64 protein-coding genes and 1 pseudogene (2 of these 65 running past the window's edge) are annotated in these 54,892 nt (G+C 60.1%); 50 read left to right on the top strand and 15 right to left on the bottom strand.

Features of this window, described 5'->3' with window-relative positions; translation table 11 throughout:
- The 5 genes from IPJ76_17115 to IPJ76_17135 form a co-directional block, all read left to right on the top strand.
- Positions 1-1,910, top strand: partial view of a DUF3857 domain-containing protein gene (locus tag IPJ76_17115; GenBank protein ID QQR86287.1) — the 3' portion only. The gene continues 49 nt to the left of window position 1, outside the view; the window shows 1,910 of its 1,959 coding nt (coding positions 50-1,959); the start codon falls outside the window, past its left edge; it ends in the stop codon at positions 1,908-1,910.
- A gap of 12 nt (positions 1,911-1,922) precedes the next feature.
- Entirely contained in the window at positions 1,923-2,939 is a 1,017-nt protein-coding gene (gene mnmH / locus IPJ76_17120; protein QQR88498.1) for a tRNA 2-selenouridine(34) synthase MnmH, read from the top strand.
- On the top strand, positions 2,932-3,981 hold the full coding sequence (gene selD / locus IPJ76_17125) for a selenide, water dikinase SelD (protein QQR86288.1): 1,050 nt from the start codon (positions 2,932-2,934) through the stop codon (positions 3,979-3,981). The genes mnmH and selD overlap by 8 nt, the downstream gene beginning before the upstream one ends.
- A gap of 89 nt (positions 3,982-4,070) precedes the next feature.
- The gene (locus IPJ76_17130) at positions 4,071-4,727 is read left to right on the top strand and encodes a hypothetical protein (GenBank protein ID QQR86289.1); all 657 of its coding nucleotides are present in this window, start codon (positions 4,071-4,073) and stop codon (positions 4,725-4,727) included.
- Positions 4,728-4,737: 10 nt separating this feature from the next.
- Positions 4,738-5,865, top strand: a complete 1,128-nt coding sequence (locus tag IPJ76_17135) for a sorbosone dehydrogenase family protein (protein QQR86290.1) — start codon at positions 4,738-4,740, stop codon at positions 5,863-5,865.
- A gap of 21 nt (positions 5,866-5,886) precedes the next feature.
- On the opposite strand, the gene IPJ76_17140 is transcribed toward IPJ76_17135, so the two are convergent.
- The gene (locus IPJ76_17140) at positions 5,887-6,549 is read right to left on the bottom strand and encodes a phosphatase PAP2 family protein (GenBank protein ID QQR86291.1); all 663 of its coding nucleotides are present in this window, start codon (positions 6,547-6,549) and stop codon (positions 5,887-5,889) included.
- 123 nt (positions 6,550-6,672) lie between these two features.
- Between IPJ76_17140 and IPJ76_17145 the strand changes: the two genes are divergently transcribed.
- Together IPJ76_17145 and IPJ76_17150 are read left to right on the top strand one after the other, a co-directional pair.
- Positions 6,673-9,090 (top strand): TonB-dependent receptor, encoded by a 2,418-nt coding sequence (locus tag IPJ76_17145; protein ID QQR86292.1) that lies wholly within the window; start codon positions 6,673-6,675, stop codon positions 9,088-9,090.
- A gap of 99 nt (positions 9,091-9,189) precedes the next feature.
- A complete protein-coding gene (locus IPJ76_17150; GenBank protein QQR86293.1) occupies positions 9,190-9,354 on the top strand; it encodes a hypothetical protein in 165 nt (54 codons plus the stop codon).
- A 4-nt stretch (positions 9,355-9,358) separates the two neighbouring features.
- On the opposite strand, the gene IPJ76_17155 is transcribed toward IPJ76_17150, so the two are convergent.
- A complete protein-coding gene (locus IPJ76_17155) occupies positions 9,359-13,072 on the bottom strand; it encodes a PQQ-dependent sugar dehydrogenase (GenBank protein ID QQR86294.1) in 3,714 nt (1,237 codons plus the stop codon).
- A gap of 86 nt (positions 13,073-13,158) precedes the next feature.
- Here IPJ76_17155 and IPJ76_17160 point away from each other — a divergent pair, with 86 nt between their 5' ends.
- Complete coding sequence (locus IPJ76_17160; protein ID QQR86295.1) at positions 13,159-13,434, top strand: acylphosphatase; 276 nt, start codon at positions 13,159-13,161, stop codon at positions 13,432-13,434.
- On the opposite strand, the gene IPJ76_17165 is transcribed toward IPJ76_17160, so the two are convergent.
- Positions 13,431-14,498: a PA0069 family radical SAM protein gene (locus IPJ76_17165; protein QQR86296.1), complete on the bottom strand. Its 1,068-nt coding sequence runs from the start codon at positions 14,496-14,498 to the stop codon at positions 13,431-13,433. The genes IPJ76_17160 and IPJ76_17165 overlap by 4 nt on opposite strands.
- A gap of 179 nt (positions 14,499-14,677) precedes the next feature.
- Here IPJ76_17165 and IPJ76_17170 point away from each other — a divergent pair, with 179 nt between their 5' ends.
- Positions 14,678-15,790: a PD40 domain-containing protein gene (locus IPJ76_17170; protein QQR86297.1), complete on the top strand. Its 1,113-nt coding sequence runs from the start codon at positions 14,678-14,680 to the stop codon at positions 15,788-15,790.
- 66 nt (positions 15,791-15,856) lie between these two features.
- On the opposite strand, the gene IPJ76_17175 is transcribed toward IPJ76_17170, so the two are convergent.
- The gene (locus tag IPJ76_17175; GenBank protein QQR86298.1) at positions 15,857-16,708 is read right to left on the bottom strand and encodes a T9SS type A sorting domain-containing protein; all 852 of its coding nucleotides are present in this window, start codon (positions 16,706-16,708) and stop codon (positions 15,857-15,859) included.
- Between the two features lie 98 nt (positions 16,709-16,806).
- Between IPJ76_17175 and IPJ76_17180 the strand changes: the two genes are divergently transcribed.
- From IPJ76_17180 to IPJ76_17210, 7 genes are all read left to right on the top strand, one after another.
- A complete protein-coding gene (locus IPJ76_17180; protein QQR88499.1) occupies positions 16,807-17,094 on the top strand; it encodes a prolipoprotein diacylglyceryl transferase in 288 nt (95 codons plus the stop codon).
- A gap of 253 nt (positions 17,095-17,347) precedes the next feature.
- Entirely contained in the window at positions 17,348-18,292 is a 945-nt protein-coding gene (locus tag IPJ76_17185; GenBank protein ID QQR86299.1) for a rhomboid family intramembrane serine protease, read from the top strand.
- Complete coding sequence (locus tag IPJ76_17190) at positions 18,276-19,412, top strand: endonuclease/exonuclease/phosphatase family protein (GenBank protein ID QQR86300.1); 1,137 nt, start codon at positions 18,276-18,278, stop codon at positions 19,410-19,412. Before IPJ76_17185 ends, IPJ76_17190 begins: the two co-directional genes overlap by 17 nt.
- Before the next feature lie 7 nt (positions 19,413-19,419).
- Complete coding sequence (locus IPJ76_17195; GenBank protein ID QQR86301.1) at positions 19,420-21,507, top strand: hypothetical protein; 2,088 nt, start codon at positions 19,420-19,422, stop codon at positions 21,505-21,507.
- 1 nt (position 21,508) lies between these two features.
- Positions 21,509-22,156, top strand: a complete 648-nt coding sequence (locus IPJ76_17200; protein ID QQR86302.1) for a YdcF family protein — start codon at positions 21,509-21,511, stop codon at positions 22,154-22,156.
- Between the two features lie 27 nt (positions 22,157-22,183).
- Positions 22,184-24,238 (top strand): excinuclease ABC subunit UvrB, encoded by a 2,055-nt coding sequence (gene uvrB / locus IPJ76_17205; protein ID QQR86303.1) that lies wholly within the window; start codon positions 22,184-22,186, stop codon positions 24,236-24,238.
- A 116-nt stretch (positions 24,239-24,354) separates the two neighbouring features.
- Complete coding sequence (locus IPJ76_17210; protein ID QQR86304.1) at positions 24,355-25,923, top strand: trypsin-like peptidase domain-containing protein; 1,569 nt, start codon at positions 24,355-24,357, stop codon at positions 25,921-25,923.
- 56 nt (positions 25,924-25,979) lie between these two features.
- Here IPJ76_17210 and IPJ76_17215 read toward each other — a convergent pair whose 3' ends face one another.
- On the bottom strand, positions 25,980-26,840 hold the full coding sequence (locus tag IPJ76_17215) for a hypothetical protein (protein ID QQR86305.1): 861 nt from the start codon (positions 26,838-26,840) through the stop codon (positions 25,980-25,982).
- A gap of 26 nt (positions 26,841-26,866) precedes the next feature.
- On the bottom strand, positions 26,867-27,214 hold the full coding sequence (locus IPJ76_17220; GenBank protein QQR86306.1) for a 4Fe-4S dicluster domain-containing protein: 348 nt from the start codon (positions 27,212-27,214) through the stop codon (positions 26,867-26,869).
- Between the two features lie 52 nt (positions 27,215-27,266).
- Here IPJ76_17220 and IPJ76_17225 point away from each other — a divergent pair, with 52 nt between their 5' ends.
- From IPJ76_17225 to IPJ76_17235, 3 genes are all read left to right on the top strand, one after another.
- On the top strand, positions 27,267-28,322 hold the full coding sequence (locus tag IPJ76_17225) for an acyl-CoA reductase (GenBank protein ID QQR86307.1): 1,056 nt from the start codon (positions 27,267-27,269) through the stop codon (positions 28,320-28,322).
- Positions 28,323-28,394: 72 nt separating this feature from the next.
- The gene (xerD, locus tag IPJ76_17230) at positions 28,395-29,297 is read left to right on the top strand and encodes a site-specific tyrosine recombinase XerD (protein ID QQR86308.1); all 903 of its coding nucleotides are present in this window, start codon (positions 28,395-28,397) and stop codon (positions 29,295-29,297) included.
- 240 nt (positions 29,298-29,537) lie between these two features.
- Positions 29,538-30,350: a hypothetical protein gene (locus IPJ76_17235; GenBank protein ID QQR86309.1), complete on the top strand. Its 813-nt coding sequence runs from the start codon at positions 29,538-29,540 to the stop codon at positions 30,348-30,350.
- A gap of 73 nt (positions 30,351-30,423) precedes the next feature.
- Here the strand turns inward: IPJ76_17235 and IPJ76_17240 are convergent, their stop codons facing one another.
- From IPJ76_17240 to IPJ76_17265, 6 genes are all read right to left on the bottom strand, one after another.
- Entirely contained in the window at positions 30,424-30,948 is a 525-nt protein-coding gene (locus IPJ76_17240) for a hypothetical protein (protein QQR86310.1), read from the bottom strand.
- 107 nt (positions 30,949-31,055) lie between these two features.
- Entirely contained in the window at positions 31,056-32,084 is a 1,029-nt protein-coding gene (locus IPJ76_17245; protein ID QQR86311.1) for a hypothetical protein, read from the bottom strand.
- Positions 32,085-32,120: 36 nt separating this feature from the next.
- The gene (locus tag IPJ76_17250; protein QQR86312.1) at positions 32,121-32,843 is read right to left on the bottom strand and encodes a hypothetical protein; all 723 of its coding nucleotides are present in this window, start codon (positions 32,841-32,843) and stop codon (positions 32,121-32,123) included.
- 95 nt (positions 32,844-32,938) lie between these two features.
- The gene (locus IPJ76_17255) at positions 32,939-33,487 is read right to left on the bottom strand and encodes a TIGR00730 family Rossman fold protein (protein ID QQR86313.1); all 549 of its coding nucleotides are present in this window, start codon (positions 33,485-33,487) and stop codon (positions 32,939-32,941) included.
- A gap of 23 nt (positions 33,488-33,510) precedes the next feature.
- Complete coding sequence (locus IPJ76_17260; GenBank protein ID QQR86314.1) at positions 33,511-34,593, bottom strand: glycoside hydrolase; 1,083 nt, start codon at positions 34,591-34,593, stop codon at positions 33,511-33,513.
- A 28-nt stretch (positions 34,594-34,621) separates the two neighbouring features.
- Complete coding sequence (locus IPJ76_17265) at positions 34,622-35,293, bottom strand: hypothetical protein (GenBank protein QQR86315.1); 672 nt, start codon at positions 35,291-35,293, stop codon at positions 34,622-34,624.
- Between the two features lie 121 nt (positions 35,294-35,414).
- Between IPJ76_17265 and IPJ76_17270 the strand changes: the two genes are divergently transcribed.
- The 27 genes and pseudogenes from IPJ76_17270 to IPJ76_17400 all read left to right on the top strand — a co-directional run bounded on the left by IPJ76_17270 (position 35,415) and on the right by IPJ76_17400 (position 50,284).
- On the top strand, positions 35,415-35,792 hold the full coding sequence (locus IPJ76_17270) for a winged helix-turn-helix transcriptional regulator (GenBank protein ID QQR86316.1): 378 nt from the start codon (positions 35,415-35,417) through the stop codon (positions 35,790-35,792).
- A gap of 22 nt (positions 35,793-35,814) precedes the next feature.
- Positions 35,815-36,261 carry an SRPBCC domain-containing protein gene (locus IPJ76_17275; protein ID QQR88500.1) on the top strand — a complete coding sequence of 149 codons (447 nt, stop codon included), beginning with the start codon at positions 35,815-35,817 and terminating at the stop codon, positions 36,259-36,261.
- Between the two features lie 3 nt (positions 36,262-36,264).
- Positions 36,265-36,765, top strand: a complete 501-nt coding sequence (locus IPJ76_17280) for an SRPBCC domain-containing protein (protein ID QQR86317.1) — start codon at positions 36,265-36,267, stop codon at positions 36,763-36,765.
- A gap of 36 nt (positions 36,766-36,801) precedes the next feature.
- A complete protein-coding gene (locus IPJ76_17285; protein ID QQR86318.1) occupies positions 36,802-37,344 on the top strand; it encodes an SRPBCC family protein in 543 nt (180 codons plus the stop codon).
- A gap of 91 nt (positions 37,345-37,435) precedes the next feature.
- Complete coding sequence (locus IPJ76_17290; protein QQR86319.1) at positions 37,436-37,936, top strand: SRPBCC domain-containing protein; 501 nt, start codon at positions 37,436-37,438, stop codon at positions 37,934-37,936.
- Positions 37,937-37,950: 14 nt separating this feature from the next.
- Positions 37,951-38,346 (top strand): NAD(+)--rifampin ADP-ribosyltransferase, encoded by a 396-nt coding sequence (gene arr, locus IPJ76_17295; GenBank protein ID QQR86320.1) that lies wholly within the window; start codon positions 37,951-37,953, stop codon positions 38,344-38,346.
- A gap of 75 nt (positions 38,347-38,421) precedes the next feature.
- A complete protein-coding gene (locus IPJ76_17300; protein QQR86321.1) occupies positions 38,422-38,862 on the top strand; it encodes an SRPBCC family protein in 441 nt (146 codons plus the stop codon).
- Between the two features lie 28 nt (positions 38,863-38,890).
- Positions 38,891-39,367: an SRPBCC family protein gene (locus IPJ76_17305; GenBank protein ID QQR86322.1), complete on the top strand. Its 477-nt coding sequence runs from the start codon at positions 38,891-38,893 to the stop codon at positions 39,365-39,367.
- A 6-nt stretch (positions 39,368-39,373) separates the two neighbouring features.
- Positions 39,374-39,763, top strand: a complete 390-nt coding sequence (locus tag IPJ76_17310) for a DUF1801 domain-containing protein (protein QQR86323.1) — start codon at positions 39,374-39,376, stop codon at positions 39,761-39,763.
- Positions 39,764-39,766: 3 nt separating this feature from the next.
- The gene (locus tag IPJ76_17315; GenBank protein ID QQR86324.1) at positions 39,767-40,234 is read left to right on the top strand and encodes a GyrI-like domain-containing protein; all 468 of its coding nucleotides are present in this window, start codon (positions 39,767-39,769) and stop codon (positions 40,232-40,234) included.
- A gap of 35 nt (positions 40,235-40,269) precedes the next feature.
- Positions 40,270-41,082 (top strand): DNA alkylation repair protein, encoded by an 813-nt coding sequence (locus IPJ76_17320; GenBank protein QQR86325.1) that lies wholly within the window; start codon positions 40,270-40,272, stop codon positions 41,080-41,082.
- On the top strand, positions 41,079-41,471 hold the full coding sequence (locus IPJ76_17325) for a hypothetical protein (GenBank protein ID QQR86326.1): 393 nt from the start codon (positions 41,079-41,081) through the stop codon (positions 41,469-41,471). Before IPJ76_17320 ends, IPJ76_17325 begins: the two co-directional genes overlap by 4 nt.
- Positions 41,472-41,474: 3 nt before the next feature.
- Entirely contained in the window at positions 41,475-41,951 is a 477-nt protein-coding gene (locus IPJ76_17330; GenBank protein QQR86327.1) for an SRPBCC domain-containing protein, read from the top strand.
- Positions 41,952-41,954: 3 nt separating this feature from the next.
- Positions 41,955-42,407, top strand: a complete 453-nt coding sequence (locus tag IPJ76_17335; protein ID QQR86328.1) for a VOC family protein — start codon at positions 41,955-41,957, stop codon at positions 42,405-42,407.
- A 43-nt stretch (positions 42,408-42,450) separates the two neighbouring features.
- Complete coding sequence (locus tag IPJ76_17340) at positions 42,451-42,861, top strand: hypothetical protein (GenBank protein QQR86329.1); 411 nt, start codon at positions 42,451-42,453, stop codon at positions 42,859-42,861.
- Between the two features lie 10 nt (positions 42,862-42,871).
- Positions 42,872-43,144 (top strand): annotated as a pseudogene (locus IPJ76_17345) (hypothetical protein).
- 18 nt (positions 43,145-43,162) lie between these two features.
- Positions 43,163-43,609, top strand: a complete 447-nt coding sequence (locus tag IPJ76_17350; GenBank protein QQR88501.1) for a DUF1801 domain-containing protein — start codon at positions 43,163-43,165, stop codon at positions 43,607-43,609.
- Positions 43,606-44,040, top strand: coding sequence for an SRPBCC domain-containing protein (locus IPJ76_17355; protein ID QQR86330.1), 435 nt, complete (start codon positions 43,606-43,608; stop codon positions 44,038-44,040). The genes IPJ76_17350 and IPJ76_17355 overlap by 4 nt, the downstream gene beginning before the upstream one ends.
- A 22-nt stretch (positions 44,041-44,062) precedes the next feature.
- Positions 44,063-44,440: a DoxX family protein gene (locus IPJ76_17360; protein QQR86331.1), complete on the top strand. Its 378-nt coding sequence runs from the start codon at positions 44,063-44,065 to the stop codon at positions 44,438-44,440.
- A gap of 11 nt (positions 44,441-44,451) precedes the next feature.
- Positions 44,452-44,982, top strand: coding sequence for an SRPBCC family protein (locus tag IPJ76_17365; GenBank protein QQR86332.1), 531 nt, complete (start codon positions 44,452-44,454; stop codon positions 44,980-44,982).
- A 203-nt stretch (positions 44,983-45,185) separates the two neighbouring features.
- Positions 45,186-45,560, top strand: a complete 375-nt coding sequence (locus IPJ76_17370; protein QQR86333.1) for a DUF1428 domain-containing protein — start codon at positions 45,186-45,188, stop codon at positions 45,558-45,560.
- 26 nt (positions 45,561-45,586) lie between these two features.
- On the top strand, positions 45,587-46,075 hold the full coding sequence (locus IPJ76_17375; protein ID QQR86334.1) for an SRPBCC domain-containing protein: 489 nt from the start codon (positions 45,587-45,589) through the stop codon (positions 46,073-46,075).
- A 27-nt stretch (positions 46,076-46,102) separates the two neighbouring features.
- Positions 46,103-47,110, top strand: a complete 1,008-nt coding sequence (locus tag IPJ76_17380; GenBank protein ID QQR86335.1) for a DUF3667 domain-containing protein — start codon at positions 46,103-46,105, stop codon at positions 47,108-47,110.
- Between the two features lie 170 nt (positions 47,111-47,280).
- Positions 47,281-47,529 (top strand): energy transducer TonB, encoded by a 249-nt coding sequence (locus tag IPJ76_17385; protein QQR86336.1) that lies wholly within the window; start codon positions 47,281-47,283, stop codon positions 47,527-47,529.
- Between the two features lie 48 nt (positions 47,530-47,577).
- Positions 47,578-48,357, top strand: coding sequence for a 2-(1,2-epoxy-1,2-dihydrophenyl)acetyl-CoA isomerase (locus tag IPJ76_17390; GenBank protein ID QQR86337.1), 780 nt, complete (start codon positions 47,578-47,580; stop codon positions 48,355-48,357).
- Positions 48,358-48,369: 12 nt separating this feature from the next.
- Positions 48,370-49,551 (top strand): 3-hydroxybutyryl-CoA dehydrogenase, encoded by a 1,182-nt coding sequence (locus IPJ76_17395; GenBank protein QQR86338.1) that lies wholly within the window; start codon positions 48,370-48,372, stop codon positions 49,549-49,551.
- A gap of 73 nt (positions 49,552-49,624) precedes the next feature.
- Positions 49,625-50,284: a YceI family protein gene (locus IPJ76_17400; GenBank protein ID QQR86339.1), complete on the top strand. Its 660-nt coding sequence runs from the start codon at positions 49,625-49,627 to the stop codon at positions 50,282-50,284.
- A gap of 130 nt (positions 50,285-50,414) precedes the next feature.
- On the opposite strand, the gene IPJ76_17405 is transcribed toward IPJ76_17400, so the two are convergent.
- A complete protein-coding gene (locus IPJ76_17405; protein QQR86340.1) occupies positions 50,415-51,080 on the bottom strand; it encodes a DUF2461 domain-containing protein in 666 nt (221 codons plus the stop codon).
- On the opposite strand from IPJ76_17405, the gene IPJ76_17410 reads away from it, so the two are divergent.
- From IPJ76_17410 to IPJ76_17425, 4 genes are all read left to right on the top strand, one after another.
- Positions 51,079-51,627, top strand: a complete 549-nt coding sequence (locus IPJ76_17410; GenBank protein ID QQR86341.1) for a methylated-DNA--[protein]-cysteine S-methyltransferase — start codon at positions 51,079-51,081, stop codon at positions 51,625-51,627. The two genes, IPJ76_17405 and IPJ76_17410, sit on opposite strands and share 2 nt — an antisense overlap.
- A gap of 78 nt (positions 51,628-51,705) precedes the next feature.
- Positions 51,706-52,149 carry a hotdog fold thioesterase gene (locus IPJ76_17415; GenBank protein ID QQR86342.1) on the top strand — a complete coding sequence of 148 codons (444 nt, stop codon included), beginning with the start codon at positions 51,706-51,708 and terminating at the stop codon, positions 52,147-52,149.
- The gene (gene pcaF / locus IPJ76_17420; protein ID QQR86343.1) at positions 52,146-53,351 is read left to right on the top strand and encodes a 3-oxoadipyl-CoA thiolase; all 1,206 of its coding nucleotides are present in this window, start codon (positions 52,146-52,148) and stop codon (positions 53,349-53,351) included. Before IPJ76_17415 ends, pcaF begins: the two co-directional genes overlap by 4 nt.
- Positions 53,352-53,433: 82 nt before the next feature.
- The gene (locus tag IPJ76_17425; GenBank protein ID QQR86344.1) at positions 53,434-54,036 is read left to right on the top strand and encodes a YdeI/OmpD-associated family protein; all 603 of its coding nucleotides are present in this window, start codon (positions 53,434-53,436) and stop codon (positions 54,034-54,036) included.
- A 69-nt stretch (positions 54,037-54,105) separates the two neighbouring features.
- Here the strand turns inward: IPJ76_17425 and IPJ76_17430 are convergent, their stop codons facing one another.
- Both IPJ76_17430 and IPJ76_17435 read right to left on the bottom strand, forming a co-directional pair.
- Positions 54,106-54,369 carry a type B 50S ribosomal protein L31 gene (locus IPJ76_17430; GenBank protein ID QQR86345.1) on the bottom strand — a complete coding sequence of 88 codons (264 nt, stop codon included), beginning with the start codon at positions 54,367-54,369 and terminating at the stop codon, positions 54,106-54,108.
- Positions 54,370-54,474: 105 nt separating this feature from the next.
- Positions 54,475-54,892, bottom strand: partial view of a beta-ketoacyl synthase chain length factor gene (locus IPJ76_17435; GenBank protein ID QQR86346.1) — the final stretch only. 638 nt of this gene lie beyond the right edge of the window; only the last 418 of its 1,056 coding nucleotides appear in the window; its start codon lies off the right edge, out of view; the stop codon is at positions 54,475-54,477.

Here is a 54,892-nt window from a genome sequence, read left to right on the forward strand (position 1 = left end):
CGACCGCCCAACATGAACTGATCAAGGATCACGAACTCGGCAAAGCTCCCGTGGTACCCGCTGAGGTGAAAACCATGACCGAGGACATCGTCATCCTCCGCCGTACCGTCATCAACGACATCCAGGAAGAGGCCGGCGATATGTTCGAGTACAGCCTGGCGCACTACACCATTTTCCTTCGCGACGCCGGTGCCATCGAGAAGGAAAACAAAGTGTACGTGAGCCTCAACAATGCCATCGACGTGGTGAAGGTGGAGGCGCGGAGCATCATGCCCGACGGAACGGTACATGTGCTGGAGCAAGCCGATTTCAAACGGGCCAGCGACGACGAGGAACGTGGGAGCTATCTCTACTTCGCCTTCGAGGGCTTGGTACCCGGCAGCATCATCGACTACTACCATGTTGTGAAACGAAGCCCCAATCTGCGCGGCGACAGTGAGACGTTGCAAGCGGGAGCTCCCATCCTGCGCCAGGACGTGCACCTGTTGAACCCTTCTCGACTTGTTTACAAGAGCAAGAGCTACCAAGGTGTTCCCGAAGCGCTGCATGACACCAGTGACGCCAGCACCCAGCACATGCGCTGGGAAATGAGCAACGTGCCGGCCCTCGAGAATGAAGAAAGCGCCAACATGGGCGCCGCCAAAATGCGCATCTGCTACAAGCTTGACCGCATCCCCGACCGCAACATGAAGGATTTCAGCGGCTACGTCAATGCGACCAAGCTGTACCACGGCATCATCTACCAGGAGGGTGCACCGAAGCAGAAGAAAGACATCGCCGCTCTGGTGAAGAAGATGGAGATCCCCAAGGGCGCCGATGAACTCACCAAGGTGCGGCTGGCCGAGGACTACATCAAGACGCACTTCCAGCTGCTTGACCAGAACGTGGATGAGTTGCTGCTGGTGGAGAGCGTGCTGAAGAACAAGGCGGCGGGTACCGTGGGGGCCATGGCTCTCATGTGCGCCGTACTGCGCGAACTGGGCGTTGACCACCAGATCGTGGTGACAAGCGACCGCATGCGGATCCCATTTGACAAGGATTTCGAGAGCTACCTGTTCTTGCAGGACATGGCGCTCTACCTCCCCACGCTGAACAAATACATGGACCCGACCGATGCGGCCCTACGCCTCGGCTACATGGACAGTGGCAACATGGGCAACCATGGGTTGTTCATCAAGAACTTCGAGGTGGGTGACGCAGTGACGGGCGTGGGAACAGTGAAGTACATCGAACCCCTCCCCGACCACGCCACAGTGCACGACCACATCTTCGATATCCGCATTGGCCCTGATGCAGACGCATGCGAGATGGACTTCGTGAACAAACTGACCGGCTATTACGCTACACTGCAATGCTACTACGCGCTGCTCGATGAGGAGAAACGCACCGAACTCCAGCACAACCTCGTGGAATACCTGGTGGAGAACAGTGAAGAGCAGTCGCTCACGGCCGAGAACGGCGAGAGCAAGCTCTTCGGCGTGGAGCCCTTCGTCATCAAAGGCAAGGTGAAGACACGCAAGTTCAGCGCGAGCGCAGGCGACAAAATGCTCTTCAAGGTTGGCGAACTGATCGGCCCCCAAGTGGAGATGTACAGTGAGAAGCCGCGCAAGCTGCCCGTCGACGACGACTTCAACCGGCAGTTCAACCGCAGTATCACCATCACGCTGCCTGAAGGTTGGAAACCGCAGAACTTGGCCGACTTCAACATCGACAAGCACCTGGATACGGACGGCAAGCGGCAACTGGCCTTCGAGAGCAAAGCCACGCAAGAGGGGAACATCGTGAAGATCGACATCGCTGAATACTACCAGCAATGCCGGCTCCCGCTCGAACAATATGAAGGCTATCGCACTGTGGTGAACGCGGCCGCCGATTTCAACAAGCTGGCCCTGGTGCTCGTGAAGGGCTAAGGTTTCGCCGTGCTGCACTCGCTCGCGATCGAGGATTTCCTCAGGCTGCCGCGTCCCATCCTGGACGTGCGCTCACCGGGCGAATTCGCTCGCGGCCATATACCCGGCGCGGTGAACCTGCCGCTCTTCACCGACGAGGAGCGGGCGCTGGTGGGCACGGTCTACAAACAACAGGGCAGGGATGCTGCCGTCCTGGTGGGGCTGCGCGCTGTAGGGCCAAGAATGGCCGCTATGGTGGAGCGTGCGTCGGTGGTTGCCCCCGATCGCAACGTGCGGGTGCATTGTTGGCGGGGCGGGGAGCGCAGTGGAAGCGTGGGCTGGCTGTTGGACAAGGCAGGCTTCGTTGAGGTTGCGACGCTTCGCAAAGGCTACAAAGGATTCCGTGCTCACGTGCACCAGAGCTTCGGTGCTCAACTGCAGCTGCGCGTGCTTGGCGGCTATACGGGCACCGGCAAAACGGAAACGCTTGGGTACATGAAGGCGTTGGGCGCGCAGGTGGTCGACCTTGAAGCGCTGGCCCACCACAAGGGCAGCAGCTTCGGCGCCATCGGCGAACTTCCGCAGCCTTCCACTGAGCAATTCGAGAACCTGCTGTGGCACGCGCTGCAACAAGTGGATCCCACCAGGCCGGTGTGGGTGGAGGACGAAAGCATGATGGTCGGCCGGGCGAAGATCCCCGATGCCTTTTTCAACGCCATGCGCAGTGCACCGCTCGCGTTCGCCGAGATGCCCATTGAACAGCGCGCTGACCGGCTGGTGAAGGACTATGGCCGGTTCCCCGTTGAGGAACTGGCCGCTGCCACCAAACGGATCGAGAAGCGGATGGGACCGCAACATTGCAAAGCCGCCTTGGACGCACTGGCCGCAGGTGACCTGCGCTCGACCGCCGTGCTTGCCCTAGGGTACTACGATAAGACATACGCCTTCGGCCTGGGTAAACGCGACGCTACTTGTGTGATGCGCTTCCCGGCCGACGCCAACGACCTTCGCGGTCTGGCCGAACGCCTAATGGCCTATGACCATGGCTGACAACAAGGAGCCTGTTCGCCTCACGCAGCACAGCCATGGTGCCGGGTGCGGTTGCAAGATCGCCCCTGCACAGTTGGAGCTCATTCTGAAGAGCGCACTGGGGACATTGCCCGAGCCACGATTGCTGGTGGGTTATGGCACACGCGACGATGCCGCGGTGTACGAACTGGGCGACGGCCGATGCATTATCTCAACGACTGACTTCTTCTCCCCCATCGTCGACGATGCGTTCGACTTCGGACGCATTGCGGCAGTGAACGCGCTTAGTGACGTGTACGCCATGGGAGGTCGCCCGCTTCTAGCAGTGGCCGTGCTGGGCTGGCCGATCGAAAAACTCGGGCCCGAACTGGCCCAGCGGGTCGTTGAAGGCGGTCGGCAAGCGTGCCACGATGCCGGGATCCCTTTGGCCGGTGGCCATAGCATCGATGCACCGGAACCGTTTTTCGGCCTGGCAGTGACCGGTGAAGTGCGCAAGGAGCATATCAAACGCAACGACACGGCTCGCCCCGGCGACCTGCTCTTCCTGACGAAACCGCTGGGGGTCGGGATCCTCAGCACAGCGATGAAGCGGGGCGTTCTTCCAGCGGACCAAGCCATGGTGTTGAGGGACTCCATGGTAGCGCTCAATTCCATCGGCAGCCAGCTAGGCACCATGGAAGGCGTGCATGCGCTCACGGATGTCACGGGCTTCGGGTTGCTCGGTCACCTGATGGAAATGTGCGACGGATCCGGACTGGCCGCGGAGGTGCACTATGACCAAGTACCCGTTCTCGGGCAAGCGAAAGACTTGATCGCAACAGGTTGTTATCCTGACGGGGCACTGAGGAACTGGAAGAGCTATGGAAGCCGGGTTGCAGGGGCTGCCACCATGGAGCGGATGTTCATGCTTGCCGACCCTGAAACGAGCGGTGGCCTTCTCATCAGCGTGGCCCAGGAACAGGCGGAAAGCATGGAAAACCTCTTGCGTGGCGCAGGTATTCAGCGCTCCTGCATTGGTCGTATGGTTCCCCAAGTTGAAGGCGCAACGATCACTATTGCCTGACGGGTCGGACCAAAGCGCTGCGGTTCTACTTTTCGCACGCTCCGGAAACAAAACAAGCGGTCGGCAACGGCCGCACAAACCCCTTACGAATGGCCAACAGAATGAGGCTTGATGAGGTGGAGAACCTGCTCCGCCATTATCGAACGGAACGCCGTGTGCTCGGCTTCCAAATGAAGCGGGCGCGCGTTGCGCTCAAGGAACTCCAGAAACTCAAGTCGTCGCTTGAGAAGGTGGAGGCTGCCCGCGCCAAGAAGGAAGGCGTGATCAAGCGCGGCCCCGGCCGCCCGCCGAAGTACGCTGCTGATGGAACGGTAAAGCGCGGTCCTGGACGCCCGCGCAAGAACCCGCTCCCGGACGGCAGCCAGGAAGTGGTCCGCAAACGACGTCGTGGTCCGGGCCGGCCGCGGAAGAAGGCAGGTGAACCACCCGCATTGAACCAATGGGACAACGTGGTGCTCGGCGCGATCAACAGCAAGGGCAGGCTCATGACCAAAGGCGAGTTGATGGACCACGCGGCGGCATGGGCACGCAAGAACGAACCCGGCATGAAGGCAAGTGATGTGGAAATCTACGTCACCCGAGCTTTGCAAAAGCTCTCCGGAAAAGCGAAAATGCTCGGCATGCACCATACAGGCTTGCAGCGAGGCAATCACTATGGTATCATGGATTGGTTCTTCCGGTCCACCGGTAAACTGCGCCCGAGTGCGTTGGAAAAGCTCGACCTGTCGGATCATGTGAAGGGGTGATCGACCGGACATGAGCGGTCGCTGGCACAGCAACTGGCCTTGGTTGGCATTCGCACCCTTGCTCTGCCTGGGTGTGTGCCAACCGGCCTTGCTGGGCGGCGACCCCAGACTGGAAGATATCAAGCTGCCGGACGGTTTTACCATTGAGGTATTTGCCGAGGGCGTGAACGGGGCCAGGCAGTTGTGCATGGGCGACCGTGGGACGCTGTTCGTGAGCAGCCGCGACAAGAACGTGCACGCCTTGACCGACGAGGACGGCGACGGTAGACCGGAGCGCTTGCGCGTGATCGCGCAAGGGCTGGTGATGCCGAACGGAGTGGCCTTCAAGGACGGTTCGCTTTATGTGGCCGAGGTGCATCGCATACTCCGCTACGATAGCATCGAATACAAGTTGGACACCCCGCTACAACCGGTGGTGGTGTTCGATCGTTTCCCGACGGAAAAGCACCACGGATGGAAGTACATCGCAATAGGGCCGGATGGGCGGCTCTACGTTCCCGTGGGCGCGCCGTGCAACATCTGCCTCAGCCAAGACAGCATCTACGCGAGCATCACCAGCATGGAATTGGACGGCACGGACCTGCGTATTGAAGCGAACGGCGTGCGCAACACCGTCGGGTTCGATTGGGACCCACGCGATGGCCGGTTCTGGTTCACCGACAACGGGCGCGACATGATGGGCAACGACATGCCCAGTTGCGAGTTGAACGCGCTCAGCGAACGCGGTGAGCATTTCGGGTATCCGTTCTGCCACCAAGGCGACACGCTCGACCCGGAATTCGACAGCGGCAAGGATTGTTCAGACTACACCGCCCCGGTGCTCAAGCTCGGCCCGCATGTGGCACCGTTGGGCATGAAGTTCTACCGTGGGGGCATGTTCCCCGATGCATATCGCAACGCCATCTTCATTGCTGAGCATGGGAGCTGGAACCGCAGCACACCCATCGGATACCGGGTGAAAGTGGCCACGCAGGACGCTGAAGGGCGCTGGCAACAGCAAGTGTTCGCCGATGGCTGGCTCAAAGGGAACGCCGCCTGGGGCCGTCCGGTTGACGTATTGGAGCTACCGGATGGAAGTTTGCTCATCAGCGACGACGCCGCCGACATGATCTACCGGATCACCTACCGCAGCAAGTAACCGGCTGCGGAATAGTTCGCATCAGGGCTCATCGCCCCACCCCTTTCGTGGTCGTCTGAACGGCGACCGGTCGAGCCACTCGACGTTCCGCCATCGTCCAAAAAGGAGCGCGTGCATCAGCCATGCGCAGAAAACACCGAGCAGCCCACCGGCCAACACGTCCTCGGTGAAATGCTGGCTGATCCACACCCGGCTTCCCGCCAGCAGCACCGCACCCACTGCGAGGGCAACGGCCCAACCGCGCTGGTTGATGAGCAGTGCCAACGATAAGCAAAGCGCGAAGGCGGCCGTACTGTGCCCGCTCGGAAAACTGAAGTGGTGCATCAGTGCAACCCCGTCCGGCACACGCAACCCGGGCATCTGTTCCAGATAGTATCCAGGACGGTGCGCGGCAAAAACGTTCCGCTTGACGAATTGCACGATGAAAGAACTCAGCAAGGACGACGCGCCGACCAGCAACATGCTGCGCCAATTCCGCCAGAGAAAGGCCAAGGCGATCGCCGCAGTCAAATAACCGTCCGCCAAGTGGGTGCCGTACACGAAGAACGGGTCGGCCCATGCAGGCAAAGCCGCGTTGATGCGTTGGTGGAGTTCAAGCTGATCGGTACCCACCATCAGCCCCACCGCCACGCCCACCCAAGCGAGCAGGACCACGAGAAAGGGAACCAAGGCGCGGTTGTGCATTCCGGTCCGCCCGGATAGGCCGGGGCCGCAAAATAGGCCCGGCACGTGAGCGTGATCGGATACTTCGATCGTGGTATTGCCGACCGACGCCGCCGTGCTGTGCTTCGCGGCCGGTCCGAATCCATGGAAAAGTTGATCGCCCTATTGTCCGTTACCGGCGCGCTGTCGGCACAAGCCCAGCATTCAACTTGTGTGCTGGTGATGGACCAGCAAGGTGATCCGGTCCCCTTTGCAGCCGTCACCGCCCAAGAGCAGCACCTTGTTGCCGATCCGCAGGGGAAGGCATGCTTCACTTGGAGCGGCGACAGTGTCCACGTATCCGTTACCTCCTCCGGAAGCAGCACAGTGCAGTTCCTCGCTGGCCCGGTTCCGGCCACATTGTCCGTGGTGCTCTCCGAAAGAGTGAGCGACCTGCCCGCCTTTGTAGCGTCGGCCAGTATGACCGGCGGTAGTGGCCCATCCCGTGCGATGGCCGGTTCGGCGTGGTACCTGGGGCCCAAAGAAGTGCAGCGCGGCGGCAATACTGATGTGCACCGCATGCTTCGCTCCGTGCCAGGGGTCAACATCCAAGAGGAAGACGGCTTCGGGCTGCGGCCGAACATCGGTTTGCGCGGTGCGGGCAGCGAACGCAGCAGCAAAGTGACATTGATGGAGGACGGTGTACTGATGGCCCCCGCACCGTATGCCTCTCCCGCAGCGTACTTCTTTCCCACCACCGCACGTATGCACGCCATAGAGGTCGTGAAGGGCAGCAGCCAGTTGCGCCATGGACCGCTCACCACGGGGGGCGCGGTCAATTTCATCAGCACTCCATTGCCCGACCGCAACGGTGGTCGCATCGCGTTGTGGGGCGGAAGTCACGGCCTGCGGAACCTGCTCGCATCGGGCGGAGCCACGATGGGTGGCGTTTCACTTCTCGTGGAAACCATGCAACAGAACGCGGACGGCTTCAAAGTGCTCGACAACGCCGGGCCGACCGGCTTCCACAAGAGCGATCATCTGGTGAAGGCGGGATGGAACAATGGGGACAAGGCGCGCTGGCCGATCGCGCTTCAAATGAAACTCGGCACCACGGAAGAAGAAAGCCAAGAGACGTATCTCGGTCTTACCAAGGAAGACTTCAATGCAACGCCGTTGCGCCGGTACGCCGGATCGCAGCGCGATCTGATGAACGTGGAGCACGATCTCTTGAGCGCACAGCTGGCCACGACCATCCCCGGCGGGCCGGCACTGCAGGCCACCGTTTACCGCACGAACACCTTCCGGAATTGGTACAAACTGGACCAGGTCGCGGACAGTGCGGGCAACAAGACTTCCATTGGCACGGTCCTTTCCGCGCCTGGCTCGAACGCGGAAGAACTGGGCATCCTGCGCGGCACCACATCAGGCGACAATGCGTTGCTCGTGAAAGCGAACAACCGCAACTACCAAAGTACCGGCGCTCAACTGGTCATCGTCCAGGAATGGACCGGTGAGAAGATCAAGCAGCGATCGGAACTTGGCGCCCGATGGCATACCGACTACATGGACCGCTTCCAGCACACGGACGGCTACCGCATGGAGAACGGAACCATGATGCCCACCTCAACGGGCCCACCAGGCAGCGAAAGCAATCGCTTGGCTTCAGCGGAAGCACTGGCCATGCACATCGTCCACGACCTGGTGTTCGGCCGGTTCGCTGTGCATCCCGGCTTGCGCTTCGAACATATCACGATGGAGGACCTCAACTACGGCAAGACCGACCCGTGGCGGCAAGGCGCGTCCTTGGTGGAAACCTCCAACGTTACCAATGTCGTATTGCCCGGGATCAGCGCGGACCTTCGATTCGCAAAGGCCGGAATGGTGTTCGCTGGTGTGCACAAGGGATCTTCACCGGCCGGGCCTTCAGCCGGTGCCGAGGCCGAGAGCAGCATCAACTACGAGGCCGGTTTACGTTGGAACCGCGCGGGTATGGAGGTGCAGGTGATCGGGTTCCACAATGACTACGACCGGTTGCTCGGTGCAGACCTGGCAGCAGCTGGTGGGGCCGGCACTGGCGACCAATTCAACGGCGGTGCTGCCACGGTGGCTGGTGCCGAGGTCTTCGTCGCGCTCGATGCCCTGCGCGGGCGATCGGAAAAATGGCGATTGCCCATCCGGGTGAACTACACGTGGACGGACGCCCGGTTCCGGTCCAGCTTCACCAGCACGTTCGAACCGTGGGGCCAGGTGCTCGATGGCGATCGAATCCCCTTCACGCCCGAGCACCAGATGCAAGTGTCGGCGGCCATCACTTCGGGCCGGTTCGAGTTCGGCTTGCGCATGGTGCATGTGGGCAGCACGATCACGGCCACCGGCACCAAGGCCGAGGATGGCTCGCGCATGCTGGATGCGTGGACGGTGCTCGATGCCGACGCTTGCGTGCGTCTGCCGGGCTGGGCTGAGATCTTCGCAAGTGTGCAGAACGTGCTGGATGACCGCTATGCCGTTGGGGATCTTCCCGCTGGGTGGCGGCCGGGCCTCCCCCGCACCGTGCAAGGTGGGCTTCGGTTGCGGTTCTGAACGATCAGTGGTTCGCATCATGGCCACGGATCACTGCGATCGCAGTATGGCTTACCTCGCGACAGCCCGTGACCTTCGTCAGCACAAACACGACCAACCATGGCCACCATCGGTAAGAAGTTCGCGGAACGGACGCATGACAAGCAAATGAACAAGGTGCTTGACGCCAGCACCAAGGCCGTGCTGAACGCGGTGCTCAACGAGCCGCGCGGCACGGCACTGGATGCCTACCTGCGGGCGTGCTCGATCGGGAAGAAGCGCTGACCGGTCAGGGTAGCTGCTCCGTGCGTGTGCTGGTGGGCACTGTGCCTCCGATGTTCACCAGGATCGGGTCCCGGTCGTTGCTGGTGCCCGTGTATTTCACCAGGCCGTCCAGGTTCACATCACTGCTGAAGTAGCCTGACGCCGTGTTCGTGGGCAGCACGCCACCAAGATCAATGAGCACGGGGTCGCGGTCGTTGTTGATGCCGGTGTACTTCAGTTGGTTGTCGCGGAAAACGTTGCCGCTCCACATGGCCATTTTGCCGTTCTGCAATTGGTGCCGCGCTTCTGCGCCAAAAGTGGCCATAGTGGCTGTGGCGAAGTCGAAGGCCCTTTCGTTCTTGTCGAGCAGTTGGCTGGCGTTGGTCATAACGCCGAAGTGGTTGCGATGGCGCACGGTGACGTAATAGTTGTCCGCGGCCACGTTGAACAACAGCCTGCGATAGCCATCCGTTCCGATGATATCGCCATCGCGCTGGAGCAGCGCACTGCGCGTTGCCAGGACCTGCGTAGGATTGTTCTTGTTCCGCAGCTCAATGAGAACCCAGTCCACTACTGCGTTCTGGCCCGTAACGGCAAGCAACGCTGGCGCTACCGTTTCGCCACCGCCACCTCCAGCGTGCGCGAAACCAAGCGCCGTGAACGGTTCCATTGCCGGCACCAGTCCCTGCGCACGTAGATCGTCCCGCATCAAGCCCACGTTCGGGTCGAACGCACCTTGGAGGACGGCGCGCAGCTTCACGCTGGGTGAGCAGTCCTGCCAACGTGCCAGATTGCCACTGGGAATAAGCGCCCGCGCTGGCGCGCTCGGCCGTTGCCAGCGAACCGCCATGTGATCTCCGCCACCGCCTTCTTTCTGCAGGAATTCGAAGTAGTAATACACACCTGCCTGCAGTTGAACGGGTGCGCTGACCTGCGAGGCATACTTGGTGTATTCCGTTTCGTTCGTCCAACCCGGCACACTGGCGATCTGCTGCTTCAGGTCGGGGTTGGCGTTCAAGCTGAGGTAGAAGACGGACGCATCATCGCTGGTCACGGTGAAGGTGTATGCGCCGGTTTCCGGAGCGATGATGTAACCGCGCATCCGGGTGCCGTAGTTGTTGTTCCAGTTCACGGGCCCTTGGATGGTGGTTGGGAAACTGCTGCCGCTCGGACTGTTCGGATAAGTGGCTTGGCTGGTGAGGTCGCTCACGTTCGCCCCGGCCCCGATGTTGAGCCAGTATTCGCGCAGGATGCTACCGGTCGCGCCGACGCACTGCGGCGGTTCGAACGTGATGGCGTTGATGGTGCGTGTGGAATGGCCGGTCAAGCCGTCGTTGTCCGTTACCGTCAGCGTTACCACATGCTCGCCCGGGCTGGTGAAGGTCTTGCTGGGTGACAGTGAGGTGCTGGTCGTTCCATCTCCGAAGTCCCATGCATAGCTCACAATGGTCCCGTTGTCCACGCAACCCTCACTGGAGAAATTCACGCTGAACGGCGCAACTCCCCAGGAAGTGTTCACACCGATCACGGCTGTTGGAGCGATGCTGCTGCACCGCGGTTGTAGATCGTGCACAACCGTGGTGCTGAGACCGTGCGCGTCCGTCACGGTGTAAAGAACCTCATACCAGTACTCGTCCGTGTAGCAACCCAAACCACTGATCACCGTGGTGGTCGTTGCTGTGTTCACCGGGCTTTCGGGGTGGATGTGGTTGTTGTGGTGGAAGATGGTCTGCCACTGATGGGCCAGTTGTGCGGCGCTGTGCTCATCATCGGTGGCGGTGCCCGCACAGGCATAAGTGCTATCAACGTTCAGCGGGTATTCGTGCCCGTCGGGGAAACTGATGATGCTCACTTGCGGTGGCGTGTTGTTCACGCTTACGATCAACGTGGCGGTGCTGAAGGCACTGTTCGCGTCCATCACGGTCAGCGTCACGTTGTAGGTGATGGGATCGCTGTTCGGCGCATTGAACACGTGCACGGGGTTGGGCTGGTTGCTGTTGGGTGTTCCATCGCCGAAGTTCCAGCTGTAGGTGAGCGCACCGTTCTCCGGATCGCTGCTGTTGTCCCCGGTAAATTGCACGGTCAGCGGGCCCGGGCCGTATTGAACGTCCTGGTTTGCCACGGCCGTAGGCGGCAGGTTGGTGACACCGATGGGCGAGATTTTCCGGATAGCGTTCGTTTCGTAGCGGACGTACCACAGGGCACCATCGGGGCCTTCGTTCACGAAGACCACCGCCCCCATGCTGCTCCCGAAGTTGGCAACACTGGTCGGTGCATTGTTCGCATTGAAGGAGAAGCGCTTGATCCAGGCCCCCGCGTAGTCGGCATTGAAGTAGACGTTCTGGTAACCCAGCGGCCAGCCGATACCGGTGATCCACGTACCACCCACCGCTGCATTGCCGCCGAAACGCGGACCGGGAACGGGACTTCCAACAGCGTCGAGGTCGTACGTCACCGGTGTGTTGCCGCTGAAGCCGGCGCAGCGGCTGCGGTTGCCGTGCTGCCAATCGATGGCAGGACGTGTGTGGTACCAGTGCGGGATGTTCACCGGGATCTGCTGCGCGCTGTTGCACGGGTTAGGGTGACCGTTCAGGTGCACCGGGGAATCCTGCTTCAACAAATCCTGGAAATAGAAGTACTGTTGAGTGCAACCACCGCTACCGTAGATCGGGTTCGGCATATCGAGGTTCGCGGTGAGCGCTGCCGTGTAACCAGCGTGGTTCTCCATTCCCTCGAAGATGGGCCAACCGAAATTCTGGCCGGGATCGATGCTCACCTGCAGGTCTTCCCATGTGCCCCAACCCACATCGCCGATGTAGAACGCGCCCGGGTTGGCATCAGCAGGGTTGCTGCTGCCCGTTCCCGGCCGGCGGGTCATGCGGAACGGGTTCCGTAGACCCAGCGCCCACACGCGGCTCATCGGTGCGCGGGGCAACAGCGGGTCGTAGTACGGGTTGCTCGGCACACCATCCCCGGTGTTCGGGTCGATTCGCAGCAATTTGCCGTTGTGGGAATTGAGCAACTGGCTGCGCATGGCTCCCACATTCTCGGCAGGCCGGATAATGCCGTCGGTGAGCGCTTGGGCGAAGTACGTAGCCCCATCGCTCCCCACGTCCACAGCGTTGTAGCTCGCGCCATCGCCAGTGGTGGCCAGCAGCGTACCGTCGGCGCCGAACACCAATTGCCCGGTGCTGTGGCTTTCGTGCAACAGTGGAACGCCGGTCTCTTTCGTTTCACCCAGGAGCACCACCCGGCTGTTGTAGTCAGTCGTGTTGAAGTTGGGGCCCACGGCGGTGTAGCGCGTGATGCGCATGATGGTAGCCGCGTAGTACTGGTTCGTAGCGGCATTGTAGCTGCCTGTCCCGAAATTCATCAGGTGGTGGCGGTCCACGGCGTACATCATGTACATGCGGCCGTTGGTCAGGAAGTCGGGGTCGAGGGTAAAGCCAAGAAAGCCATGGTCGCGCCAGTCGCCCACTTCCGGGCTGATATCCAACAGCGCCGGCGAGAGCTTTACACCGTTCTCAACGATCCACACCCGCCCGGCCTTCTCCCACACGTACATGCGTCCGTTCGCATCGAACGTGAAGCCCACCGGCGCGTTGAAGCCGCTCATGACCAATTGGTCGCTGAACCCACCGGGAACGGTCTGGGCCTTGGAACGATGGCCGAACACGAGCAGGACGAACAGCAGCAAGGCACCGAAAGTGGACCGGTCGAGGGGGAAGGCGCGCTTCATTCGTCGATGATTTTTCTTTGTTCAGCCGGGCAAACTACCGGGTTCGTCGCCCACAGGTCAAGTCTTGACAACTCTACTTTGGCCCCGTGGAACGTATCCATCTCGACCTGTCGATCACCGGGAAGGTGCAAGGCGTGTGGTACCGCAAGACGGCGGTGCAGGAAGCGTCGGTCCTTGGCCTCACGGGCTACGCGATGAACCTTCCGGATGGTTCCGTCCGCATTGAGGTGGAAGGCGAACCGGCAGCTGTGGAGCGCTTCATAGCCTGGTGCCACCACGGACCGCCCTTGGCCCGGGTGCACAGCGTTCATCGGGTGGAAGGCCCGGTGGTCGGCTACACGTCGTTCGAGACCAAACGCTAGGCGAACAGGTCCAGCTGTCCTTGCGGGGGTACGCGGAAGAGAGAACTGTCGTGCTCCGGGAACACTCGTCCGGCGAAATAGCGCTGCTTCAACACCTTGAAAAGCCGGTTGATGCTCTGCGCATAGTGCCCCTCTCCGTTCATGCGCAATCCCGGTCGAGTGTCCTCAACACTACCGCCGTGTGCATCGCTGATCTGTGCCAGCACTTTGTCGGCCCGGTCAGGGAAGTGCGCGCGCAGCCAACCCTCGAACACCGGCTTTACCGCACCGTTCGTGCGCACCACGGTGTAAGCCGCGTTCAGCGCACCGGCATCCGCGGCCGACCTGAGGATGGCGGGAACGTCCTTGTCGTTCAACGCGGGGATGATCGGCGCTACCATCACATGCACGGGAACACCGGCCTTTGACAAAGTCTCCACCGCCCTCAACCTGTTCACAGCGCTGCTTGTCCTCGGTTCCATCACTCGGCGCAGTTCCTCGTCCAGCGTGGTAATGCTGATGGCCACTGCGGCCAACCTCATGCTTGCCAGTTCCGCCAACAGGTCCAGATCGCGCAGCACCAACGCGTTCTTGGTGATCACGCTCACCGGGTTACGGAAGCGCAGCATCACCCCCAGGAGTTGCCGGGTGATGCCCTCCTTGCTCTCCACCGGCTGGTAGGGATCGGTAGCGCCGCTGACCATAATGGGTTCAGCTTGCCACGACCGCGACCTCAGCTTCTGCTCCAACAGTTGCGGCGCATTTGGTTTCAGGATGATGATCCGCTCGAAGTCGAGGCCAGCATTGTAGCCCCAGTATTCGTGCGTTGGCCTGGCATAACAGTAGGCGCAACCGTGCTCGCAACCTTGGTAAGGGTTCATGCTCCAACGGAAACCCAGGTCCGGGGAGTTAACAGGGTTCACGATGGTCTTCGGTGTTTCGACCCGATAGACCGTTGGTGGCACCGCCTCGTCCACCTCGTCGATGGCCTCCCAGTGCAATATGCCGTAGCTGTGCTTCAGGAAGCGATTGGCCACCTCCGTGTTCGCCCCGCGGCCCTTGACTGCTTTTCCGTCGATCGGCATGCGCAGAAGATAGGATGGTACCGCAACGGCGCAACGGACGCAACGTAAAGGCTGCGCTACTGGCCCATCCGGATGCTGAAGCCGTTGCGGTCATTGCGTCGTTGCGGTTGAACACCCCGCACAGTTCATTGCGCGCCCGTGACGATCACCGGCACCCTGCTCCTAAGTTCGCGCCCCGAATGAAAAACGCTTCCCTCCTTTTCTCCGTCCTGGTCGTTGCGGCCGGTTGCGGCGCTCCCACAGGTTCGAACGAGCACATCGGAACCGAGGCCGATAGTTCCGTGGTGGCCACTTCGGACACGCTCATCCTCCCTGGAGAGAACCACTTCAAGAGCTTGAAGCAGCTGACCTTTGGTGGTGACAACGCTGAAGCGTACTGGAGCTTCGATGGCAACCACCTCGTCTTCCAGGTCACCAATCCGGCTTGGGGCGACACGTGTGACCAGATCCGGTACTTCAACCCGTTCACTGATGACCTGAAGAAGGGCCCAACGACCAAACTGAGCGTGAACAATGGCCGCACCACATGCAGCTACTTCCTGCCCGGCGACAGCCTCGTGCTATACGCCAGCACACACCTCGCGGGCCCGCAGTGCCCGCCAGTGCCTGAGCGCGTTCCTGGTGGCAAGTACACATGGCCGCTTTACGAAAGCATGGACATCTTCGTGAGCGACCTCAAGGGCAACATCCGCAAGCAGCTTACCAACGCCAAGGGGTACGACGCCGAGGGCACCGTTTCCCCCAAAGGCGATCGCATCGTGTTCACCAGTGTGCGCGACGGCGACCTGGAGTTGTACACCATGAACATCGATGGCAGTGACGTGAAGCGCGTTACCCGCACATTGGGCTACGATGGCGGCGCCTTCTTCAGCCCGGACGGCACGAAGTTGCTTTGGCGCGCCAGCCGCCCCACCTCGCCCGAGGATGTGAAGGAATACAAGGACCTTCTCGCGGCGGGCCTCGTTCAACCCACGCAGATGGAACTGTGGGTGGCCAACGCAGACGGCACCGATGCGAAACAGATCACCAACCTAGGCAAAGCCAACTGGGCGCCTTACTGGCACCCCGACGGCCAGCGCATCATCTTCGCGAGCAACCACCTCAGTGAGCGCGGCTTCCCCTTCAGCTTGTTCATGATCAATACGGACGGCAGCGGCTTGGAGCGCCTCACCACCAGCGACACCTTCGATGCGTTCCCGGTCTTCAGTGCCGATGGACGCTATCTCGTGTTCAGCAGCAACCGAGGCGGTAAGGACCGCGAGACGAACTTGTTCCTGGCCGAGTGGAAGTGATCACATGGCATTGAACGAGGAGGCCCGTGGGTTTTCCCACGGGCCTCCTCGTTCAATGGTCCTTTACTAGCGGCGTATCAATCTGGAGATGGCCCGGCCGTTCGCGCCGACCCCTGTCACGGTGTAGGTACCGGCCGCAAAGTGTGATACGTCCATCAACACTTGGCCGTTCACGGGCTGCTCAGTGAACTGGTGCACAAGTCGGCCAGCAGCATCGGTCAGTGTGAAGGTTACTGCTCCAGTGAGCGTCGTGCCGACCACAAGAACATCGGACGCGGGATTGGGGTAGGCGGAAATGGCCAGAGGCGTTGCGGTTTCCGGGACCGACACATTGCCCACGGCGCAGGCTGTCACGGAAAGATCATCGACGTACCATCCTGCTTTGTTCACTACGATGGTGGCGAACAAGTGGAAGACGATATCAACGGCAGCCTGCCCCACGTAAGGGGTCAGATCGACCGTGTGCAGGGCCCATGCAGGCGAGAGACCTTGGCTGTCATTGAAGTACACCTGAGTCCCGTTCACCGTCACCCAACCATAGTCGAAGTTGGTGAAGTACTCCCACCAATGAGCCCATTCCAGTTCTGCGGTGATGAACGTGGGGTCACTGAGATCCACCGTGAGAGTCAGGGTGCTCGTATCGCCGGCGTTCGCGTAGCAGTCGTTCAGTACGGTGGCCCATCCGTTGGTGCCGCTGAACGGCCCTGGCGGGTCATTGTAGGTTGAGGTGCAAGCCGTGCCCAAGAGCAGATTCGGAGTGGCACCCCATGCCCAGTCGCCATAACCACCGCTCAGAAGGCCACCATCGCCAGCCTCGAAGTCGTTGGTGTACACTGTTACGGTCGTGCCTGGGCATTGCCCAAAGAGCGTGTTCGCCACAATTGCGGCGATGGGAAGGATCGGGTAGCGCTTCATCATCGAACGGGGTTTTGTGCGGTTGAAGTTAGGCGCATCTTCGCGCGCCGATGGAGCAAGTGACCGAGCGTGGATCGACACCGGGCGGTGGACAAGGTTGGATGGAACGCCTTGCAAAGCGCTGGGGCGTATCACCGAAGCGTGTGCTGGTGATCCTGCTTGTTTTTGCGCTTACGGGTTTCACGGTCATGTTCCTGAAGCGGCCTCTGGTGGGCCTCTTCACCGAAAACGGCGAGCAGCCTCTGCTCTTCACGGTCCTCTATTACATCCTCATCCTGCCGTTCTACAACCTGCTGCTCCTTGCTTACGGGGCGCTGCTGGGGCAGTTCGCGTTCTTCTGGGAGTTCGAGAAGAAGTTCTTCCGGAGGTTGTTCGGAAGGAAGTCTTAAGCGGAGCCGTGTGTTTTAGGTGTGCCCCAAGTTGACCGGGGATCGGGCGGGATTCCTACGCGAAGACGCGTCGGAAAGACATCGGCTTGGGTGGTTGGTGCTTGGGTGTCCTCCGCGATGACGCTTCGGAACGACAGGAGCTTGGGTGTGGACCGGTCGCGTTGACGAACGTTAACGGCCCTGTTCGCCGTTAGTCAAAACAGGTGAAGGCGCAAGGGCGCTTCCTTCCTTCTTTTGAAGCCGATAGCGAGCGATGAACGTGTGGGAAGAGATCAAAACGTGGTGGCGCACCGGCGGTGTGCTCTTGCGGCTCATCATCATCAACGTAGCTGTATTCCTGGCCCTGCTATTTGTCGGGTTGGGAGCCATGTTCGTTGTGGGTCCCGTGCCCGAAGGAACGAAAGCGGGCGATCTGGCCACGTTGTGGATGCACCAAAACGTTCTTCCGTGGCTGGCATCCACTAGCGACCTGACAAGCCTCCCTTTCCGAGCGTGGACCATAGTCACTTACATGTTCACGCATGAAGGTGTGTTGCATTTGTTCTTCAACATGCTCATGCTCTGGTTCAGCGGTCGTCTTTTCAGTGATCTGCTGGGTGAGCGAAGATTGTTCGGCAACTATCTTCTAGGTGGGCTTTCGGGATTCTTACTGTTCCTGCTCTTCTCGAATGTCCCAGCGCTCAGGTCGCTTACCGACGGCGGGCTCATCCTGGGTGCTTCTGCGAGCGTTACCGCCATCTTCGTTGGCGTAGCCGTTTATCAACCCGAACTCGTTGTGCGGCTCCTGCTGTTCGGCGCCATCCGACTGAAATGGCTGGCCCTGATCTTCCTGCTCCTCGACCTCATCAGCATACGCAATGGCGACAACAGCGGTGGCCACATAGCGCACTTGGGCGGTGCATTGTACGGCTACATGGCGGCCGCGCAGCTGAAAAAGGGCAACGACTGGAGCTTGGGCTTCATCAACGGCCTTGAGCGCATCGGCAGCGCACTGCGCTTGCGCCGCGGCGCACGGCTCAAAGTGGTGAAGACACCGCGCGGCAAACGCGTGAGCGATGCCGATTTCAACGCAGCGCGCAACGCCCAACAGTCCAACATCGATGCCATCCTGGACAAGATCAGCCGCAGCGGATACGAAAGCCTGAGCAAGGCCGAGAAGGACATCCTCTTCAAAGCCAGCAATGAAGGCAAGCGCTGATACGCCAGCGCCGGTGCAGCGCAAGGTGAGCCGGTGGCACCTGCCCATCTGGTGGTTGAACATTGCGGCGGCGGGGGCTTTGGTGCTCGCGTATGTGGCCATCCGGGTCAGTCCGGCCAAGTTCTGGCCCTTGGCGTTCTTCGGCATGGTCTATCCCTATGTGTTGGCCACGCAAGTGTTCTTCCTGGGTTGGTGGGCGCTCTTCCGGCGCAAGCGCATGCTGCTGAGCGCTGCTACCGTGCTGCTCGGCTGGAACCATGTCACCGACTTCGTGCAAATGTTCGGTAGCTCCGCCAAGGACGATGACCAGCACGTGAGCGTGATGTCCTGGAACGTGCGGCTTTTCGACCTCTACAACTGGAGCCACAACAGCACTACGCGGAACGAGATGTACGACCTGCTCATCACGGAGGCACCGGACGTCTTCTGCGCACAGGAGTTCTTCAAAAGCGACAACAAGCAGTACTTCAACACCCGCGATACCCTGTTGAAGAACTTCCATTGGACCGGCATCCACGACCATTACGTGCAGCACAACAAAGCCGGGCACCATTTCGGCATTGCGACCTTCAGCAACCAACCCATTGTCGGCAAAGGCAAGGTGGACTTCGGCAGCGATGCCAACAATGCCTGCATTTGGACGGACATTGCCATGCTGAGCGACACGGTCCGTGTGTACAACGCGCACCTCGCGAGCATCCATTTCGGCAGTGCCGACTACCGGTTCATGCGCGATCTTGATGATGGCGTTGAAGGCGATTCACTGCGCCGCGGCGGGGAGCGCATCATCGGACGGCTGAAGAACGCTTTCATCCGCAGGGCTGCACAGGTGGAGCGGATCCACGCGCACATGATGGAGTGCCCCCACCCCATCATCTTCTGCAGCGACATGAACGACACCCCGATGAGCTATGCCTACCACCTCCTCGACCAGGACCTGGTGGATGCCTTCGAAGAGAGCGGCCGTGGTCTGGGGCACACGTACATCGGCGACTTTCCCAGCTTCCGCATCGACCACATCATGCATTCACCATCGCTCGAAGCAAGTGGATTCCGGACCTTGCCCGACGAACTGAGCGACCACCGCCCGATCACCTGCTGGATCGGCAAGGCGGAATGAACGCACCATGGAACTGACCACCTCCTACCCATTGTGGCTTGCCGTTGCCTGCGTGGCACTGGGCATTGCCGTGGCATGGTGGCTCTACAACAGGAGCACCGAGCGCCATGGTTGGAGCAGCGTGCTGGCCAAGGTCATGGCCGTGCTGCGCGCCGCGGCCATCGCTTTGCTGGCCTTCTTCCTGCTGCAGCCCTTGGTGAAGGTGCTGGTGGAGGATGTCCGGAAGCCGGTGGTGGTCATCGCCCACGATGGTTCTTCTTCGTTGCTATCGGGCGCTGATAGTGCCGCAACGAGGGCGGCCCACACGGCCCGGTTGGAAGCGCTCGCCCAAGCCCTTTCCGGCAAATTCGAGGTGCGCTCGTTCACCTACGGCGCGGAAGTCATCGACGGTTTCAACGCAACGCAACAGCAGCCGCTTACGAACATCGATGCGCTTTTGCGTGAGGTCTACGACCGCTTCCGCGGACCGGATCTGGGGGCAGTGATCCTTGACGGTGACGGCATCTGGAACCGCGGTAGCGATCCCCGGAGCAGTGCACAACAACTGGGCGTACCCGTGTTCGTGCTGGCCATGGGCGATACCACTGTGAAGACCGACCTCGTGCTGAAGGCCGTAGAGCACAACCGCATCGCCTATTTGGGGAATGAGTTCCCGCTGCTGGCCAAAGTGGAGGCCCGCAAACTTGCTGGCGCACGCTCCAAGGTGACGGTGTCACACGAAGGCAAGGTGGTGGCTTCAGCCGACGTAGCAGTGAAAGGCGACCCTCAGTTCATCGAACTGCCTCTGTTGGTAAAGGCAACGTCAGCAGGACTGCAGCGCTACACCGTGGCCGTGGCAACCGTGGAAGGTGAAACGGTAGTCGCCAACAACAACCGCACAGTGCTCATCGAAGTGTTGGACGATCGCAGGAAGGTGCTGCTGCTTGCCGCTGCACCGCACCCGGACATAGCTGCGCTCCGCCATGCGCTCACAGGTCTCGATGGGTACACCACCGAGTTGGCCTACGGCGATGCATTTACCGGGAAGGTGGAAGATTTCGACCTGGTGATCCTGCACCAGTTGCCCAGCGCGCGCGGCATGGCCAAGAACGCTTTGGAGGCCATCAGGGCCAAAGGTGTTCCTGCTTGGTACGTCATCGGCAGCGGCACGGACTTCAATGCGATGAACGCGCTGGGCGCGGGTGTGGAACTGAACGCCCAGCGTGGCCGTGTGACCGACGCGCAGGCCACCGTGAACAAGGACTTCGAACTCTTCATCATCGACCCCGACCAGGTGCGGGCCATTGAGCGCTTCCCTCCTTTGCAAGTGCCGTTCGGCGAGTACGAGCAGGGCAAAGCAGCGAGCATGCTGCTGACCCAGCGCGTTGGTGTTGTGCAGACCGCCTCACCGCTGATGGTACTGCAGCAAGGTGAGCAACGCACGGCCATCACCTGTGGCGAAGGCATCTGGCGTTGGCGCTTGGCCGATCAGCAGATGAACCAAAGCACCGCGCATTTCGATGGCCTCGTGCGCAAGCTGGTGCAGTTCCTCGCGGTGAAACTGGACAAGCAGCGGTTCCGCACCGAGCACGCACAAGTGTTCGCGGAGAACGAACCGGTGGTCATCCGCGCTGAGCTGTACAACGCCAGTTTCGAACTGGTGAACGCGCCCGAAGCAACCATCACCATCACGGACGAAGCCGGCAAGGACTTCCCTTTCACGTTCGGTAAAACCGCTGGCAGCTACCGGCTTGAAGCAGGCCAGCTACCGGCCGGTCGTTACAACTACACCGCGCGGACCGCTCTGGCCGGTGAGAACTACACGGCCTCAGGTGGGTTCACCATCGATGCGCTGGTGGCCGAGCAACTGAGCACCGTGGCCGACCATGGGCTCTGGCGCGACATCGCTGCACGCTCGGGCGGGGCAGTTCATGCCGCCACCGATGCCGATGTTGAGGCCATCGCAAACGCGCTCAACGCTCGCGAGGACATCGCAGCCCGCAGCTATGCGCACACCAGCTTCACCGACCTCATCAGCTTGAAGTGGTTGTTCTTCGTGCTGCTGGCTTTGTTGGCCGCCGAATGGAGCGCGCGCCGTTGGGCCGGTGCATACTGATATGTCCACCGCAAACCCTCCAGCACGGCAATGGCTCCGCAACCGTTGGTGGCGCGTGTTCGTTGTGCTGTGCCTCGTGTTCGCCATGCTCTGGCTGTTCAAGGCACCACTGCTGCGCGGGGCCATGAGCTACTTGGTTTCTGAAGACACAACGGGTAACGTGGATGCCCTGTACGTGCTTGGCGGAGGTGCGCTGGACCGTGGCAAAGAGGCTGCACGGCTCGCGACTTCCACCATTGATGCACCATTGTACACCACCGGCAGCAACATCGACGGCACGTTGGAGGAATGGGGCATCACCATTACCGAGGCCGACGTGACGCGGGGTATCTGCGTGAAACACGGAGTACCTCCCGAACGCATCACTGCCTTGCACTTGGGTACCAGCACCATGGAGGAAGCCGACGCCATCCTCGTTCACGCGCGGATGATGGGTTACGACACCATCGGCGTGCTCAGCAGCCGTTACCACCTGCGCCGCATCGATGATGTGTTCACCGACCGATTTGCCGAGCAGGGCATCTTGGTGAAACGCTTCGGGGCCTACAATCCGAACTTCGAGGAAGCGACCTGGTGGCAGGGCGAGTACGGCCTTATCGCCATCCAGAACGAGTACATCAAGCTCTTCTACTACCGCTGGAAGTATTGACGCCGCGAAGCCCGAACTTCGCACGCCATGCCCTTCGAACTATCCAGCGAATTCAGTCCCACCGGCGACCAGCCTGAGGCCATCCGTCAGTTGGTGGAAGGCTTGAACGAAGGCGTGCCGTTCCAGACCTTGCTCGGTGTCACGGGCAGCGGCAAGACCTTCACGGTTGCCAACGTGGTGGCCCAGGTGGACCGGCCCACCTTGGTACTGAGCCACAACAAGACCCTTGCGGCACAGCTCTTCGGCGAGTTCAAGCATTTCTTCCCGCGCAACCGCGTGGAGTACTTCGTAAGCTACTACGACTACTACCAGCCTGAAGCCTACCTGCCGACAACGAACACCTACATCGAGAAGGACCTCTCGGTGAACCAGGAGATCGAGAAACTCCGCCTCAGTGCTTCGAGTGCGTTGCTCAGCGGCCGCCGCGACGTGCTGGTGGTGGCGAGCGTGAGCTGCATTTATGGCATCGGCAACCCGGCCGAGTTCCACAAAAGCGTGGTACACGTGCAGAAAGGCCAGCGCATAAGCCGCAACAAACTGCTGTTGCAACTGGTGGAGGGGCTCTACAGCCGCAACGATGCTGATCCTGCGCGCGGCAACTTCCGCGTGCGTGGCGATGTGGTGGAGGTGCTGCTCGCCTACAGCGATGACGGGATCCGCATCCACTTCTTCGGCGAGGAGGTGGAACGCATCGAGCGGTTCGACGCGGCCACGCGCGTGGTGCATGAAGAGCAGGACCTGGCCACCATCTATCCGGCCAACATCTTCGTCACCAGCCGCGATACGATGAACGCAGCGTTGGCGGCCATCAAGGAAGACATGGAGAAGCAGGTGGCCTTCTTCCAGGAGATCGGCAAGCATTTGGAGGCGAAGCGCCTGGAGGAGCGCACGCTGCACGACCTGGAGATGATGCGCGAACTGGGTTACTGCAGCGGCATCGAGAACTACAGCCGCTACTTCGACCGGCGCAACGTGGGCCAACGACCCTTCTGTCTGCTCGACTACTTCCCGGATGACTTCCTGATGGTGATCGACGAAAGCCACGTGACCGTGAGCCAGGTGTCGGCCATGTACGGCGGCGACCGCAGCCGGAAGAAGAACTTGGTGGAGTACGGCTTCCGATTGCCCAGCGCCATGGACAATCGACCGCTGAAGCAGGACGAATTCGAGGGCATGTTGGGCCAGACCATCTTCGTGAGCGCCACCCCTGCGGACTACGAACTACAACGTAGCGAAGGCGTGGTGGTTGAACAGGTCGTGAGGCCCACCGGTCTTCTGGACCCGCCCATTGAAGTGCGTCCGAGCAAGAACCAGATCGACGACCTGCTGGACGAGATCAACAAGCGCGTGAAGCGCGAAGAGCGCGTCCTGGTCACAACCCTCACCAAGCGTATGGCCGAGGAACTCACCGACTTCATGGGCCGCAACGGGGTCAAGTGCAAGTACATCCACAGCGATGTGGAAACCCTGGAGCGTATCGAGATCCTGCGGCAGCTGAGGCTCGGTCTCTTCGATGTACTGGTGGGGGTGAACCTCCTGCGCGAGGGCTTGGACCTGCCCGAGGTTTCGCTGGTGGCAGTCATCGATGCTGACAAGGAGGGCTTCCTGCGCAGCAATCGCTCGCTGACGCAGACGGCGGGACGCGCCGCGCGGAACGTGAACGGCTTGGTCATCTTCTATGCCGACAAGATCACCGAGAGCATGCAGCGCACCATGGACGAGACAGAACGCCGTCGGGCCAAGCAGATCGCATACAACACGGAGCACGGTATCACGCCCACGCAGATCAAGCGCGATCGTGCGGACATTCTCCGTCAAACAGCCGTGGTGGATGTGAACAACGACGACAAGCGCAAGGCATACGTGGAACCGGAAGGACTGAGCGTGGCAGCCGACCCCGTTGTACAGTACATGGGCCTTGACCAGTTGAAGAAGAACTGCGACATTCTGGAGGCACAGATGCGCAAGGCCGCCAAGGAGCAGGACTACATCAGCGCTGCCGGCTTGCGGGATGAATGGCAGGCCATGAGGAAGTTGTTCGAGGAGCGCTCTGCCGCCGAGGAGCCGACTTCCAAAGCGTGACCTTCCAAGACTGTGGATAATTACCGGCTTGTTGTTCGTCGGATCGGGCAACGGTCCATCCCTGTTGGGCGTTCTTTTGTTGCGGAACCAACCACTTGTTGCACAATCCCCAGAACATGATCAAACCTTTCCTCTCTCTGCCTCTGCTGACGGCACTCTTGGTGTCAGGCACCACCAGCGCCCAAGTCTCGTTCGGCGGTCAACCCATAGGGCTTGGAGCCCTGAAGGCCGAGCTACCTGAAGCACCGGTGAAAGTGATGCCCGCCGTGGACGCGGTCACATTGATGGTCGAGGATGCCGAGCGCATGGCCAGCGGGAACAAGATGCTCCGCTTCGGTCAGAACCACGCTACGGACCTCAACTTGGACAATAGCGGAACGTGGACAACATTGGCCAATGGCGATCGTGTTTGGCGCCTGGGCATTGAGTGCCCCGGTGCGCTCAGCATCAACTTCGAGTTCCACAACTATGTGGTGCCGGAGGGCGGTCGCGTGTTCGTGTACAACGCCATGGATCAATTCCTTGGCGCTTTCACCGCGGCCAGCCATCCAGGACATACGGTGTTGGGCGTGGATCTACTGCCCGGCGACCGGATCACGGTGGAATACATCGAACCTGCCAGCCGCGCTGGTCAAGGCCAGCTTATGATCGGCCAGGTCACCCACGGGTACCGCGATGTTTTCGGCCTTACCAAAGGGTTCGGTGACAGTGGTTCATGCAACAACAACGCCGTGTGCCCCATCAACACGGGCTACCTTGACCAGATCCGCAGCGTGGCCATGATCGTTTCGGGCGGCTCCGGTTTCTGCACCGGCCAATTGCTGAACAGCTGCGCAGAAGATGGTACGCCCTACTTCCTTACCGCCAACCACTGCCTTCAGGGCGGCAACCCGACCACCTGGGTCTACCGGTTCAACTGGCAAAGCCCCGTTTGCACGCCGAACACCAACGGACCCACCAACCAAAGCGTCAGTGGTTCCACCTTGCTGTACAACAGTGCGGGTAGCGATGTGGCCTTCTTGGAACTGAACACCACCCCGCCATCGAACTACAACGTGTTCTATACCGGCTGGGACAAGAGCACCACGGCAGCCACGGAAGTGCGTTGCATCCACCACCCAAGCGGCGACATCAAGAAATTCAGCATCGAGGAAGACCCTGTGATCTCGGGTACGTTCAGTGGGGCCCAGTGCTGGCATGTGCAAGCTTGGGACGACGGTACAACTGAACCCGGAAGCAGTGGCGCCGGACTATGGAACCAGGATGGCCGGTTGGTGGGCCAGCTTTACGGGGGCCAGGCCCAGTGCAGCTTCAACTTCAATGACTACTTCGGGAAGTTCAGCACAAGCTATCCAGGACTGCAGCAGTGGTTAGGCAACTGCGGGAACACGGTTGATGGTGTCGGGGGCAACGTAAGTGTTTCGGAAGCGCTGGCCACAGCGGGTATGGAAGTGTACCCGAACCCTTCCGCGGGTTTTTTCACCGTGGTCTTCCCTCGCCAAAGCCAAGGTGATGTGCGCCTGCGTGTGAGCGATGCCATGGGCCGCTTGGTCATGGACCGCACCGTTACCACGGTTGAGAACATGGCTACCCTCGACCTGTCAGGTGCAAGCGAAGGTGTTTACCACCTGGAGGTTACGGCTGGTGCGACAAAGGCGGTGCAGCGCATCGTTGTACAACACTGATCAACGGACCGTCATGAAAGAAGCCCCGGCAATGCCTGGGCTTCTTTCGTTTCCGGCTAAGGCTGCCGGGGTGGCCGGTTCCATGGCACGTCGCCCTCGTCTTTCAAACGCGCGTCGATGTCGCGGACATAGGCCCAGTGGTTCTTGGCCCAGTGATATCCATCGTAGCTCAGATCGGGTCCGTAAAAGGGCCATTGGCCGCTGAGGTCCTGGCGCGATGGCGACAAATGGTCCATGACGATCATGCCCTCTTGCGCCACCCACTTCAAACTCATCCTCACCTCGAAGTTGAAGCCGTACACGAGCCGTGATTTTTTCACGCGCCATGGCTTCCCTTTCGCATCGAGGCCATCGAACACGTCGCTCCCGAAGCGTGGTGCTGCACCCTTGAACGAGAGGACCTCGACCACTTTTCTGGTTTCCACTTTGCTGAAGCCTTTCCAGCCGAGCAGGGTGTACAGGGTTTTGCCGCCCTTTTTCACCGGCACCACATCGTAGTACAGGGCACCGTACCACTTGTCCGGTCCGAGCGTTGCGAATTCCGGCACTGACGCGGGGGCGGTAGCGTCCGTGAGCTCTACAACAACGTTCCCGCGTTTGTCCTTCGCGACGATAAGACCCTCGTACCGATGTGTTCCATCAGCCCAAGGGATGTTCCAAGTGAACAAGCGGAACTTGCCGTCGGGCGCATCCACCCTGCTGATGCGCACAGCATTGAAATCGTGCGTCATGGCATCCGCCGCAGCCAGCGCTGACCGTAGTTCAAGCTTCAGCGCTTCACTGTACCGGAGCTTCGCGCTGTCATCCTGTGCTTTGGCCAGTTCCGCCACACGGGCTACCAATACACTGTCCCTAAACTGAGCGAGCCCATGCCCACCAGCGAGAACGAAAGCCAGGATGATGATCGTTCTGGACATCATACGTCTAGAACGCCGTCCATTGCCTACAAGTGCATGAACTCCTTCTTCGCCATCAACTGCTCCTTGGTCTCGCGGTGGTCGGGATCGTCCACGCAGCAGTCAACCGGGCACACTGCCGCGCACTGCGGCTCATCGTGGAAGCCAGTGCACTCGGTGCATTTGTCGGTGACGATGTAATACACGTCCATGGCCACAGGTGTTTGGGCGGCATCAGCGGTGTAACTGTTGCCCATGGGCGTGGTCAAGGGGCCCTTCAGGCTTGTGCCATCGCTCAACCGCCATTCCGCGCCACCCTCATAGATGGCGTTGTTGGGGCATTCGGGTTCGCAAGCGCCGCAGTTGATGCACTCGTCCGTGATCTTGATGGCCATGGGTACCGGTCTATTTTCGCGCCCCGCTCAGCAAGGCGGGCCAAATATACCCGTGACCTTCCTCCCACTTGAGCACCGGCTGGGCGCTTTCGTTCAACTCGGCAATGTGTTCCGCCACTTGGCCACCGGGGGTGCGTGGCCCGGGCACGTACTGGGCATCACTGCAGACGAGCAGGCGGCTTTTGAACGCGCCATCGCCCAGGCCGGGGTCCAGAACGGGTGGTTCACCGAAGCGAACGTGCGGCACATGCTGGGAGCGCTGGGCGCCATGCTGGATGGTGGTGAGCTGCACTCCTGGGCGGGTCGAAGGAATGAGCCCAGCGCAGCACAACGCGTCGGCGTCATCATGGCCGGCAACATCCCATTGGTCGGCTTCCACGATCTGCTCTGCACTGTGGTGGCCGGGCACGTGGCCGTGGTGAAGCCCAGCGCCCAGGACACCGTGCTGATGCGGGCCACCGTTGATCTGCTGCTTCGGCTGGAACCCGGTCTGGAGCCGCAACTCCACTGGGTCGATGGCAAGCTCGGGGAGGTGGACGCGGTCATTGCCACGGGCAGCAACAACACTGCGCGCTACTTCGAACACTACTTCGGGCACCTTCCGCACGTTATCCGCAAAGGCCGTGTGAGCGTGGCAGTGCTCAGCGGCAGTGAAAGCGAGGAGGAACTGCAAGCGCTGGGCGAAGATGTCTTCCGCTACTTCGGCCTGGGTTGCCGCAATGTGAGCAAGCTCTTCGTTCCCCAGGATCTTGACCTGGACCGGTTCTTCGGCGCGGTGTACAGCTGGCGCGACATTGTGAACCACAACAAGTACGGCAACAACTACGATTACAACAAGGCAGTATGGCTTCTGGAACGCGTGCCGCTCATTGAGAACGGGTTCCTGCTCTTGCGCGAGTCGGCTGCTCTCGCCAGCCCCGTAGCGGCTCTGCACTATGAGCGCTACGGTGATACTGCTTCCGTCGCGCGGCACTTGGAACTGGTGAAGGACAGCATCCAGTGCGTCATCGGCCACGGCTATCTGCCCTACGGATCCTCGCAGCAGCCCTCGTTGGCCGACTATGCTGACGGTGTGGATACCATGGCCTTCCTGGCCGGGTTGGGCTGATGCACTGCGGTCTGTGCATTTCGTCCCGCTGAACTGCGTCGGTGGTTGCCGTCTTCTTCGCCGCTTTGGGGCATGGGTACGGCAGAGGCCTTGGACCTCTTCAAGAGCTACTTGAAGCTGGAGAGATCCTTGAGCGATCGCACGGTGGAGGCTTACCTCCATGACTTGGGCAAGCTCCTGGCATACTGCGATGACCATTTGCCTGCGCTCGATGTTGAGCGCCTGGGCTTGGAGGACCTGCAAGGCTTCATTGCTTCCGTGGCCAAAGAAGGTCTTGGCGCACGCAGCCAAGCCCGGTTGCTGAGCGCGGTTCGCGGCTTCTACAAATGCCTGCGAGTGGAACGGATCATCAAGGACGATCCCAGCGAGCTCATCGATATGCCGCGCATGGGCCGCAAGCTGCCGGTCTTCCTCACTGTGCAAGAGATCGATGCGATGATCGGCGCCATAGACATGAGCCGGCCCATGGCGCACCGCGACCGTGCGATCCTCGAGACCCTCTACGGTTGCGGATTGCGCGTCAGTGAACTTTGCACCTTGCGCTTGAGCCGTCTGAACTTCGAGGAAGGCTTCGTTCGGGTGATCGGCAAAGGTGACAAGGAGCGTTTGGTGCCGATCAGTCCTGAGGCGGTGAAGCAGATCGAACTCTACCGCACGAACGAGCGCAGCCATCTGCCCGTGGCGAAAAGCGCCGAGGACATCCTGTTCCTGAACGCGCGCGGAAGCGGGCTTTCACGGGTGTCCGTCTTCAACCTCACCAAGCGACTCGCAGCGCTGGCGGGGGTGCGCAAGACGATCAGCCCGCACACGTTCCGGCATTCGTTCGCAACGCACCTGGTGGAAGGCGGCGCCGACCTGCGTGCTGTGCAGGAGATGCTCGGCCATGCCAGCATCACCACCACGGAGATCTACACGCACCTGGACCGCGACTACCTCCGGAGCAACATCATGCAGTTCCATCCGAGGGCGAAGTAGGCCGCATCGCCCCCAAGCCAGTGCTTCGCGAACAAAAGGTACCTGCGGTATGCGCATGGCAACCTCGGCAGCAACATCATCGTTCCATCCGAGGGTGAAGTAGTTGCGCAACGTTCCACCACCCTTCCCATCACACCGTTGCTTCCCTGAACCGACCGTTGCTGAAACGCGTCCCTGTCGGTCCCGCCTGGGGCACCTGATACCCTGAAGCAGTGGTCTCTTGGCACAAAACCAAGGGACATGAAAACACTACTCCTCCTGCCTGCAGTCCTGCTCTCACATGGCCTCGCCGCGCAATGGTGCGTGCCCACCACGGCTACACCGTATGGCACCACTATGCCGGGAGTTACCCAGTTCACACTAAACACCATCAGCAGGGCCAGCACCGACATCGAGAATTATCCGAACAACAGCTACGTGAACAGTGGGCTTACGACCACGCTCGATAAAGGCGAGACGTACGCTGTGACCGTGGGCTTCACGATCGACGATGTGATCTTCCCGGGGTCCCACATGAACCTACGCGTTTGGGTGGACCTTAACCACGATGGCCAGTTGGATGACGTCGGCGAAACCTTGCTTTCGGTGAACGAACAATCGGGCCCTACCTACACCGGGGCCATCACCGTACCGATGAACGCGCTCACTGGGGATACACGGTTGCGCGTAACCGCCAAGATGTGCTCACACACCGGCCACAGCCTTCCAACGCCTTGTGACTTGCCTGCCGATCCCCTGGGCTACCACGGCGAGCTGGAGGACTACACGGTCGAGATAGTGGATGCAGTCGGTATCGTGGAGCCAAGGGTGGTGGAGGGTGTTGCCATCGCAACTGACGGTGATGGACCGCTGCTCATCACGGATCTGTCACAAGGCGGCGATGCCTGGCTGGAGGTCATGGATGCTTCTGGGCGTTCTGTGTCCAGCATCGCGCTGGGTTCCCTTCCGCAGGGAAGGACCGTTCGGCACTTCGGTCGGGAACTGGGACATGGGACATACATCGGACGGTTGTGGTTGAACGGTAGCGTGCACACTGTGCGCTTCTTCAGGTAAACGCCCATTGCCACCGATGACAAAGCCCCGCTGGAGCGATCCGGCGGGGCTTCCTGTTCGTACGGGACCGACCCTAACGTGTATCGGCCACCAACACCGAACGCTGGGCATCATAGCGCTGCATCACCGCTGCCCATTGTGGCAATATCCCTTGTTCGTACGCCTTGTTCCAAACAATGCTACCTGTTAGCGGCTCGAACCGCGCAAGTCCCAACGGCATATCGAAGAAGGTGAGGTCGGTCCCTTCCACTCGCGGCATCAAGGTCATCTCCACGTCCAGATTGCATTTCACGGAGCGTCCCTCCCACTCCGGCCCGAACGTGAGGATCTCGAAGCACTTCGTCACATGCCCTTCCATTCCAACGCGCACGATGTACTGGGCGTTGTTCTCCAGTTCGAACATGAACTTACCGCGACCTGTCGTCATTTCGGCATCCACTTTCACGCCGTTCTTGTACAAGCGCGCCACGGCACCGTCAACGGGTTCGCCCGTGGCGTGATCGCGCACAACACCTTCGATCTTCAGGCAGCTGGCCTTGGTCGTGTTGACCGCCAGCACCGCCCCGACGATCATGCCGAACGTGGTAAGCCGTTGCATGGTCTTCAGTTTTTCGTGGGCGGCAAACGTAGGATCTCATGATCGATCGATCAAGCGGGATCAACCGCGATCCACAGAACTAACGAACAGCTCCTTGTGAACAGTGTTCACTCCAAACCCAAGCGCAGCTTCAAGTGCTGCTCCAACACGGCTCCCATGCTTGTGCATGTGGCCAATGCAGGAGCGCCGTGCAGTTCGGCCAGTTCACCCGCCAATTGCCTGACGTGGTCCGGTGGGCTGATCTCGTCCTCCCGCATCACGCGGAAAAGCTCATCCAGCTGGCCTTGGGAGAGCCGATAGCGCTTGCGCAACAACGCCCGCTCCTCGTTGCCGTACTGATCGGTGCTCTCGCTGCCGATGTGCTGCTGCGCGAACTGCACGTAAGGAAGGTTCTCTTTGTAGAACTGTGGCAGGTAGATGCGATGGCGCCCCTCGTAGCACTGCTGGTCGAAGTCGATGCTGCGCAGGCGGTACTGCACCTGGTCGAAGTCCTGGATGACGTCCACCACGAAGTTGTAGGCACGCATGTCGCCCAGCAGCCGGGCGAAACAACGCTCGTTGAACTTCACGAATTCCTTGCTGAGGCGCACCGGGTTGAGGTTGCCGCCATAGTGCTTGGGGTCGCGGATGAAATCATCGCCGGGCACGCCGATGATGTGCTCCTCCACCAGCGTATCGCCGTCCACGAGGTAATTGATGCGGTTGGGACTGAGCAGGTGCTCCAGCTCCAGTCCGTAAACGCGGCTCGCGTCGGCCTTCTTGATGTAGTAGTAGTCGTGGTTGTCGTTGATCTGGTTGAGGATCTTGATGCGGAACGGTTGGCTATTGCCGTAAGCACAGAAATCAATGCTGGCCACCCGCAAATGGTCCACGCGCCGCCCATCGGCCACCACCATCTGGTAGAGCTGCACCAAACGTTCATGGACGTCCTCCATTTCCGCCGGGCGCAACATCACGGTGGTCCACAAGGTCTCGCGGCCTTGCACATCGTGCTGGGCCATGAGGCCATCGTGCCGCAAAAGGTCCGCATAGGCCACCGGTGACTTGTCGGCGCGATCGATGGTGTGCAGGAAACCGGAAAGCCGCTTGCTGATCGGATAGATCGGCTTGCGTTGGTGGATATGGTTCAGCTCCATACGGCCGGTCAAAGATGACGATCGGCCCTTGCCGCCCTACTGGAGGACCACAACCCGTCGGCCAGCCGTCGTGATCATCGGTGAAGCTGACCGTAGGATGGCCCTGCCCAACAGATCGACCTGCGAAGCTGAAACGTTCCTTTGGCTGAGCGGTGCAACCTCAGCAACTGAAGTCGCGGTAGCTGGGCTGGTAACTATGCGTATGTCATCAATGGCCCATGCTCCAAGTCCACCGTCGTACGCTTGAAGGATGAGCTGGAAGAACCCGTAAGGACTGCCCTCCTCCGCCTGCACGACGCCAAGATCGGTCATGATGGTTTCCACCGTTGATTGTTGGGCAGGCACATCGCAGACCACCGTAGTCGGCATTGTGGTATTGGCACCAAAGCGCACATGAACACGGGATGGGCCATCCGGTGCGGCGGTGTGCCTGATGATGACACTGTCGATGCTGAGCCCTGAGAACGCTAGTCCGGACAACATCACCTGATGGGCAGGATCGAGCGTGCCAGGCCAGTTGTACGTGGCCACGGCGTTGTCCGCCACCGCCACCGGATGCGGGCAGGCATCCACACCAAGCCAACTGGGCGCAATGCCCATGAGCACCGCCGTGCCCCCGGTGGGCAGCGCACAAGCCGTGCATCCACTGTCGCAGTTGAGCACGGTTGCGCATGGCTGGTTGGGCCATGTGTAGTTCAATGTTTGCGCACTGGCTACCGAGCAAGACAAGGCGGCGCACATACTGAGGAAGCTATTCATCGGTGAGGCTTGAGCGGGGGGCCTTGAACGCTCAGGGCGGCCAAGGGTTCCAACCGGGACCGAATCTCAAAGGACCCGACCGCCCAGCACCAGGGCTATTGTGCCAGCGGTCGTTGATCGATCAAACGATCCAACAACCGGTGGATGTCGCCCTCGGCCTGCAACAAACCACGTTGGGAATGGAGAAAGCCAAGCGCGTCCATGCGGTCGGCCTGGGCGATCAGCGGATCGTAGAACCCGTCCACATTGAGCAGACCTATGGGCTTGGTATGCAGGCCGATCTGCCGCCACGTTAGCAGTTCGAACAATTCATCCAAGGTACCGAAGCCTCCTGGCAGGGCGATCACGGCATCGCTGAGCTCGTGCATGCGCATCTTCCGTTCGTGCATGTCCTTCACTACGATGAGCTGCGAAACGCGGTCGTGCGCGAGTTCCTTTTCCACCATGAAACCCGGTATGACACCGATGACTTCACCGCCTGCAGCCAACGCGGCATCCGCCACCAAACCCATGAGCCCCACGTGACCGCCACCGTACACCACGCCCATGCCCCGCTCGGCAATGGCGCGGCCTACCTGGGTTGCTGCTGCCTGAATGGACGATGAATTGCCGAGACCGGCACCGCAGAAGACCGAAATGCGCATGGGGGTGAAAGTAGCAGTGGTGCCTATCGCAAACCACGGAGCACCTTGTGCATGACGCGCATGAGCCCGTTCTCCCGGCGATCGTCCCACAACTGCCAGAACATGATACCTCCGAGCTTTCTGTCCAACACATACCGCGACTTGTCGGCAACACTTATCGCATCGTCATAAGTGGCGAACTGCCGCAGCTCGGCGTTGTACGCATACGCCGCCGAGCTTTCCTGTTCTCGCATCGTTCTCCAACCCTTCGGGCCGGTGAACGTTGTATCCACCGCGCTGCACGATATGGTGTGGCTGAAACGTCCGGGCTGGTACAATCCGTCGTTCTTGCCCGGTACGTCCTTGAAAACACGCGCGTAGAATGCCGCGCCGATGACCACCTTGCCCAAGGGCACGTGCAACGAATCCAGCAGCCGGACCGCGCGGTCGGCGCTGAGCGATTGCTGCCGGCTTGAATACAATGGTGTGTGATGCCCAGTCGTCGTGCTGTAGCCATGGACAAGGTCGTAGCTCATGATGTGCACCCGGTCCACCAGGGGCATGATGCTGTCCCATTCGAAACCCTTGAGCAGGCAATCATCCGTTCCACCGGCGGCGAAACTGATCTCGTAGCGATCGCCGAACGCCTTCCGCAGCTCACGCACGAGCAGGGTGAAGTTGCGTCGGTCGGCGTCGCTGAAAGCATGGCCCGGTGGTCCTTGCACGGCCGGGTATTCCCAATCGAGATCGATGCCATCGGTCCAGGTCCGCTTCAAGAGGGCCAACACATCCTTGGCGAACCGCGCACGGGCTTCGGGCTTTGCGAACGCTTGTGAACAGCTTTCACAACCACCCCATCCGCCCAGCGACACAAGCACCTTCAGGTCCGGCTGGGTACGCTTCCGCCCAGTGAGTTCGCGCAGCACCTTCTCCTGCTTCTTGTCCATCCAGGCCAGCGTATCGCCGTTCAGGTGCTGGAAGCAGTGGATCAAATGCGTGAGCGAAGACAGGTCGCGGGCGGGCAAGTCCTTGCCGTCGCCGGCGTAGTAACCGATCAAGGCGGGCTGTTGCGCGAAGGTGATGTGACCAATGCCAAGGAAAAGAAGAACGAGCCACGATGGACGCATGGCGGCAAGGTAGCCGCACGCTCGAGGTTCAGAAGCGGCCTACCTTGATGGTGAAGGAGGTGTTGAACCCGCGCAGCGCATCCACCGGAGTGGCGGGCAGATCAATGTCGGAGGTGTACCGATATGAAGCTCCTATCCCGACACGGAGGATACGCACCAAGCTCAGTTCCAGTTCAACGCCGGGCTCCAGAAGGAAAAACGCTTGGCCTTGGTCGCGCCGATCGTCATAGTGCGTGGAATCGCCTACCTCCCAGTGGGTGGAGGTTTCGTAAGCGCAACCGCCAGCTCCGATCAAGATGGGCAGGGTGACATGCACAGGGCTCTTGTAAGCAATGACCGGTTCAAGTAACAGCCCGCCGTAGCCCATTCGGAACTGGCTGGTGCGTCGGACTTCTTCGCCGTTGTCTACCAGGTATGCGTCGTAGCCCTTGTTCGGCACATCGGTCACCATTCCATAACCGCCGATGCCCAAGGTGAAACGGTGGTCAATGATCCAACCGGCCTTCAGACCTGTGAGCAAGGCGGGCTTGCCCATCACCTCAGTGAGGGCCACTGCGGGTCCTCCCCAGCCACCATTGCGACGTTCAGAATTTGAACCGAAAAGCGTGCGTGGCTCAGCGGGGGCCTCTTGGGCCATGAGGGAGTTGGATAGTGTGGTGGAAATGGCGAAACCGATCGCCAGAACGTGTTTGATGTTCATCGTTGTCGTGTTGTACCCGGAAGACAGGAGTCACCCGGTTTACCCCTACCCAACAAGAAAAATCTTCGGCGCATTTGTATTTAACCGATTGGTTTAATACGTTTGTCCCGTCAACGACGCCATGGACCGCCTCTCGCTCACCTTCTCCGCACTGGCCGACCCCACACGCAGGGCCATCCTGGCGCGGCTTTCCAGCGGCCCGGCCTCGGTGAACGACCTCGCCGCACCCTTCAGCATGAGCCTGCCTGCGGTGAGCAAGCACCTGAAAGTGCTGGAGCGCGCGCAGTTGATCGCCCGGGGGAAGGAGGCGCAATGGCGGCCGTGCGAGATCAAGGCCGCTCCGTTGAAAGAGGCCACCGACTGGATGGAGCAGTACCGCCAGTTCTGGGAAGAGCGCTTCGATCGGCTGGATGAATATCTGAAGGAACTGCAAGCGCTGGAGAAACCGGCACCAGTGAAAGCGGCACCCAAACGGAAGAAGAATGGAGGCAACAAGTAAGCTGGTGGGCGACCGCGAGATCGTGATCACGCGCACGGTGAAGGCTCCGCGTGCGCTGGTGTGGAGAGTCTGCACGCAGCCCGAGCACATCGACCGCTGGTGGGGACCCAACGGGTTCACCAACAAGACCCTCGCCCATGACCTGCGCGTAGGCGGCCAATGGAAGTACACGATGACTGCGGCCGATGGAACCGTCTTCCCGAACCTGATCACCTACACGGAAGTCACGCCCATCGATCGCCTCGCATACGACCACGGCGACTGGGAGAATCCGAAGATGTTCTTGGGCTCGCTCACCTTCACGGATACTGAGGAAGGAACATTGATCATCCTGCACACCATCTTCCCAACGAAGGAAGCACGCGACTTCGTGATCGAGAAGCACGGCGCCATCGAAGGCGGGAAGCAAACGCTGGCCCGCTTGGACGAATATGTACGGGCGCATCATGATGCGCCCCAACCACTTTGATCAATGACCCAGCCAACCCTCTTCAACTTCATCGTCTCGAAAGACGATCGCACCGTCACCATTGAGCGGTCCTTCGAAGCACCAAGAGACCTCGTATGGGATGCCTTCACCAAGGCCGAGATCCTGGATCGGTGGTGGGCGCCCAAGCCATTTGCTTCAAGAACAAAGCACATGACCTTCAAGGTCGGAGGCAGCAGGTTCTATGTGATGGTGGGCCCGGATGGCCAAGAAGCCGGCTGGCAAGTGCAGCAGTACACCTCGATCACGCCGAAGAGCAATTTCAAGTACTTGAGCGCATTCGCGGACAAGGATGAGAACCTGCAGTTGCCAGGCTCCAACTGGGACCTGAACTTCAGTGCAGAGAATGGCAGAACGATCGTAAGCATCGTTATCCACAACGATTCGCTCGAGCGCATGGAACGAATGATCGAAATGGGCTTCAAGGAGGGCTTCAGCATGGGATTGGACCAGTTGGAGGAAGTGCTGTCCTCTTACAACAATTGAACAACAACATCGAACCCATCAACAGCGCCCCGCACCATGCTCATCAAGATCCTCATTGGCCTTGCCGTCGTCGTCATCGTCATCATTGTCGTCTCACGCTTCCAACCGAATACCTACACCGTGGCACGCACAGGCACCATAGCCGCACCTCCTTCTATGGTGTACGCGCAGATCATCGACTTCCACAACTGGGTGAAATTCGATCCGTGCATCGAACAGGACAGCAGTGCGGCTTTCACCTACGAGGGCCCGGCGAGCGGCGTAGGGGCAAAATACACCTGGGAGAGCAAGACGATCGGTACCGGAAGCATGACGATCGCGGAGGTTAAGCCCAATGAGGAAGTGATCATGGACCAGCACACGCTCACACCCATGGAAAGCAAGTCGAAGACCGCTTTCAAGATCGCTCCTGATGGAAATGGCACGAAGCTCACGTGGAGCATGACCGGCGAGCACAATTTCTTCAGCAAGATCATGTGCTTGTTCACCAGCATGGACAAAATGATCGGCGGTCAATACGAGAAAGGCTTCGAGCGCATGAACAAGGCGTTCGCGGACCTGAGCGTGCGGAAGCCCTAGCTACTGGAGAGCGCACGACTTCAAGCGACCGAAAGCGCCATGGACATCCCTCACTGAACGACCCTTGAAATCCATTCAACAACTCAACCCCATGATCAAGTCAGCCATCTTCAACTTCGACGTGCAGAAGGAAGCATGTGCGATCACCGTGGAACGCTCCTTCAACGCACCGCTGGATCCCGTGTGGGCCGCGTGGACCCAGGCCGACATCCTCTGCAAGTGGTGGGCGCCGAAGCCCTACGAGTGCGTGATCAAGTCGCTCGACTTCCGCGAGGGTGGCCGCTGGCTCTACTACATGCAGGGCCCGCAAGGCGACCGGCATTGGTGCTTCTTCGACTATGAAACCATCCGACCGAAGTCGTTCTATTCCGGCAGCGATGCCTTCTGCGATGAGAACGGCGTGGCAAGCAACACGAAGCCGAAAGTGAGTTGGGTAGCGAACTTCAACCAAGAGGGTGAACGCACCGTGGTGAAAGTCGTCCTCCACTTCGGAACGCCGGAAGAGCTTGAGCAGATCGTGTCGATGGGCTTCAAGGAGGGCTTCACGATGGGTCTTGATCAGCTGGATGAACTGCTTTCGTCGGGCAAGTGAACAACACGGAGCACATGGACCAGGGCCCCTTCTATCACGGCACAAAAGCCGAGCTACAGCCGGGCGATGTTCTCGCACCAGGCTACAGTTCCAACTATGGTCAGCGCAAGAAGGCGAACCACGTGTACTTCAGCGCGACGATGGATGCCGCGATCTGGGGCGCGGAACTCGCCGCCGGTGATGGGCGCGGAAGGATCTACATCGTGGAACCAATGGGTACCTACGAGGACGATCCGAACCTGACGGACAAGAAGTTCCCCGGAAATCCCACCAGGTCGTACCGCACCAAGGAAGCCTTAAGCGTGGTGGGTGAAGTGAAGGAGTGGACCGGTCACGCGCCGGAAGTGCTCCAAGCCATGAAAGACAACATTGAACGCCTGCGACAGCAAGGCATCGAAGCGATCGACTAAGACCGGAAAGACGCGCAATTCAACGACATCAACTCGACAGGCTAGAAGCCTGTCGGACCCCAACAACCCGACCCAATGAGTACCCTCACCCGCATCACCGTCTCTGCACACATCAACAAGCCAGTGGCCGACGTATGGAACTACTGGTCCGATCCCAAGCACATCACGCAATGGTGCGCCGCCAGCGATGACTGGCACTGCCCCAAAGCCACCAATGACCTAAAGACCGGTGGCAAGTTCTCCAGCACTATGGCGGCGCGCGACGGTAGCTTCAGCTTCGACTTCGAAGGCGTGTACGATGATGTGCAAGATCCCGGCTCAAGGCCGGGACAAGCACGCATCGCCTACACCATGGGCGACGGCCGCACCTGCGAGATCCTCTTCACTTCCGAGAACGGCGGCACCCGCGTGGTGGAGTCGTTCGACGTCGAGACGCAGAACCCGGTGGAGATGCAGCGCACCGGCTGGCAGGCCATCCTAGACCGCTTCAAGGCGCACGCTGAAGCACAGGGGTAAGTCAGTGGCATTCGCAACACACGATACCATGAGCAAAGTGAACGTCGCGCCGCACGGCGAACGTGCCATTCTGATCACGCGAAGATTCAATGCCCCGCGCAAGCTGGTCTTTGATGCCATGAGCAAGCCGGACATGGTGAAGCACTGGCTGCACGGTCCTCCGGGCTGGACGATGTCGACGTGCGCGATGGACCAACGTGCTGGTGGCAGTTATCGCTGGGCTTGGACCAACGCCGATGGCCGCGAGATGGGCATGGGTGGACAGATCATCGAGCTATCGCCGCCTGAGCGCATGGTGACCACCGAGAAATTCGATGATGCCTGGTACGAGGGCGAAGCCACGAATACGTTGACCCTGACCGAAGAGAACGGCGTCACGTTAATGTCCCTCATCGTCGAATACGAGTCGACCAAGGCGCGGGATGGCGTGCTGGCCGGACCAATGTCAACCGGCTTGGATGCGAGCTACGATCACCTGGACAATTACCTCGCTTCGCAACGCTGACCGACGATGGTTACCCGCTTCGACCCCGCCGTACACGCCTTGCTCGATGCCAACCAGCATCCCCTGCGCAAGGAGATCGATCAGTTGCGCACCATCATCCTCGGCGCTGACAAGTCGATCGAAGAAGGCGTAAAGTGGAATGCGGCGAGCTTCAAGACCGCAGATTGGTTCGCCACGCTGAACGGGCCGAAGCAGTTGAAGGAGCCGATGTTGATCCTGCACGCTGGCGCCAAGGCGAAAGGCATCGTGCTGAAGGACCGCATCCCCGATCCCGAGGGCCTCATCAAGTGGCTCGGCAACGACCGTGGGCAAGTCATCTTCAAGGACGCAAGCGACATCAAAGCCAAACAGAAGGCGCTGCAAACCATCATCAGCGCCTGGATCCAACTCATTTGACCAATGATCACCACACCCGAAGTCATCACCACCCAAGAAGTCATCACCGCCGCGATCCCGCTCGTGATCCCCGGCCGCGACATGCCCAAGTACATGGACCCCGCGATCCAGGAGATCATCAAGGTGCTCTCTGCTCAAGGCCTGCAACCGGCCGGTCCGATGTTCAGTTACCATCACCGCCGCCCCAGCGACACCTTTGACTTCGAGATCGGCTTCCCGGTATCGAAGGCGATCAAGCCGGAAGGGCGCGTGGTCAACAGCAAGCTGCCGGCGGTACGCGTCGTGCGTAGTGTGTATCAAGGTCCTTACGAAGGTCTGGCGCAGGCGTGGCCCGCATTGCAGAAATGGGTGCGCGAGAATGGCCACGGCGAAACAGGCAAGTTCTGGGAGAGCTACCTGAACAACCCGGATGAGGTGACAGACCCGAAGGACTACCGCACGGAGCTGAATTGGATAATTGGTGCAGTGTAGCGTCGACCCACCGGGTCGACCGAACCAACCTGTACATGAAGAAGGCCACAGGCAAAGCCATAGCCGCGACCCCGTCCCGGCTCAAGGCCGGGATGACAGCCCGGGGTGATAACGACGTGAAGTCCGTGCTGGCGTGGCTGGAAAGCCTGGGCAGCAAGCGCGTGCACGAGGACATGAGCAAACGCTTCGGTATACACACCGACAAGGCCTGGGGCGTGATGATGCGCGACATGCAGCAGGTGGCGAAGGCGATCGGGAAGGATCACCACATGGCACAGCAGCTATGGAAGACCGGCTGGTACGAGGCGCGCATGGTGGCCACGATGATCGCCGACCCCATGCAGGTAACGCCGAAGGAGATGGATGCTTGGTGCAAGGACTTCGACAACTGGGCCATCTGCGACACGGCTTGTTTCAAGCTGTGGGACCAAGTGCCCCACGCCTGGGACAAGGTGGCCGTTTGGGCAAAGAGTGAGAAGGAGTTCATCAAACGTGCAGCCTTCGCACTGCTGGCCTGCCTCAGCCTGCACCGCAACGACGCCGACCCGAAAGCGCTGCGCAAGTTCCTTCCAATGGTGAAAAAGGCCGCCAGCGACGAACGAAACTTCGTGAAGAAGGGCGTGAGCTGGGCGTTGCGCGGCATGGCCAACACGAGCACCGGAATGCGCGAGGACGTGATCGCACTTGCAGAGGAACTGGCCACTAGCACGAACAGCACGGAGCGCTGGGTGGGCAAGGATGTGCTGCGCGATATCCAACGCCCGATGATCGCGAAGCGGGCCGAGAAGCGCGATACGAAACGCTCGATCGCCTCAGCGAAAGCAAAGTCCAAAGCCGTTCGCCAATGAGCTGGTCGTTGCCCACCTTGATCCGCATCGATGCCATCGCTGGCCTCACGGCGGGACTTGTCCTGTACTTCGGGAGGGAGGTCTGGTGGCCGCTTTCGGGACTTTCAGCGGAATGGTTCGCGCGGCTCGGGATCATCGGGATCTGCTATGGCACATTCTCCGCCACCATCACTTTGCTCAAAGCGTACCGTCCCATTCCGGTGTGGACGCTCATCATCGCGAACCTGCTGTACGCGGTCTTCTGCTTGGGCTTGCTCCTCAGCAAGACCGATGGATTGAGCCTGCTTGGCCATGTGCATCTCCTCGCGGAAACACTGTTCGTTGGTGGATTGGCGTGGTTGGAGTCGCGCGCCATGAGATCAAAGAACCCTTTGACCATAGAACACTAGACCATGGAAACCCTTACCGATCATGAAGCTCGTACGCTTGTGATCACCCGCACGCTGAACGCACCACGTGAACTGGTGTTTCAAGCATGGTGTGACCCCAAGCATCTGGTGCGTTGGTGGGGACCGAGCGACTTCACCCTGCCCCATTGCGAGCAAGACTTCCGCGTGGGCGGCAAGTACCGCTTCTGCATGCGCGCGCCGGACGGCAGCGATCATTGGGTACGCGGCGAGTACACGCACATCGACGCGCCCTCGCGACTGGTCTTCACCTGGCTACGCGAAGACAATGATGGAGACATCTGGTGTGATACCGTCGTTGCGATCACGCTGGAGCAACGCGGCGCCTCCACCGTGCTCACCTTGAACCAGACCACGTTCGCCACGGTGGCGCATTGCGAAGAGCATGCTTTCGGTTGGAACGAATGCCTGGATCGCCTGACGTCCTTCGTCAACGAATTCGAGGAACAGCCAACGCACTGAACCATGGCAAGCACCAAACTGAAGTACATGCACAACGTCGGCATCGTTGTGGAGTCGCTCGACAATACGGTCGACTTCTTCACCGTGCTCGGCCTGAAGCTGGAAGGACGCGGCCTGGTGGAGGGCGAATGGGCCGGACGCGTGACCGGTCTCGGCGATCAGAAGGTGGAGATCGCCATGATGGTGACGCCCGATGGCCACAGCCGATTGGAGCTTTGCCAGTACCACAGACCCGCGATCATCGGCGACCATCGCACCGCACCCGTGAACGCCTTCGGTTATCTGCGCGTGATGTTCAATGTGGAGAACCTCGATGAGATGGTAGCGCGGCTGATCAAGCACGGCGCGCAGCTCGTCGGCGAGATCATGCAGTACGAGAACACCTACCGGCTCTGCTATATCCGCGGGGTGGAAGGGCTGTTGATCGGATTGGCGGAGAACATCGGAATAGACTGACAACCACCAACCATCATCCATCAACGAACAACCAAGCACCCCCATGCCCACACAGATCTTCGTCAACATGCACGTGAAGGACCTTGCCAAGAGCAAGACCTTCTTCGAGAAGCTCGGCTACACCTTCAACCCGCAGTTCACCGATGAGAACGCGGCGTGTCTGGTGATCAGCGATACCATCTATTGCATGCTGCTCACCACCGGCCACATGGAGCGCTTCGTCCCGAAGGGCAAGACCATCGCCGATGCGCACAAGACCACAGAGACCTTGCTCGCTCTTTCCTGCGATAGCAAGGACGCGGTGAACATGATGTTCGACAAAGCGATCGCCGCAGGCGCAACGGAAGCCCGCCCAACCGAGGACCACGGCTTCATGTACGGCCGCAGCTTCAACGACCTCGATGGTCACATCTGGGAGGTGTTCTGGTTCGATCCGAACGCGTTGCAAGCGTGATCCTGGAACAATGAAGAAGCAGCGCACCTGCCCCAACGGTCACATCTTCGTGAAGACCAGTGACTGTCCGACCTGTCCGCATTGCGAGGCTGAACGTGCCCCAACGGACGGCTGGATGGCGGCTCTTGTCGCGCCGGCCCGAAGAGCATTGGAGGGTGCGGGCATCAAAACGCTCGACGAATTGGCCAAGCGCAGTGAGCCGGAGTTGCTCGCCTTGCACGGCTTCGGTCCATCCACGCTGCCGATCCTTCGGAAGGCCTTGAAGGGCGCCGGACTGCAGTTCACAACGAACGCGAGATCCATGCGCGACCTACCGAAGACGTCTTCGTCCCGCACCAGCGGGAAACCCACCAACACGGACGAGTACCTGAAGCAACTGCCGGCGGATCAGCGCAAGACCTTGGAAGCACTGCGCAAGCAGATCCTGGCGGCCGCACCCGCGTGCACGGAGCACTTCGGTTACGGTTTGCCGGGGTTCAAGTACAACGATCATCCGATGCTCTACCTCGGTGCGGCGAAAAACCACGTTGCGCTCTATGGCTCGGTGCCCGTCGGCTTCAAGGACAGGCTGAAGGACTTCCACGTGAGCAAGGGCACGATCCAATTCACACCAGAGAAGCCCTTGCCCGCTGCGTTGGTGAAGGACATCGTGAAGATGAAGATGGCGGAGATCGAGGTGCGTTGGCCGGTAAAGCCGAAGAAGACCGCTGCGAAGAAGGCGGCCAAGAATGCCTTGAAGAAAAAATGAAGGACCGGATAGTATATACCTCACGTCTGATCCACGCGCCGCGCGAACGCGTCTTCGCGGCTTGGACAGATCCCGAACAACTCGCACGCTGGTGGGGACCGCAGGGTTTCACGAACACCTTCCACCGCTTCGAATTGAAGTCGGAGGGCATCTGGGAGTTCACCATGCACGGGCCGAAAGCGATGGACTTCAACAATACCTGCGTCTTCAAACGGATCGAACCACCGGCCTACCTGGAATTCGACCACCTGAAGGAGATGCACTTCTACAAGGCCATGGTGACATTCGTCGAAGTGCCCGAAGGAACACGCATCGATTGGACGATGCATTTCGATACAGCGGAGGAACTGGCGCCGATCAAGACCTTCATTGAGAAGGCGAACGAAGAGAACATGGACAAACTACAAGAACTCTGTACGGGCGCGTCATGACGCGCCCCAACAACGCAACCCCATGAAGAAACTCAACATCACTTACTGGATCATCACCGCACTCTTCAGCGGCTTCATGATCTTCTCCTCCTACGGCGGCATCACCCTGATGCCCGAAGCCGTGGCCATGCTTCACGACCACCTGGGCTACCCGTTATACTTCATCCAACTCGTCTCCTGGGCCAAGGTGCTGGGCGCCATCGCCATCCTGCTGCCCATGGTACCTGCACGCGTGAAGGAATGGGCCTACTTCGGCTTCTTCGTTGATCTGGTGGCGGCCATCGTGTCCTTTGCCGCGGTGGGCGATCCCATCGCGAGCTGGTTGCCCGTGTTCGTATTCATAGCGGTGCTCGTCTGGGCCTACTGGCTCCACCACAAGCGTCTTCAACCAAGAAACTGAACCCTGAAATCATGCTGCTCTACATCCTCATCGGTCTCGCCGTCATCATCGTCGGCATCCTAATCGCCGCTTCGCTGAAGCCGAACACCGTTCACTACGAACGCAGCGCGGTGATCAATGCTTCACCGGAGAAGATCCTTCCGCACATCGCTGACTTCCACAACTGGAAGCCTTGGAGCCCGTGGGAAAAACTGGACCCGACCATGAAGCGCGATCATCTCGGTGCGGCGCACGGCGTAGGCGCCAAATACGCCTGGAGCGGGAATAACAAGGCGGGTGAAGGCACCATGGAGATCCTCGCAGCATCGAACAGTGGTGTGAAGATCGACCTGCGCTTCATTCGCCCCTTCAAGAACGACTGCATCACGCACTTCTATTTCACGCCGCAAGGCCATGCCACCACCGTGCGGTGGACCATGGATGGCCCCAACCTCTTCATGGGAAAGCTCATGAGCCTGTTCATCCCGATGGACAAAATGATCGGCAAGGACTTCGAGAGCGGTCTCGCTGGGCTGAAGGCACAAGCAGAGAAACACAATTGAGTCGGCAGATCACTGGTTGCGCACTCCCATAGAGGCCGGATGCGCACACGGAGGCACGGAGACACGGAGTGCGCCAGCTGCGCTGGCGGTCGGGTATTTCTCCGAGCCTCCGTGTCTCCGTGTGACGCTCTGTGCGACCAAACCTTTGGGACCCCTTATCTATAACATGACAAACGCCTTCGCCGGGCTACGGCGCTCAATGCATGGCACACTACATCGATGGTTTCATGATCGCTGTTCCGAAGAAGGCACTGGCACGTTACAAGAAGCTAGCGACCGCCGCGAGCAAGGTCTGGATGGACCACGGCGCCCTGCAATACTGGGAATGCGCCGGTGAAGACCTGGAGCACGAGGGCATCCTCTACCCCTTCCCCAAGGCGGCGAAATGCAAGCCGGGTGATACGGTCGTGTTCTCCTGGATCGTGTACCGCAACCGCAAGCACCGCGACCAGGTCAACAAGAAGGTGATGGCCGACCCGCGCATGGACAAGATGTACCGCGAGCAGATGAAGACGCCAATCTTCGACCATAAGCGCATGGCGTATGGGGGCTTCGTTGGGCTGGTGGAGAAGGGATAAGTAGCGGGGGGGGTACCTTAGCCGGTATGGATACGCTGATAGCCCAACACGCCCGCAACAACGTCTCAACCCCGGCCGCCGACGAGATCCGCATCACGCGGGTGTTCAATGCGCCACGCGAACTGGTCTGGAAGGCCTGGACCACGCCCGCGATGCTGGTGAAGTGGTTCGGCTGTGCGGCCTTCAGCACGGAGAGCGCAGAGGCCGATGTGCGCGAGGGAGGCAGCTACCGCGTGGTATTGCGCAACCCGCACGGTGAGGATATCCCGATCTACGGGCGCTACACCGCTGTTCACCCCGTGGGCCACTTGGCCTTCACACACCAGTGGGAGAAGCCGCCCGTGCCGGTGAATCCGGCACACCACCACACGTTGGTCACTGTTGATCTGCACGAAGAGGGGCAGCGCACACGCATGGAATTCCGGCAGACCGGTCTTGCCACCGTAGCCTCACGCGATAGTCACGTGGGCGGTTGGTGCGATAGCATGGATGCCTTGGCGACCAGCTTGGATTGAGCCCTGCGCCTACTTTGGCGGCCCTGCATGAGCAAACAACGCCGCAAGAGCAGCGATTGCCCCAATTGCGGCAATCATCTGCGCCACGACGATGAATTCTGCAGTCGCTGCGGACAGGAGAACCACGAACTGCGGGTACCGATCGGCCATCTCTTCTTTGAGTTCATCGAGAGCATCACTCACTTCGATGGGAAGCTGTGGGCAACGCTCCGGGCCATGGCGGTGCCGGGGAAGATCACCGATGATTACCTGGCCGGCAAACGCGCCCGTTTCGTGCCGCCCGGCCGGCTGTACATCTTCACCAGCGTTGTGTACTTCTTCCTTCTCGGCGTGTCGCTCAACAACGGCAACGTGGCGGGGCTGCGGTTGAAACCTGCTGTAGCCGATAGCACAAGCACCGAAAGCGCGGACACCATCCCAACGGACTCCGTACAAGGAGAACGGGTTGCCATGGAAAACGGCGAGATCGAAGCGAGCTTCACCGTTCCCGATTCTTTGCTGGACCGTTTGCGACCCCGTGCCGATCGCCTAACGCGCGAAGAGCTCGACAGTGCCCTGGTATCCATCGGCTGGGAACCGAAGTGGATCAACCGGCGGCTCCTCGCCGGTTTGGCGCACATACCTGACGACCAACAAGCCGCGATGACCTACCTCATGCGCCTCTTCCCCAAGGCCATGAGCTACAGCATGTTCCTGCTCATGCCCTTCCTGGCGGTGCTGCTTGAACTGCTCGTGGCACGACGGCGGTTCTACTATGAGCACTTCATCTTCAGCGTGCACGTCCACATCGCCTCGTTCCTGATCAGCATCGTGCAAACGCTGCTGGGGTTCGTGCTGCCCGAATTCCTTTCCGCCGTGGTGGGTCTGGTGGCCACCATCGCCATGGTCGTGTATTTCATTCTCGCGCTCAAGCTGGTTTACCGGAAGTCCATCGGCGCGGCCATCGGGTACAGCTTCCTCCTGGCCTTGCCCTACTACTTGGCTACGGCGGTGCTGGTGCTGGTCTTCTTCGTGGTGGGTTTCATGTGGGTGTGAGCATGGGACCGCGATGGCCAATGAGCTATCTTCGGCCAATGCCTGGAATGAGACAGTTCTTTCTGCTTGCGGTGTGCGGGATGTGGCTATCCCCGATGTGTCTCGGCCAAGGCACTGATCCCACATTTGTTATCGGCGGTGGGCTTGCTCCGGTTTACCCCACCATGCACATGGACGTGTACTACCCGGAGGAAGCAAGGGACGCGGATCTTGAAGGAAGCGTCATTCTGGGCGTAACAGTGGATACACTCTGCCAAGTGAAGGACAAGCGTATCATTCAGGATATCGGGATGGGCTGTGGGAGAGCAGCCTTGGTCGGGGTGGACAAGGACTTTGAGCTTGGACTGATGAAGAGGTTCGACTTCAAGTGCACGGTTGGCGAAATGCTCGTGCCTGTCCGGTTCGAACCGAATGATTGAAACCGGTCGGCCTCAGCAACGGTCGTGTCATGTGCTGATCTTCGCCCCATGTCCTACTCCAAGATCCTCTTCTCCATCTCCGGCTCCGTTGCCACCATCCGCCTCAACCGCCCGGACAAGCTCAACAGCTTCGACCGGGAGATGGCGCTGGAGGTGATCGCTGCGTTGGATCAATGCAAGTCCGATGCTAACGTGCGGGCAGTGCTGCTCTCCGGCGAGGGCCGGGCCTTCAGTGCGGGGCAAGACCTGGCCGAAGCCATTGCTCCAGGCACCAAGATCGAGGACATCCTTACCACCCAGTACAACCCTATCGTGAGACGCCTGCGGGCACTACCGAAGCCGGTGGTAGGGGCCGTGAACGGCGTTGCCGCAGGAGCTGGCGCCAACATCGCCTACGCCTGCGACCTGACCCTGGCCGCCGAGAGCGCCAACTTCATCCAGAGCTTCATCAACATCGGGCTCATCCCGGACAGCGGCGGCACGCACACCTTGCCTCGTCTGGTCGGTATGCAGCGCGCCTTCGGGCAGATGATACTGGCGCCCAAAGTGAGCGCCAAGGATGCGGAGGCCCAAGGCATGATCTGGAAGTGCGTGCCCGATGCCGATCTGATGAACGAGGCAACAGCACTGGCCACCCGTTTGGCCGCCATGCCCACCAAGGCCATTGCCCTCACCAAGGAGGCCCTCAACCGAGCGCAATACAACACCCTCGACGCCCAACTGGACGCGGAGAACGAGCTCCAGACCATCGCCGGCCGGAGCCATGACTACAACGAGGGTGTGCAGGCGTTCCTGGAAAAGCGCAAGCCCGTTTACAAGGGCGAATAAGACCTTCGCCGCATGGACCAGAACACCATCGTTGGCGTCATCGGCGCGGGCACCATGGGCAGCGGCATTGCGCAAGTGGCTGCCCAGGCCGGGCACACGTGTTACCTCTACGATGCCAACAGCGCTGCCATTGAACGAGCACTGATCGGCTTGCGCGGCACCATCACCAAGCTGGTGGAGAAGGGCAAGTTCACCCCGGAACAAGGCATAGCCATCGGCGACCGTCTGAAGCCGGCCACCAACCTGAAGGACCTTGGCTCGTGTGGATTGGTCATTGAAGCCATCGTCGAGGATCTGGTCATCAAGAAGAAGGTCTTCGCTGAACTGGAAACACTGGTTGGCGAGGATGCCGTGCTTGCTACCAACACCTCCTCGCTTTCGGTAACGGCCATCGCCGCGGCTTGCAAGAAGCCCGAACGCGTCATCGGGCTGCACTTCTTCAACCCCGCTCCACTACTGCCGCTGGTGGAAGTAGTCCCGGGTTTGCAAACGGCTTCCGAACTGGCGGCTTCGTGCACAGCAATCATGAAGGCTTGGGGCAAAACACCGGTGGTCTGCAAGGACACCCCCGGCTTCATCGTGAATCGTGTGGCACGGCCGTTCTACGGTGAGGCGATCCGGATCTTCGAAGAGGGTATTGCGGACATGCCCACCATCGACCGCGCCATGAAGGAGGTCGGTGGTTTCAAGATGGGCCCGTTCGAGCTGATGGACCTCATCGGCAACGACATCAACTTCACGGTGACGAAAACCGTTTGGGAGAGCTTCTTCTTCGACCCGCGTTACAAACCCAGCTTCACCCAGCAGCGCCAGGTCGAGGCTGGCTGGCTGGGACGCAAGACAGGTCGTGGGTACTACACCTATGACCAAGGTCAACCCCAAGTGCTTGTCACTCCGAGCGAAGCCAAGGGGGACCAACACCTTCTCGGCAGCATCCACCTGCGCATCCTCGTCATGCTCATCAACGAAGCTGCGGATGCCTTGCACCTCGGCGTTGCCAACCGCGAGGACATCGACCTGGCGATGACAAAGGGCGTCAACTACCCAAAGGGGCTTCTGAAGTGGGCGGATGACCTGGGGCTTCCCACCTGTCTTGCGGAACTGGAACACCTGCAGGCTGAATACGGAGAGGACCGCTACCGACCCAGTCCGCTGTTGCGGCGCTTGGCTGCCAAGGGTGCCGCATTTTATTGAACTGGTTCAAGTAACGGAGGGCGTTGCCCGTGTTTAATTCGCGGCCCCGGAAACGAACCGACCAAACCACACCATGAAATTCCAAGTTGCTACCGCTGCCACCCTGGCTGCCCTGTTCCTTGTTGCCTGCGGCCCCAACGCCGAAGAGCAAGCCGCTGCAAAAGCCAAGGCCGAGGCCGATAGCCTCGCCGCTGCTGCTGCGCAGGAAATGACCTACACCATCGATGCCGCTTCCAGCAAAGTGAACTGGACCGGCACCATGCTGGGCATCAAGAACCACACGGGTACCCTGCTGTTCAGCAATGGCACCGTGATGACCAAGGGTGGTATGCTCTCCGGCGGTGAATTCACCGTGGACATGAAGAGCTACACGATGACCGACACCAACTATGCGCCCGACGGCAGCGAAAAGGGCACCCGCGCCATGCTCATGGGCCACCTGATGAGCCCTGATTTCTTCGCAGTGGACAGCTTCCCCACGGCTACGCTGAAGATAACCAGCGCTAACGGCAACACCGCCACCGCCGACCTCACCGTTCGTGGTAAGACCAACAGCGAGACCATCACGGATATCGTTGTTACCCCGAACGAAGACGGCAGCATGACCGCCACCGGCAAACTGGTGTTCGACCGCCAGAAGTACAACGTGAAGTGGGACAGCGGCAGCAAAGAGGCCGTGCTGAACGATAACATCGAACTGACCGTGGAGCTCAGCGGCAAGGCTGCTCAGTAACCGCGTTTGGTGAAAGCAGGAAAGCCCCAGCAATGGGGCTTTCTTGTTTTCTGCCGGGGCGCGTTTGCTACCACGGCCGGAGCGCGTTTGCAACGCGCTCCACTGGGAAGTGCGCTTCAAGCGCACACGCTCACTTCAGCGCACCGGCCATCCACGCATTGAACGGGCACATGGCCAGGTAGTGGGCCATGAGCACATCAATGAGCTTGGCATCCGCCACCAGCTTGGCCGGACGGTCAACCCCTACATAGAACTGCTTATTGGCGATGAGCGGCTCCTTCTTGGCCGCTTCCTTGAACTCGGCGGGCAGCACTTTGTTGGCTTCGCCCTGCACGCTTCCGAAGGTGCTCACGAACGCCTTGGCTTCAATGACCTTGCGGAAGCCCTTCGGATCGCGCACTATGGCCGTACGGATCTTCTCCAATTGGTCCTTCTCAGGCTGGTAGCAACCGCCGTAGATCTTCACAGCCTCGGGGCCCAAGGCGAAGTAGATGCCGGGCACCGCATGGTCCTTGCGTCCAGCGGGTGATATGATGGCCGATGTCTCCAGCTTGTAGGGCGTCTTGTCCTTGCTGAACCGGATGTCTTTGTTGATGCCGAAGATGGCCTCCTTCGGCTCGATGGCAATGGCCTTGTCGTGCTTGGCGATACGCTTGATGGCCTCGCCGACGAAGGCCTCGAAGGGCTTCTTCACGCTGGCCTCGTAGCGCTTGCGGTTTGCATCGAACCATTCCTTGTTGTTGTTCTTCGCCAGGTCTTTGAAGAAGGCGTTGAAGTCGTTGGTGAACCAGGCCATGGTGGTTTTCTTTGGGGTGGAGGCCGAAGGTGCCATGAAAAGGGAGACCGCCAATACCACCCCGGAACTGTTCGGCCCGATGTACGTCGGCAGCATCACCAGCCCCGTTGGCAAGGTTTACGTGGAATGCGATGGCGAGCGGATCACCAGTGTGTCGTTCAGCAGCCCCGGGCGTGGCCTGCGGGGCAAACAACCCAAACTCCTCAAGGAAGCCCTGCTCCAACTGGCCGGTTACTTCAAAGGCACCCGCAAGAAATTCGACCTGGCCTTGTACCAAGTAGGTAGTCCATACCGCCGCAAGGTTTGGACCCGGCTTTCGGCCATACCCCAAGGGCAAGCCATCACCTACGAGCAGTTGGCGGCGGAGGTGGGCGGTAATCCACGCTCAGCAGGCACGGCCTGCGCGGTGAACCCGTTGCTGATCCTGGTGCCCTGCCACCGGGTGATGGGCAAGACCGGCTTGCTCACGGGCTATGCTGGCGGCATCTGGCGCAAGAAGTGGCTGCTGGAGCACGAGGGCGTGCTGGCCAAGGAACTCTTCGATTGAGCGGCCATTGGTCGGGGCGCGTTTGCAACGCGCCCCTCGTGGGAAGGGCGCCTGTGGCGCCGCCGCTACCTTGCGCCCATGGAACCGAAGGCGCTGGCGGAGAAGATCGTGGCCCGGATGTACGACAACGACCCCTTCAGCATCTGGTTGGGCATTGAGCGGTTGGTTGTGGATGCCGGAACCTGCACCCTGGGGTTGACCGTGAAGCGCGACATGCTGAACGGTTTCGCGATCGCCCACGGCGGCATCACCTACTCACTGGCCGATAGTTGCCTGGCCTTTGCCAGCAACAGTCACGGCATCCAGTGCGTGAGCGTGGAAACCTCCATAGCCCACACCCGGCCTGTGAAGGAGGGCGATGTGCTCACCGCCATTGCCAGTGAGCTGGAGCGCAGCCGGCGCTTCGGTCGGTACGACGTGCGCATTACCGACCAGACGAACAAGACCGTGGCCCTGTTCCGGGGCACCGTGTTCCGCACCGGCAAACCTTGGTTCCCTGAACTGACCCCCAGCGAAGAATGAACGCAGCCTATATCGTTGACGCAGTACGTACCCCCATCGGCAGCTTCGCCGGCACCTTGGCCCCGGTCCGCGCCGATGACCTGGCCGCCCACGCCCTCCGGGAACTTCTCAAGCGCCAACCCGGCTTGGATCCTGCCGCCATCGACGACGTCATCCTCGGTTGCGCCAACCAAGCCGGTGAGGACAACCGCAACGTTGCACGGATGGCATTGCTGCTGGCCGGCTATCCGGTGAGCGCTCCTGGCGAAACAGTTAATCGACTGTGCGCAAGTGGAATGAGTGCAGTTGTTCAAGCCGGGAGAGCCATCGCGGCGAACCATGGCGATGTACTCATTGCCGGTGGCGTGGAGCACATGACCCGTGGCCCTTGGGTGATGAGCAAGACCAGCACCCCTTACGGCCGGGATGCGCAACTCTTCGACAGCAGCTTCGGTTGGCGGTTCATCAACCCGGCCATGAAGGAGAAGTTCGGTGTGGATGCCATGGGCGAAACGGCGGAGAACCTCTTGGAAGATCAACCCATCAGCCGGGAAGACCAGGACCGATTTGCGCTCTGGAGCCAGCAAAAAGCTGCGGCTGCCCAGTCCAACGGTCGACTCGCACAAGAGATCGCCCCTGTTCCCATCCCTCAACGCAAGGGCGACCCGATCCTGTTCGCCACCGACGAATTCGTAAAGCCCAAGACCACCATGGAAGGTCTGGGCGGTTTGAAGCCCGCCTTCAGGAAGAACGGCACCGTGACGGCCGGTAACAGCAGTGGCCTGAACGATGGTGCCGCCGCCGTGCTGGTGGCCAGCGAGACCGGATTGAAGGAGCATGGGTTGAAGCCTTTGGCCCGCATCGTAACCGCGGCGGTGGTGGGCGTGGAACCACGCATCATGGGCATCGGCCCGGTGAATGCCACCAAACTGGCCCTGAAGCGCGCCGGGGTGAAGCTCGACGACATGGACATCATCGAACTGAATGAAGCCTTTGCGGCCCAAGCCCTTAGCTGCACCAGGGCACTGGGCATTGCTGACAACGACCCCCGCCTTAACCCCAATGGTGGAGCCATCGCCCTAGGCCATCCACTGGGCATGAGCGGGGCCCGTCTGCTGCAAACAGCGGCTCTTGAACTGCAAGCCACCGCTAAGCGTTACGCCCTTTGCACCATGTGCATCGGTGTTGGCCAGGGGTACGCAGCCATAATTGAGCGTGCTTGACCGGTTCACAACCCAGGCTCAAGCGCGACAGGACCGTTTCCCCGGCGCATAGTTTCGCCCCCCTCACCATCGCCCTCCCCACATGGTCGTAACCGAGCAGATCAACCAGTACATCGCCGAGCAGGACGAGTGGAAACGCCGCCTGCTGGTGCGCTTGCGCCAGCTAATCCATGCCGAGTGCCCCGATGCGGTGGAGACCTGGAAATGGAACAGCCCGCACTTCGACCACAAGGGCATCATGATCGGACTGCAGTCGTTCAAGGAGCACGTGGCTGTGTGGTTCCACAAAGGTTCGCTCATCAAGGACCCCAAGAAGCTCTTCCAGCCGCTGGCCAAGGGCGAGGACAAGGGCATGCGGGCCTACCACTTGCACGAAGGGGACGCCATCAACGAAAAGGCGTTTGCCGATCTGGTTTGCCAGGCCGTTGGGTTGAACGAGAAAGGCACCAAGCTCACGGATGCCAAACCACGGCGGGCATTGGTGGTGCCGGAGGAACTGGAAGCCGTGCTGATGAAGGACGAAGCTGCCTGGGCCCACTGGGAGAAGTTCAGCACAAGCCACAAGCGGGAGTACGCCGAGTGGGTGACCGATGCCAAGCAGGAGGAAACCAAGAAGCGCCGCATCGCCCAAGCTTTGGAGATGATCCGCGAGGGGCAGGGCAAGAACGACAAGTACAGCGCCTGAAGAAACCTGACCGAATGAAGAAGCCCCGCCGGTTGGACCAGCGGGGCTTCGTGCTTGTATGGGCAGGGCTTACTTGCCTTCCTCCTTGATGTGGCGGGCGAAACGCTTCTTGAACTTGTCCACGCGACCAGCGGTGTCCACCAGCATCATCTTGCCGGTGTAGAACGGGTGGCTGGTGTGGCTGATATCGATCTTCACCAACGGATACTCCTGGCCTTCGTAGGTGATGGTGTCCTTGGTGTTGGTGCAGCTCTTGGTGATGAACATGTAGTCGTTGCTCATGTCCTTGAACACCACCAAGCGGTAGTTCTCGGGGTGGATGCCTTGTTTCATGGTCGTTTGGTTGTGTCCGCCGCCATCCAACTGTTGGGGAATGTCTGCGAACGGGCCGCGAATGTAGGCGTATATCCTTACCCGACAACCAATGGGTTCCGTGGCTCAGCCCGACTTCCGCAGCAGCACGAACGACCGGTTGTTGTTCCGGAAGTGGTCCAGCAGCAGCCCCACGGTGGCGCCAACGGGTATGGGCTTGTGTACCATGGCTGCGGGCCATTGCCCTGAACGCAGACCGTCCCAGAGGAACCACGTGCCCAGTGCATTGGCAGTGTAGTACTCCCCTGTCAGATGCTTGTAAGCCGCTGCTCCGGCATTTGGGAAGGGCTCAATCAAAGCTGGGTAGTCAGCATCCAAGGCGGTGTCGCCGCAAAGGCCGGTAAGGACCGCGTCCACATGGTCGGTTTCGAGACCGGCACCATGCAGTCCGGTGCGCACTTCCTTCAGGAAATCGGTTGCAGTAAGCCCTTGGTAGAGCCCTGCGGCCAAGACCTCCACGGGAGCTTCGTTCGGCTCGCTGTCC

It is taken from the genome of Flavobacteriales bacterium, assembly GCA_016699575.1.
Classification (GTDB): Bacteria; Bacteroidota; Bacteroidia; order Flavobacteriales_F; family PHOS-HE28; genus PHOS-HE28.

Coding starts and splice junctions, on each gene's coding strand:
- IPJ76_17300 (QQR86321.1), top strand. CDS start 38,422: ATGAGTACCCTCACCCGCATCACCGTCTCTGCACACATCAACAAGCCA.
- IPJ76_17210 (QQR86304.1), top strand. CDS start 24,355: ATGATCAAACCTTTCCTCTCTCTGCCTCTGCTGACGGCACTCTTGGTG.
- IPJ76_17215 (QQR86305.1), bottom strand. CDS start 26,840: ATGTCCAGAACGATCATCATCCTGGCTTTCGTTCTCGCTGGTGGGCAT.
- IPJ76_17400 (QQR86339.1), top strand. CDS start 49,625: ATGAAATTCCAAGTTGCTACCGCTGCCACCCTGGCTGCCCTGTTCCTT.
- IPJ76_17150 (QQR86293.1), top strand. CDS start 9,190: ATGGCCACCATCGGTAAGAAGTTCGCGGAACGGACGCATGACAAGCAA.
- IPJ76_17270 (QQR86316.1), top strand. CDS start 35,415: ATGGACCGCCTCTCGCTCACCTTCTCCGCACTGGCCGACCCCACACGC.
- IPJ76_17185 (QQR86299.1), top strand. CDS start 17,348: ATGAACGTGTGGGAAGAGATCAAAACGTGGTGGCGCACCGGCGGTGTG.
- IPJ76_17305 (QQR86322.1), top strand. CDS start 38,891: ATGAGCAAAGTGAACGTCGCGCCGCACGGCGAACGTGCCATTCTGATC.
- pcaF (QQR86343.1), top strand. CDS start 52,146: ATGAACGCAGCCTATATCGTTGACGCAGTACGTACCCCCATCGGCAGC.
- IPJ76_17255 (QQR86313.1), bottom strand. CDS start 33,487: ATGCGCATTTCGGTCTTCTGCGGTGCCGGTCTCGGCAATTCATCGTCC.
- IPJ76_17360 (QQR86331.1), top strand. CDS start 44,063: ATGAAGAAACTCAACATCACTTACTGGATCATCACCGCACTCTTCAGC.
- arr (QQR86320.1), top strand. CDS start 37,951: ATGGACCAGGGCCCCTTCTATCACGGCACAAAAGCCGAGCTACAGCCG.
- IPJ76_17170 (QQR86297.1), top strand. CDS start 14,678: ATGAAAAACGCTTCCCTCCTTTTCTCCGTCCTGGTCGTTGCGGCCGGT.
- IPJ76_17250 (QQR86312.1), bottom strand. CDS start 32,843: ATGAATAGCTTCCTCAGTATGTGCGCCGCCTTGTCTTGCTCGGTAGCC.
- IPJ76_17365 (QQR86332.1), top strand. CDS start 44,452: ATGCTGCTCTACATCCTCATCGGTCTCGCCGTCATCATCGTCGGCATC.
- IPJ76_17385 (QQR86336.1), top strand. CDS start 47,281: ATGGACGTGTACTACCCGGAGGAAGCAAGGGACGCGGATCTTGAAGGA.
- IPJ76_17375 (QQR86334.1), top strand. CDS start 45,587: ATGGATACGCTGATAGCCCAACACGCCCGCAACAACGTCTCAACCCCG.
- IPJ76_17265 (QQR86315.1), bottom strand. CDS start 35,293: ATGAACATCAAACACGTTCTGGCGATCGGTTTCGCCATTTCCACCACA.
- IPJ76_17240 (QQR86310.1), bottom strand. CDS start 30,948: ATGCAACGGCTTACCACGTTCGGCATGATCGTCGGGGCGGTGCTGGCG.
- IPJ76_17290 (QQR86319.1), top strand. CDS start 37,436: ATGATCAAGTCAGCCATCTTCAACTTCGACGTGCAGAAGGAAGCATGT.
- IPJ76_17155 (QQR86294.1), bottom strand. CDS start 13,072: ATGAAGCGCGCCTTCCCCCTCGACCGGTCCACTTTCGGTGCCTTGCTG.
- IPJ76_17325 (QQR86326.1), top strand. CDS start 41,079: ATGAGCTGGTCGTTGCCCACCTTGATCCGCATCGATGCCATCGCTGGC.
- IPJ76_17285 (QQR86318.1), top strand. CDS start 36,802: ATGCTCATCAAGATCCTCATTGGCCTTGCCGTCGTCGTCATCGTCATC.
- IPJ76_17315 (QQR86324.1), top strand. CDS start 39,767: ATGATCACCACACCCGAAGTCATCACCACCCAAGAAGTCATCACCGCC.
- IPJ76_17410 (QQR86341.1), top strand. CDS start 51,079: ATGGTGGTTTTCTTTGGGGTGGAGGCCGAAGGTGCCATGAAAAGGGAG.
- IPJ76_17425 (QQR86344.1), top strand. CDS start 53,434: ATGGTCGTAACCGAGCAGATCAACCAGTACATCGCCGAGCAGGACGAG.
- IPJ76_17220 (QQR86306.1), bottom strand. CDS start 27,214: ATGGCCATCAAGATCACGGACGAGTGCATCAACTGCGGCGCTTGCGAA.
- IPJ76_17175 (QQR86298.1), bottom strand. CDS start 16,708: ATGATGAAGCGCTACCCGATCCTTCCCATCGCCGCAATTGTGGCGAAC.
- IPJ76_17350 (QQR88501.1), top strand. CDS start 43,163: ATGCGCGACCTACCGAAGACGTCTTCGTCCCGCACCAGCGGGAAACCC.
- IPJ76_17145 (QQR86292.1), top strand. CDS start 6,673: ATGGAAAAGTTGATCGCCCTATTGTCCGTTACCGGCGCGCTGTCGGCA.
- IPJ76_17390 (QQR86337.1), top strand. CDS start 47,578: ATGTCCTACTCCAAGATCCTCTTCTCCATCTCCGGCTCCGTTGCCACC.
- xerD (QQR86308.1), top strand. CDS start 28,395: ATGGGTACGGCAGAGGCCTTGGACCTCTTCAAGAGCTACTTGAAGCTG.
- IPJ76_17415 (QQR86342.1), top strand. CDS start 51,706: ATGGAACCGAAGGCGCTGGCGGAGAAGATCGTGGCCCGGATGTACGAC.
- IPJ76_17200 (QQR86302.1), top strand. CDS start 21,509: ATGTCCACCGCAAACCCTCCAGCACGGCAATGGCTCCGCAACCGTTGG.
- IPJ76_17335 (QQR86328.1), top strand. CDS start 41,955: ATGGCAAGCACCAAACTGAAGTACATGCACAACGTCGGCATCGTTGTG.
- IPJ76_17280 (QQR86317.1), top strand. CDS start 36,265: ATGACCCAGCCAACCCTCTTCAACTTCATCGTCTCGAAAGACGATCGC.
- IPJ76_17180 (QQR88499.1), top strand. CDS start 16,807: ATGGAACGCCTTGCAAAGCGCTGGGGCGTATCACCGAAGCGTGTGCTG.
- selD (QQR86288.1), top strand. CDS start 2,932: ATGGCTGACAACAAGGAGCCTGTTCGCCTCACGCAGCACAGCCATGGT.
- IPJ76_17190 (QQR86300.1), top strand. CDS start 18,276: ATGAAGGCAAGCGCTGATACGCCAGCGCCGGTGCAGCGCAAGGTGAGC.
- uvrB (QQR86303.1), top strand. CDS start 22,184: ATGCCCTTCGAACTATCCAGCGAATTCAGTCCCACCGGCGACCAGCCT.
- IPJ76_17235 (QQR86309.1), top strand. CDS start 29,538: ATGAAAACACTACTCCTCCTGCCTGCAGTCCTGCTCTCACATGGCCTC.
- IPJ76_17130 (QQR86289.1), top strand. CDS start 4,071: ATGGCCAACAGAATGAGGCTTGATGAGGTGGAGAACCTGCTCCGCCAT.
- IPJ76_17310 (QQR86323.1), top strand. CDS start 39,374: ATGGTTACCCGCTTCGACCCCGCCGTACACGCCTTGCTCGATGCCAAC.
- IPJ76_17135 (QQR86290.1), top strand. CDS start 4,738: ATGAGCGGTCGCTGGCACAGCAACTGGCCTTGGTTGGCATTCGCACCC.
- IPJ76_17260 (QQR86314.1), bottom strand. CDS start 34,593: ATGCGTCCATCGTGGCTCGTTCTTCTTTTCCTTGGCATTGGTCACATC.
- IPJ76_17430 (QQR86345.1), bottom strand. CDS start 54,369: ATGAAACAAGGCATCCACCCCGAGAACTACCGCTTGGTGGTGTTCAAG.
- IPJ76_17330 (QQR86327.1), top strand. CDS start 41,475: ATGGAAACCCTTACCGATCATGAAGCTCGTACGCTTGTGATCACCCGC.
- IPJ76_17380 (QQR86335.1), top strand. CDS start 46,103: ATGAGCAAACAACGCCGCAAGAGCAGCGATTGCCCCAATTGCGGCAAT.
- IPJ76_17395 (QQR86338.1), top strand. CDS start 48,370: ATGGACCAGAACACCATCGTTGGCGTCATCGGCGCGGGCACCATGGGC.
- IPJ76_17340 (QQR86329.1), top strand. CDS start 42,451: ATGCCCACACAGATCTTCGTCAACATGCACGTGAAGGACCTTGCCAAG.
- IPJ76_17140 (QQR86291.1), bottom strand. CDS start 6,549: ATGCACAACCGCGCCTTGGTTCCCTTTCTCGTGGTCCTGCTCGCTTGG.
- IPJ76_17245 (QQR86311.1), bottom strand. CDS start 32,084: ATGGAGCTGAACCATATCCACCAACGCAAGCCGATCTATCCGATCAGC.
- IPJ76_17355 (QQR86330.1), top strand. CDS start 43,606: ATGAAGGACCGGATAGTATATACCTCACGTCTGATCCACGCGCCGCGC.
- IPJ76_17405 (QQR86340.1), bottom strand. CDS start 51,080: ATGGCCTGGTTCACCAACGACTTCAACGCCTTCTTCAAAGACCTGGCG.
- IPJ76_17165 (QQR86296.1), bottom strand. CDS start 14,498: ATGCCGATCGACGGAAAAGCAGTCAAGGGCCGCGGGGCGAACACGGAG.
- IPJ76_17195 (QQR86301.1), top strand. CDS start 19,420: ATGGAACTGACCACCTCCTACCCATTGTGGCTTGCCGTTGCCTGCGTG.
- IPJ76_17370 (QQR86333.1), top strand. CDS start 45,186: ATGGCACACTACATCGATGGTTTCATGATCGCTGTTCCGAAGAAGGCA.
- IPJ76_17320 (QQR86325.1), top strand. CDS start 40,270: ATGAAGAAGGCCACAGGCAAAGCCATAGCCGCGACCCCGTCCCGGCTC.